This window comes from Coriobacteriaceae bacterium (genome assembly GCA_025993015.1).
GTDB lineage: Bacteria > Actinomycetota > Coriobacteriia > Coriobacteriales > Coriobacteriaceae > Collinsella.
Window position 1 is genome coordinate 576,714 of record DAJPFV010000001.1, and the last position, 57,671, is coordinate 634,384.

Annotated in this window: 43 protein-coding genes, 1 other RNA gene and 1 pseudogene (1 of these 45 only partly in view); 9 read left to right on the forward strand and 36 right to left on the reverse strand. The window is 60.3% G+C overall.

Features of this window, described 5'->3' with window-relative positions:
• Window positions 1–114: 114 nt before the first annotated feature.
• The 3 genes from OIL77_02550 to OIL77_02560 form a co-directional block, all read right to left on the reverse strand.
• Window positions 115–720 carry a helix-turn-helix transcriptional regulator gene (locus OIL77_02550; GenBank protein HJI44303.1) on the reverse strand — a complete coding sequence of 202 codons (606 nt, stop codon included), beginning with the start codon at window positions 718–720 and terminating at the stop codon, window positions 115–117.
• Window positions 720–1,940: a site-specific integrase gene (locus OIL77_02555; GenBank protein ID HJI44304.1), complete on the reverse strand. Its 1,221-nt coding sequence runs from the start codon at window positions 1,938–1,940 to the stop codon at window positions 720–722. Before OIL77_02555 ends, OIL77_02550 begins: the two co-directional genes overlap by 1 nt.
• 825 nt (window positions 1,941–2,765) lie before the next feature.
• Window positions 2,766–4,853: a glutamine synthetase III gene (locus tag OIL77_02560; GenBank protein HJI44305.1), complete on the reverse strand. Its 2,088-nt coding sequence runs from the start codon at window positions 4,851–4,853 to the stop codon at window positions 2,766–2,768.
• Window positions 4,854–5,162: 309 nt separating this feature from the next.
• Here OIL77_02560 and OIL77_02565 point away from each other — a divergent pair, with 309 nt between their 5' ends.
• From OIL77_02565 to OIL77_02595, 7 genes are all read left to right on the forward strand, one after another.
• Complete coding sequence (locus OIL77_02565; GenBank protein ID HJI44306.1) at window positions 5,163–6,455, forward strand: IS30 family transposase; 1,293 nt, start codon at window positions 5,163–5,165, stop codon at window positions 6,453–6,455.
• A gap of 474 nt (window positions 6,456–6,929) precedes the next feature.
• Window positions 6,930–7,802, forward strand: a complete 873-nt coding sequence (locus tag OIL77_02570) for a methylenetetrahydrofolate reductase (GenBank protein HJI44307.1) — start codon at window positions 6,930–6,932, stop codon at window positions 7,800–7,802.
• The gene (locus OIL77_02575; GenBank protein HJI44308.1) at window positions 7,802–8,590 is read left to right on the forward strand and encodes a hypothetical protein; all 789 of its coding nucleotides are present in this window, start codon (window positions 7,802–7,804) and stop codon (window positions 8,588–8,590) included. The genes OIL77_02570 and OIL77_02575 overlap by 1 nt, the downstream gene beginning before the upstream one ends.
• A 9-nt stretch (window positions 8,591–8,599) precedes the next feature.
• Window positions 8,600–11,155, forward strand: coding sequence for a homocysteine S-methyltransferase family protein (locus tag OIL77_02580; protein ID HJI44309.1), 2,556 nt, complete (start codon window positions 8,600–8,602; stop codon window positions 11,153–11,155).
• 108 nt (window positions 11,156–11,263) lie between these two features.
• On the forward strand, window positions 11,264–12,628 hold the full coding sequence (locus tag OIL77_02585; GenBank protein ID HJI44310.1) for a PFL family protein: 1,365 nt from the start codon (window positions 11,264–11,266) through the stop codon (window positions 12,626–12,628).
• Window positions 12,629–13,001: 373 nt separating this feature from the next.
• Window positions 13,002–13,832 (forward strand): methyltransferase domain-containing protein, encoded by an 831-nt coding sequence (locus tag OIL77_02590; protein ID HJI44311.1) that lies wholly within the window; start codon window positions 13,002–13,004, stop codon window positions 13,830–13,832.
• A gap of 158 nt (window positions 13,833–13,990) precedes the next feature.
• The gene (locus tag OIL77_02595) at window positions 13,991–14,290 is read left to right on the forward strand and encodes a YhbY family RNA-binding protein (protein HJI44312.1); all 300 of its coding nucleotides are present in this window, start codon (window positions 13,991–13,993) and stop codon (window positions 14,288–14,290) included.
• A 70-nt stretch (window positions 14,291–14,360) separates the two neighbouring features.
• On the opposite strand, the gene OIL77_02600 is transcribed toward OIL77_02595, so the two are convergent.
• The 8 genes from OIL77_02600 to ssrA form a co-directional block, all read right to left on the reverse strand.
• Window positions 14,361–17,360, reverse strand: a complete 3,000-nt coding sequence (locus OIL77_02600; protein ID HJI44313.1) for a hypothetical protein — start codon at window positions 17,358–17,360, stop codon at window positions 14,361–14,363.
• Window positions 17,361–17,807: 447 nt separating this feature from the next.
• Complete coding sequence (gene nagB / locus OIL77_02605; GenBank protein HJI44314.1) at window positions 17,808–18,536, reverse strand: glucosamine-6-phosphate deaminase; 729 nt, start codon at window positions 18,534–18,536, stop codon at window positions 17,808–17,810.
• Window positions 18,537–18,807: 271 nt separating this feature from the next.
• Window positions 18,808–19,305, reverse strand: a complete 498-nt coding sequence (locus OIL77_02610; protein HJI44315.1) for a PTS glucose transporter subunit IIA — start codon at window positions 19,303–19,305, stop codon at window positions 18,808–18,810.
• A gap of 71 nt (window positions 19,306–19,376) precedes the next feature.
• Window positions 19,377–20,714: a phosphoglucosamine mutase gene (gene glmM / locus OIL77_02615; GenBank protein ID HJI44316.1), complete on the reverse strand. Its 1,338-nt coding sequence runs from the start codon at window positions 20,712–20,714 to the stop codon at window positions 19,377–19,379.
• Window positions 20,715–20,837: 123 nt separating this feature from the next.
• Window positions 20,838–21,233 (reverse strand): 30S ribosomal protein S9, encoded by a 396-nt coding sequence (gene rpsI, locus OIL77_02620; GenBank protein ID HJI44317.1) that lies wholly within the window; start codon window positions 21,231–21,233, stop codon window positions 20,838–20,840.
• 2 nt (window positions 21,234–21,235) lie between these two features.
• Window positions 21,236–21,679 (reverse strand): 50S ribosomal protein L13, encoded by a 444-nt coding sequence (rplM, locus tag OIL77_02625; protein HJI44318.1) that lies wholly within the window; start codon window positions 21,677–21,679, stop codon window positions 21,236–21,238.
• Window positions 21,680–21,873: 194 nt separating this feature from the next.
• A complete protein-coding gene (locus OIL77_02630) occupies window positions 21,874–22,752 on the reverse strand; it encodes a patatin family protein (GenBank protein ID HJI44319.1) in 879 nt (292 codons plus the stop codon).
• 359 nt (window positions 22,753–23,111) lie between these two features.
• Window positions 23,112–23,475: a transfer-messenger RNA gene (gene ssrA / locus OIL77_02635) on the reverse strand.
• Window positions 23,476–23,714: 239 nt separating this feature from the next.
• Between ssrA and OIL77_02640 the strand changes: the two genes are divergently transcribed.
• Window positions 23,715–24,149 carry a hypothetical protein gene (locus OIL77_02640; GenBank protein HJI44320.1) on the forward strand — a complete coding sequence of 145 codons (435 nt, stop codon included), beginning with the start codon at window positions 23,715–23,717 and terminating at the stop codon, window positions 24,147–24,149.
• 58 nt (window positions 24,150–24,207) lie between these two features.
• Here OIL77_02640 and OIL77_02645 read toward each other — a convergent pair whose 3' ends face one another.
• From OIL77_02645 to OIL77_02675, 7 genes are all read right to left on the reverse strand, one after another.
• Window positions 24,208–24,723 (reverse strand): PIN domain-containing protein, encoded by a 516-nt coding sequence (locus OIL77_02645; GenBank protein ID HJI44321.1) that lies wholly within the window; start codon window positions 24,721–24,723, stop codon window positions 24,208–24,210.
• Window positions 24,720–25,073, reverse strand: coding sequence for a hypothetical protein (locus OIL77_02650; protein HJI44322.1), 354 nt, complete (start codon window positions 25,071–25,073; stop codon window positions 24,720–24,722). Before OIL77_02650 ends, OIL77_02645 begins: the two co-directional genes overlap by 4 nt.
• 210 nt (window positions 25,074–25,283) lie before the next feature.
• Window positions 25,284–25,742: an IS200/IS605 family transposase gene (gene tnpA / locus OIL77_02655; protein ID HJI44323.1), complete on the reverse strand. Its 459-nt coding sequence runs from the start codon at window positions 25,740–25,742 to the stop codon at window positions 25,284–25,286.
• A 222-nt stretch (window positions 25,743–25,964) separates the two neighbouring features.
• The gene (locus tag OIL77_02660; GenBank protein HJI44324.1) at window positions 25,965–27,980 is read right to left on the reverse strand and encodes a heavy metal translocating P-type ATPase; all 2,016 of its coding nucleotides are present in this window, start codon (window positions 27,978–27,980) and stop codon (window positions 25,965–25,967) included.
• Window positions 27,981–28,058: 78 nt separating this feature from the next.
• Entirely contained in the window at window positions 28,059–28,304 is a 246-nt protein-coding gene (locus OIL77_02665) for a DUF6110 family protein (protein HJI44325.1), read from the reverse strand.
• A gap of 145 nt (window positions 28,305–28,449) precedes the next feature.
• Window positions 28,450–30,207 carry an ABC transporter ATP-binding protein/permease gene (locus tag OIL77_02670; GenBank protein HJI44326.1) on the reverse strand — a complete coding sequence of 586 codons (1,758 nt, stop codon included), beginning with the start codon at window positions 30,205–30,207 and terminating at the stop codon, window positions 28,450–28,452.
• Entirely contained in the window at window positions 30,208–32,034 is a 1,827-nt protein-coding gene (locus OIL77_02675; protein ID HJI44327.1) for an ABC transporter ATP-binding protein/permease, read from the reverse strand.
• A 120-nt stretch (window positions 32,035–32,154) separates the two neighbouring features.
• On the opposite strand from OIL77_02675, the gene OIL77_02680 reads away from it, so the two are divergent.
• The gene (locus tag OIL77_02680) at window positions 32,155–33,153 is read left to right on the forward strand and encodes a helix-turn-helix transcriptional regulator (GenBank protein ID HJI44328.1); all 999 of its coding nucleotides are present in this window, start codon (window positions 32,155–32,157) and stop codon (window positions 33,151–33,153) included.
• Window positions 33,154–33,217: 64 nt separating this feature from the next.
• Here OIL77_02680 and OIL77_02685 read toward each other — a convergent pair whose 3' ends face one another.
• From OIL77_02685 to OIL77_02770, 18 genes and pseudogenes are all read right to left on the reverse strand, one after another.
• Window positions 33,218–34,582 (reverse strand): ATP-binding protein, encoded by a 1,365-nt coding sequence (locus OIL77_02685; GenBank protein HJI44329.1) that lies wholly within the window; start codon window positions 34,580–34,582, stop codon window positions 33,218–33,220.
• A gap of 260 nt (window positions 34,583–34,842) precedes the next feature.
• Window positions 34,843–35,313 (reverse strand): IS200/IS605 family transposase, encoded by a 471-nt coding sequence (tnpA, locus tag OIL77_02690; GenBank protein HJI44330.1) that lies wholly within the window; start codon window positions 35,311–35,313, stop codon window positions 34,843–34,845.
• 385 nt (window positions 35,314–35,698) lie between these two features.
• Complete coding sequence (gene gatB, locus OIL77_02695) at window positions 35,699–37,375, reverse strand: Asp-tRNA(Asn)/Glu-tRNA(Gln) amidotransferase subunit GatB (protein HJI44331.1); 1,677 nt, start codon at window positions 37,373–37,375, stop codon at window positions 35,699–35,701.
• The gene (gatA, locus tag OIL77_02700) at window positions 37,375–38,889 is read right to left on the reverse strand and encodes an Asp-tRNA(Asn)/Glu-tRNA(Gln) amidotransferase subunit GatA (protein ID HJI44332.1); all 1,515 of its coding nucleotides are present in this window, start codon (window positions 38,887–38,889) and stop codon (window positions 37,375–37,377) included. The genes gatB and gatA overlap by 1 nt, the downstream gene beginning before the upstream one ends.
• Window positions 38,889–39,200, reverse strand: coding sequence for an Asp-tRNA(Asn)/Glu-tRNA(Gln) amidotransferase subunit GatC (gene gatC / locus OIL77_02705; protein HJI44333.1), 312 nt, complete (start codon window positions 39,198–39,200; stop codon window positions 38,889–38,891). Before gatC ends, gatA begins: the two co-directional genes overlap by 1 nt.
• A 345-nt stretch (window positions 39,201–39,545) precedes the next feature.
• Window positions 39,546–40,463: a class C sortase gene (locus OIL77_02710; protein ID HJI44334.1), complete on the reverse strand. Its 918-nt coding sequence runs from the start codon at window positions 40,461–40,463 to the stop codon at window positions 39,546–39,548.
• A 564-nt stretch (window positions 40,464–41,027) separates the two neighbouring features.
• Window positions 41,028–42,872, reverse strand: a complete 1,845-nt coding sequence (locus tag OIL77_02715) for an isopeptide-forming domain-containing fimbrial protein (GenBank protein ID HJI44335.1) — start codon at window positions 42,870–42,872, stop codon at window positions 41,028–41,030.
• Between the two features lie 75 nt (window positions 42,873–42,947).
• On the reverse strand, window positions 42,948–44,618 hold the full coding sequence (locus OIL77_02720; protein HJI44336.1) for an isopeptide-forming domain-containing fimbrial protein: 1,671 nt from the start codon (window positions 44,616–44,618) through the stop codon (window positions 42,948–42,950).
• Window positions 44,611–45,072, reverse strand: coding sequence for a hypothetical protein (locus OIL77_02725; protein HJI44337.1), 462 nt, complete (start codon window positions 45,070–45,072; stop codon window positions 44,611–44,613). Before OIL77_02725 ends, OIL77_02720 begins: the two co-directional genes overlap by 8 nt.
• 14 nt (window positions 45,073–45,086) lie before the next feature.
• The gene (locus tag OIL77_02730) at window positions 45,087–48,053 is read right to left on the reverse strand and encodes a hypothetical protein (GenBank protein HJI44338.1); all 2,967 of its coding nucleotides are present in this window, start codon (window positions 48,051–48,053) and stop codon (window positions 45,087–45,089) included.
• 506 nt (window positions 48,054–48,559) lie between these two features.
• On the reverse strand, window positions 48,560–49,381 hold the full coding sequence (locus OIL77_02735; protein HJI44339.1) for a Cof-type HAD-IIB family hydrolase: 822 nt from the start codon (window positions 49,379–49,381) through the stop codon (window positions 48,560–48,562).
• Between the two features lie 224 nt (window positions 49,382–49,605).
• Window positions 49,606–50,886 (reverse strand): MFS transporter, encoded by a 1,281-nt coding sequence (locus OIL77_02740; protein ID HJI44340.1) that lies wholly within the window; start codon window positions 50,884–50,886, stop codon window positions 49,606–49,608.
• 265 nt (window positions 50,887–51,151) lie between these two features.
• Window positions 51,152–51,745 (reverse strand): molybdopterin-guanine dinucleotide biosynthesis protein B, encoded by a 594-nt coding sequence (gene mobB, locus OIL77_02745; GenBank protein HJI44341.1) that lies wholly within the window; start codon window positions 51,743–51,745, stop codon window positions 51,152–51,154.
• 42 nt (window positions 51,746–51,787) lie between these two features.
• Window positions 51,788–52,261 (reverse strand): annotated as a pseudogene (locus OIL77_02750) (cyclic pyranopterin monophosphate synthase MoaC).
• Window positions 52,262–52,460: 199 nt separating this feature from the next.
• The gene (moaA, locus tag OIL77_02755) at window positions 52,461–53,516 is read right to left on the reverse strand and encodes a GTP 3',8-cyclase MoaA (GenBank protein HJI44342.1); all 1,056 of its coding nucleotides are present in this window, start codon (window positions 53,514–53,516) and stop codon (window positions 52,461–52,463) included.
• A 235-nt stretch (window positions 53,517–53,751) separates the two neighbouring features.
• A complete protein-coding gene (locus OIL77_02760) occupies window positions 53,752–54,789 on the reverse strand; it encodes a hypothetical protein (protein HJI44343.1) in 1,038 nt (345 codons plus the stop codon).
• Between the two features lie 215 nt (window positions 54,790–55,004).
• On the reverse strand, window positions 55,005–56,903 hold the full coding sequence (locus OIL77_02765) for an ABC transporter ATP-binding protein/permease (protein HJI44344.1): 1,899 nt from the start codon (window positions 56,901–56,903) through the stop codon (window positions 55,005–55,007).
• On the reverse strand, window positions 56,896–57,671 hold the 3' end of the coding sequence (locus OIL77_02770; protein ID HJI44345.1) for an ABC transporter ATP-binding protein/permease. The gene runs 988 nt beyond the window's last position; 776 of the gene's 1,764 nt are visible here — the last part of the coding sequence; its start codon lies beyond the right edge, outside the window; its stop codon occupies window positions 56,896–56,898. The genes OIL77_02765 and OIL77_02770 overlap by 8 nt, the downstream gene beginning before the upstream one ends.

Here is a 57,671-nt window from a genome sequence, read left to right on the forward strand (position 1 = left end):
TTTACCTGCGGAAATGCTGAAACGTTCATTTTGCTATTCATTTTTCGGCGCATAAAACGAACCGTAGGCGCGGATAGTGCGTCTACGGTTCGTTTTATAGCTATTTCGTTCGGTTTAGTGCCCTCGGATTAGGCTCCAAACTGAATCGATTTCATCACCTCGTGAGAACAAAACATCAGTATCTTCACCGTTTGCCAACAACATTGAGCGCACCACCTCGGTTAGGGCTGATAGCTGGGTATCGGTGAGATACCAACACGCGTCGGCTATTCCTGCTATATCCTCGGCCCTGTCCTCGTTGGCGGTAAGCTCCCCGCTTACCCTGCTGGGCACATCGAGCAACCCAGCTACAAACTCGTTGAACGTCTGAGCGCTTTCGCCACCACGCCCCAACCGCTCCGCGAGGTCGATTATCTCGCGCACGTGTCGGGGCTTAGCCTTGTGCGGCTCCTTGGCCCATGCTGAGACGGTGGACGGCCCTACGCCGCACGCCCCCGCCACAGCCGCCTGCTTTAGGCCATATCTCTCGCATATGCGCCTAATGGCGTCCGAATCGTCAGCGAACTTGGGGCGGCTCTGCATATCGAGGCCATGCGACATGAGCCACTTGATCGCATCATCTGGGAACGCCGCGCGGTACCCGTCCACCTCACGCCCCCATTCGACCGCACGCATAGCCCTAGTGTGGAACTCGTCCAGCACCTCGGCACCTGCCCCCATCACTCGCCGCCCCCTACGGTAAGCGCGTTCTCAACGGCTAGGGCGGCGCGGCGCTTGCCCTCGCGCGTTGCGTCGGCGTAGGTATTGAGCGTCATAGCCGCGTTTGAGTGCCCGAGCATGGCAGAAACGGCCTTTACGTCAACGCCGCTCTCAATGGCGATAGTGGCGAACGTATGGCGCAGGTCGTGGAACGTGGGGCGCGTGCCTTGAGTACCCTTTATCTCGATAGCGCCTGCAAGTTCGCGCCACTTGTTGCCCAGATACTGGGGCCTGAGGAACCCACCGCGAATGTCCCCGAGAACGAAAAACCTTTCATCGAACGGAACCCCAGCGGCGCGGCAATCGGCCTCCACCCGCTCACGCCTCGCCCTCAAATCGTCGGCAAGGGCACCGCCAAACGTGACGTATCGGGCACTATCCGTTGTCTTTGCGTCTTTGAGGTAGTAGGCCGCGCCGTCCCTGCCCAACGCCTCGTCAACGTAGAGCGTGCCGCGCTCAATGTCCACGTTCGACCATCTGAGGGCGCATATCTCCGCCTCTCGCATCCCAGTGAACAGGGCAATTTTGATACCGAGCAGCTGGGGCGTGAGGTCGAGCGCGTCGAGCACCGCGAGGACGGTGCGCACGCCCTCGACCGTGAGCGCGTTCGGCTTGGGCCTCGTCCCCTTGGGCGCTTTCACGCCGCGCGTAGGGTCTTTGATGAGCAGATCGGAATTAATGGCCTCGTTCATGGCAGACCTGAGCAGGGTGAGCGACTTGCGAACGGTAACGGCACTGTATCCCTCGGACAGCTTCTCTACCCACGCCCTCACCGTGTCGGGGTTGAGCTTGGATAGCTCCATGTCCCCCAGTGTCGGGGCTATCTGCTTATCGAGGTAGCGCGTATATCCGTTGAACGTGGACGGCTCTATCTCGTGGCGCTTTCCGTCCAGATAGCGGCGAACGTAGGCGCTCACCGTGAGTGGCGCGTCGGCATCCAGCCCGAGCGCGGTAAGGGCGCTCGCCTCCTGCTGTTTCCTCTGCCACTCGGCCTCAATCTCACTTAGCCACGCCTCGGCCTCTTTCTGGGCCGCACGCTTGCCCGTGGCCTCCAAACCAGTTGAGACCTTGCGCCATTTTCCCGTTGCCTCGTCCTTGTATGAGGCCTCGGCAATCAGACCGCGCCCCTTGCGTTCCCTAATCCGTACGCTCGTGTAGTGCATCGCGGTATCTCCGTTCACTCGCCGCGCCGCAAAATACGCCGCAAAACCGCCGCAAAATGCAGTGTACTACTTTGCGGCGCTTTGTATCGCGTTGCATTAAAACCCCAGTTAAGACGTTCGCCTTTGAACTGCCATTATCTGCTTGCACGTTAGGGTGCAGCTCTTTCAAGGTGGATATCGCGGGTTCGAATCCCGCTGGGGGCACCATTTGAATTGAAGAGCCCGTTACCCTCGCGGTAGCGGGCTTTTTGCTACCGATATGCCGGGATTCGAACCCGACAGGGTGCGAAGCTGAGGAAACGCGCAAGCGTTTTCCAGCGCAGCACGCAAGGAGCGGAGCGACGCAGCGGAAGCGGGCGGCGCCAGCCGCACGCGGACATCCCGCTGGGGGCACCATTTGAAACTAGAAGCCCGTTACCCCCGCGGTGACGGGCTTTTTGCTACCGATATGTCGGGATTCGAACCCGACAGGGTGCGGATCCCGGCATCATCGCAAGGCCTGTGGTCAAAAAATGGCAAATATGAGTACTGTTACCATTTTAGTTACAGCGAGTTCATGCCTTCAGAAGGCGATTTAGCCGTCAGGCGTCCTACGGCGGAAAAATTGCAGACGTTTATCGGCTAAGTAATTGGACATATGTTGCGTAACACTACATATTTTGCAAATAAATAATGTTACAGGACTTGTGACAGTACTCATATTTGACGTTTTTTGCCCATAGCCCTTTATACCTAGGCAAATCGGCGGCAAAACGGGCTTCAAAGCGTCCTTCGCAAACAAAAAGCCGGGGCCCGCGTAATGCGGACCCCGGCTTTCAACCGTGACGGTATGTTATCCCAGTCCTACACGTAGAACAGGATGTCGTCGTAGGTCGGGACCGGCCAGTAGTCGGCAGCCACGATCTCCTCCATGGCATCCACGGCGGCGCGCAGCGCATCCATAGCGGGAACGACCTCGTGCGCGTACACGTTGGCCTGCTCCTGACCATCGAGGCCCTCGGCCTTCTGATGCACGGCGTCGAGCGCCTTGATGGAGTCGTTGATGGTGGTGATGCCGTTGCAGAGCTTGTTGAGCGTGTTCTGCTCGCACTGCATGGCGGCCTCAGCACCGGCGGCACGAATAGTCTCAAGGCCCTTAGCGACCTTGGTGGCATAGGCGGTAATGACCGGACGATAGGTACGACGCGCCTCGCGAACCATCGTGGTAGCCTCGATGTTCATGAGCTTGTTGTACTTCTCGAGCTTGCAGTCATAGCGGCACTGGGCCTCGGCCTTGGTCAGGACGCCTGTCTCCTCAAAGAGCGCGATGGCCTTATCGGAAACGAAGGCGGGCAGAGCGTCGGCCGTGGTCTTGTTGTTGGCAAGGCCGCGCTTCTCGGCCTCGATGGGCCACTCGTCGGAGTAACCGTCGCCGGAGAACAGGATGCGCTGGTGATCGGTCAGCACCTTCTTGCAGTACTCGAGCGCGGCGTCCTGGAACTTATCCTCGGGCGTACCCTCAAGCGCGTCGGCGAAGGACTTGAGCGACTTGGCCACGGCGGCATCGAGCACCAGGTTGGAGTCGGAGACGTTCTGCTCGGAGCCGCAGGCACGGAACTCGAACTTGTTGCCGGTGAAGGCAAACGGGGAGGTGCGGTTGCGGTCGGTGTTGTCCTGCATCAGCTTGGGCAGGGTATCGGCGCCCAGGTCGAGCACGCCGCGCGTGGCATGGACGGAAGCCTTGCCATCGATGATTTTCTCGACGACCTCGGTAAGCTGGTCGCCCAGGAAGATGGACATAATCGCCGGAGGAGCCTCGTTGGCGCCCAGACGGTGATCGTTGCCGGCCGAGGCAACGGAGGCACGCAGGAGCTCCTGATAGTTATCGACGGCCTCGATCACCGCGGTGAGGAAGACGATGAACTGCAGGTTGTCGAGCGGGGTGTCGCCCGGGTCGAGCAGGTTCTCGGACTCGGTGCCAAGCGACCAGTTGTTGTGCTTGCCCGAACCGTTGATGCCCTCGAAGGGCTTCTCGTGCAGCAGGCAGACCAAGTCGTGGCGGGAGGCGATGAGCTTCATTTTCTCCATCATGACCAGATTCTGGTCGATGGCCTCGTTGACTTCGCCATAGACGGGGGCGAGCTCATGCTGGCAGGGAGCAACCTCGTTGTGCTTGGTCTTGGCGGGAATGCCGAGCGCCCACAGTTCATCGTCCAGATCCTTCATATAGGCCGAGACGGTGGGGCGGATAGCGCCAAAGTAGTGCTCCTCGAGCTCCTGGCCCTTGCATGGAGCAGCGCCAAAGAGGGTGCGGCCGGTGATGACCAGGTCCTTGCGCTTGCGGTAAGCGTCCTTCTTGATCAGGAAGTACTCCTGCTCGTCGCCCACGGAAGGAACGACCTTCTTGGGGGTTTTACCGAACAGCGCCAAAACGCGCTTAGACTCACGCGAGAGCGCGGTCATGGAACGCAGCAGCGGGGTCTTCTTGTCCAGGGCCTCGCCCGTGTAGGAGCAGAAAGCCGTGGGGATGCACAGGACATCGTCCTTGATAAAGGCGGGGCTAGTGGGGTCCCAAGCGGTGTAGCCACGGGCCTCGAAGGTAGCACGCAGGCCGCCGTTGGGGAAGCTCGAGGCATCGGGCTCGCCCTGGATGAGGTTCTTGCCCGTAAACTTGGTAATGGCGGTGCCGTCGTGGTTGGGCTCCAGGAAGCTGTCGTGCTTCTCGGAAGTAATGCCCGAAAGCGGCTGGAACCAGTGCGCATAGTGCGTCGCGCCCTTGGAGATGGCCCAGACCTTCATGGCATGGGCAACGGCGTTGGCCACATCCAGGTCGAGCGGCTCACCGCCCTCGAGGGTTGCAGCAAGGCGCTTCCAAATGTCCTTGGGGAGGTAGTCCTTCATGACTTCCTCAGAGAACACCATGGTCCCGAAGCGGTCAGTAAGATCGGCCATACGGAACTCCCTTCGTATCGGCACCGCGTGAGAAGCGGTGTTGATTACTAACGAACGAGTCATAGCTTAGACTCGCCGTGTTTCCGCAACATTACCGTTATGTTGCTGTCGCGAAACCAATCAATGAGGTTACCGCATCGCGGCGGCGTTGCCACCCTCAACAGCCAATCAACTGTATAAATTGCAGACCTCCTTGATTATCGACTTCATCCGAACACCTCCCACATTCATCCGCACATGTGCGGATGAATGTGGGAACCCGATACCCTGAGGGCCGGACCGGCCGGCCCCGGAAGATCGGAGGACGGCATGTCCGGAAAGAGGAAGAAGGGTTCCGCGAAAGCGGCCCCGAGGGCCTACGGAAGGCTCACGAGGCACGAGCGGGACACGGTCCAGAGGATGCTGGAGCGCAGGGCCTCGTGCAGGGAGATCGCGAGGGAGCTGGGCAGGTCGCCCTCGACGGTGAGCGCCGAGGTGGCGTCGCACAGGTTCGTGACGGCGCCGAAGCCCAGGCGCGGCGAGCGCGTGGGCGCCGACACCGACCTGTCGTCGGCCTGCCCGCGCCTGGCGGCGTGGCCGCGCTGCTGCAACGGGTGCGGCCGCTACCGCGCGGTGGGCTGCAAGCGCCGCCCGCACGTCTTCTACGAGGCCCGCGCCGCGCAGCTGTGCGCCGACTCGGTGCTCGTCTCGTCCAGGCGCGGGATCGACGCCGACGAGCCGGCCGCGGCGGCGAGGCTGGAGGCCATCAGGGACTGCCTGCGCCGGGGGCTCTCGCCCGAGCAGATGGCGGCGCGCAACGGCGGGCCGGTGGACCTGTCTCCCTCGACCATCTACCGCTGGGTCGCGGCGGGCTACGACGGCATGACCAACATGGAGCTCAGGCGCAAGGTCGGCTACAGGCCGAGGAGGCGCGCCGCCGTCCGGGCGGCCACGCGCCACTCCGCCCGCAGGTCATACGCCGCGTTCCTCGCCCTCGGGGAGGACGCGTGCGCCGCGGCCTGGGAGATGGACACCGTCGAGGGCGCCCGGGAGGACTCGGCCTGCCTGCTCACGCTACTGCACCGCCCCAGCAGGCTGCAGCTCGCGCTGCCGCTGGGCGGGAAGACCGCCGGGTGCGTCGCGGCCGCCCTGGAGGGCGTCCGGGCGGTCCTCGGCGCCGACGGGGCGCGCCGCGTGTTCCGCGCCGTGCTCACCGACAACGGCGCGGAGTTCGCCGACGAGGCCGCGGTCGCGGCCCTCCTCGGCGAGGGGCCCGGCGAGACGAGGCTGTTCTACTGCGACCCCAGGCGGAGCGACCAGAAGGGCGCCTGCGAGCGCAACCACGTCGAGATAAGGAAGCTGCTGCCCAAGGGCGCCGGCCTCAGGTTCGACCGGCTCTCCCCGGCCGACATGGCGCTCGCCATGTCGCACGTGAACTCCGAGCCCCGCGGCGCGCTCGGCTTCTCGACGCCCGCGCGCGCCTTCAGGGCGATGCTCGGGGACGATGCGGCGGCGCTGCTTGACGCCTACGGCGTGGAGGATGTGCCTCTGGCCGAGCTCGACCTGACGCCGGGACTCATCGAGAGGGCGCGCGCAGAGAGGGGCGATGCCCCGCTGGCCTAGCCTGAAGGCAAAACGGAATAGACTGACCGACCGTCCGGCTGAGTCTGGGAAGAGGTGCCGGGCGGAGGGCGGAGCATGGCCACCGGACCCATCGAAACACATCTCCACCGTTCCTTCAACTGGGAAAACGGCGCCCCCGGGGCCCGGATGGGGCCTCGGGGGCGTTCGGCTAGCTGCGGGAACGGCCTGTCCGCCTAATGTGTTCGGCTGAGATCGGAAATCAACCAAATTGCAGACCTCTCCCCATGGTTTAAGGGTAGTCAATTTGGGATGGAGCTCTATTAACTGGTATTTTGCATCAGATACCAGTCTTTATAGTCCCATCCTAGATTGACCGCCCTGTTATAGGGAATGCCGATAGCAAAGCATTTTCGATTGGTATCCCCAAATAGCGAGTGAAACTCCACCGTGACACAGTGGTGCTGTAGAATCCTTACAACACATCACACTATTACGTATCTAGAGGAGCACGATATGCGCGTCGACGAGGTTTTTAAGCAGGCAGCATCCCAGGGCACCGCACCCGTTTCGTTTGAGATGTTCCCGCCCAAGGGCGAGCTTACCCTCGACACGGCTCGCGAGGTGGCGGGCAACCTGTGCAAGCTTTCGCCGAGCTTTGTCTCAGTTACTTGCTCGGCCGGCGGCTCGGGCAACGGTGCCACCACCGCCCCCATCGCGCATATGATTACGAGCGAATTCGATACACCCTCGGTGGCACACCTTACCTGCGTGGGCCGGTCGCATACCGATATCGCCGCCAAGATCGACGAGTATCGCACCGCCGGCGTGGAAAACATCCTGGCCCTGCGTGGAGATCTCCCTGCCGGCGCGACCGAAGACGACAAGCCCGCCTCCGACTACGCCTACGCCCGCGACCTCATCCCCGAGCTCATCGACGCCGGCTTTTGCGTGGGCGCCGCGGCCTACCCCGAGGGCCACATTGCCTGTGAGGATCTCAACCTCTCGGTCGAATACCTCAAGCAAAAACAGGACGCTGGCGCGAGCTTCTTTGTGACGCAACTCTTCTTTGATAATGAATGCTTCTACCGCTTCCGCGAGCTTGCCGACAAGGCCGGCATCACCGTGCCCATTACCGCAGGCATCATGCCGTTTATGGGCAAGTCGCAGATCAGCCGCATGGTCTTTATGTGCGGCGCGTCGCTGCCCTCCCCCGTCATCAAGATTCTCGCCAAGTACGAGAATGACCCCGAGAGCCTGCAGGCAGCCGGTGTAGATTATGCCGCCCGCCAGCTTTGCGACCTCAAGGAGCACGGCGCCGACGGCCTGCACCTGTACACTATGAACCGTCCTGCGATCGCCGCGACCATTATGGAGCGCCTGGGGTAATGGAAAAACCGCACATCGATACAACCGCTGTCGAAGTGCCGGCCGACCTTGCGTCGCCGGCGCTTTACCGTGTCGATGCTGCGCACCATCCCCGTGTCGACCGTGCCGAGATGCTGCGGTATCTGGGTTACGGCGGCCAGCAGATTGAGCCCGAGCTGTCACGACGTATTGAGCTTGTGGTCGAGCGCCTTGAGCTGGACATTGAGCCCCGTGGCGTGCGCCGCGTGTTTGCCGTCGATGCCACGGGTGTGGACGAGCAGGGAGAACCTTGCATTCGCCTGGTCGGCACCAACGTTGAGCTGCGCGGTCGCGATATCTATCGACATCTCAAAGACGCCCGCTTTGCCGCACTCATGGCATGCACCCTCGGCATGGACGCCGAGCGTCGCCTGCGCACCACGGGAGCCCAACATCCCCTGGAGGGCGCCGTGCTCGACGCCGCGTGCTCCGCTTACGTGGAAGCCGCCGTTGAGCAAATGGACCAGCAGGTCAAGACGGACGCCGCCACACATGGGCTCGCCGGCAACTGGCGCTTTAGTCCCGGCTACGGCGACTGCCCGCTCTCGGCCCAGCGCTCGATCGTCAATGCGCTCAACGCCACGCGGCTCATCGGTCTGACCGTCACACCCACCAGCCTACTCATGCCCACCAAGAGCGTGACCGCGGTGATCGGTCTGTTCGAAGGCGAAGTCCACGACGCCCAGAGCCGCCCCACCTGCAATATCTGCCGCATGCGCGAGCACTGCCGCTTCCGCGCCGCCCACACCACCTGCTATTCCAGCCATTAGGAGCCCTCGATGTTTACTCCGCTTATCACTCATGATTCTGACGGCACTGCATTGGCGGCACCTGTTGATGCCGCACGTCGCAACGGTGCCACGTATAAGACGCGCACGATCGACGATCTGCGCATTAAGGACGATCGCCTGCGTGCGGCCATCGATGGCACGGGACACCTGCTGTTCGACGGCGGCATGGGCACCATGTTGCAGGCCGCTGGCATGAAGGCGGGCGCCCTGCCCGAGCTGCTCAACTTTGAGGAGCCCCAGGTCATTACCGATATTCAGCGTCAGTACGTCGAAGCCGGCTGTGACGTGATCACCGCCAACACCTTTGGCGCCAACGCCCACAAGCTCGACGGCGCCGCCACCGTGGCAGACGTCTTTGCCGCGGCAGTCGCCTGCGCCCACTCGGCCGGTGCCCACTACGTCGCCGGTGACATCGGACCCATCGGCGCACTGCTTCGCCCCTTAGGCACCCTGAGCTTTGACGAAGCCTACGACCTTTTTGCCGAGGAGGTGCGCGCCGGCGTCGCCGCGGGTGTGGACCTCTTTATTATTGAGACTATGACCGACCTGGCCGAAATCAAGGCGGCCGTCCTCGCCTGCCGCGAGAACTCCGACCTGCCCGTCTTTGCCACCATGACCTTTGAGGAAGACGGTCGCACCTTCCTGGGCACGAGTCCCGAGGTCGCCGCCATCACGCTCGACGCCATCGGCGCCGACGTTTTGGGCATTAACTGCAGCCAGGGACCGGCCGAACTCCGGGGGCTCGCCGCACGTATGCTCACCGTTACCGACAAACCCGTTATGGTGCAGGCCAATGCGGGTCTGCCCCACGTGGACGACGACGGTAACACCGTCTTTGACATCCAGGCCCCCGAATACACTCACGCCGTTGCCGGTATGATCGCCGACGGTGTAAGCGTCGTGGGCGGTTGCTGTGGAACCACGCCGGCGCACATGGCGGCCTTGCGCACGCTTATCGACAACCACACGCCCAGCCCGCGCCGCCGCAAGCCCAGCATGTCGGTCACGAGCGCCCAGACGGTCGTGGACCTTCCCTGCGACGGCCACAAGATCGCCGTCATCGGCGAGCGCATCAATCCCACCGGCAAAAAGCGCCTGCAGCAGGCCCTGCGCGACGGCGACCTGGACTACGTCGTGAGCCAGGGCATTAGCCAGCAGGAACAGGGCGCCGACATCCTGGACGTCAACGTGGGTCTGCCCGAAATCGACGAGGTCAAGATTATCCAACAGGCCACCGAGCAGCTCCAAGGCTCCACCCTCTTGCCCCTGCAGATCGATTCCACCGATCCCGCAGCCGTCGAGGCCGCCGTGCGCCGCTACGCCGGCAAGCCCATCATCAACTCGGTCAATGGCAAGCAGCAGATCATGGATGAGATCTTTCCGCTGGTCGCTCACTACGGCACCAACGTCGTCGGCCTCACGCTCGACGAAGGCGGCATTCCCGATACCGCCGAGGCTCGCTTCGCCATCGCCGAGCGCATCGTGGCCGAGGCCGCCCGCTACGGCATCGGCCCGGACCGCATCCTCATCGACTGTCTGGTCATGACCGCCTCGACCAATCAACGCCAAGCCGAGCAGATCTTGCGCGCCATGTCCCTGTGCAAGGAGCGTCTGGGCGTCAAATGTGCACTCGGCGTGTCGAACATCAGCTTTGGTCTGCCCGCCCGCCCGCTGCTGGGCTCGGTCTTTTTGGCCGCCGCCTTCGGCGCGGGCCTGGACGCCCCCATCATGAACCCGGGCTCCAAGCGCTTTATGGACACCGTCTACAGTTATCGCGTGTTGAGTGTTGAGGACGAGGGCTCGACCGGATACATCGAGCGCTACGCCGGCTGGACCGACCCGTACAAGATCGCCGCCAACCCGGCGGCAGCTCAGGCAGCGTCGAGCGATGCCGCGCCTGCCGCAAGCACCACCGCAAGCGCTGACGATGACCCCATCCGCCACATGGTCGTCTCGGGTCGTAAGGGCGAGATCGCGGCCGAGACCGAGCGTCTGCTGGCCGACCACGACGCTATGGACCTCATCAACAACCACTTTATCCCCGCCCTCGACGAGGTCGGCGTCCTCTTTGACCAGGGCAAGTTCTTCTTGCCGCAGCTCATGGCCTCGGCCGAGGCCGCACGCGTGGGCTTCGATACCATCAAACGCCTGATGCCCGCCGGCGAAATTGCTGACAAGGGCAAGATCTGTGTGGCCACCGTCAAGGGCGACATCCACGATATTGGCAAGAATATCGTCAAGATGCTGCTCGACAACTACGGTTACACCGTCTTTGACCTGGGCCGCGACGTCGATCCGCAGGAGGTGCTCAAGACCGTCAAGGAGCGCGACATTAAGCTCGTCGGCCTCTCGGCGCTTATGACCACCACCGTCGTCGCCATGGAGGAGACCATCAAATTGCTCCATGCCGAGGTTCCGGGCGTCAAGATCATCGTGGGCGGCGCCGTGCTCACCCCCGAATACGCCAAGCAGATTGGCGCGGACTACTATGCCAAGGACGCCGCCGAGAGCGCGCGTATCGCCGAAGAGGTCTTTGGCCGGTAACACAACGGAAACAACCCCGCACCAAAACGTGCCGCATGTGCCACTTGGCGCGTGCGGCACGTTAGAATAGAGGGGACTATGCTCGTTTTGGCAGATAGGAGCGCAAGGATGGCGATCACGCCTGCAGAAATCGCGGAAACCCGCGGCATGGTTGAGGAGCAGAACCTCGACATCAGGACCATCACCATGGGTGTTTCGCTCATGGGTTGCGGTGACGAGAACCTCGACCGCATGTGCACGAAGATCTACGACCACGTGACGCACACGGCTGAGCACTTGGTCGAGACCGCCGAGAACCTCGAGCGCGAGTACGGTATCCCCATCGTCAACAAGCGCGTTTCCGTCACCCCGGTGGCGCAGATCGCCGCTTGCTGCAAGGTCGAGGACCTCACCCCCATCGCGCATGCCCTCGACCGTGCAGCCGAGACCCTCGGCATCGACTACCTGGGCGGTTTCTCCGCGCTCGTCCAGAAGGGCATCGGCGACGCCGACCGCCGCGTTATCCAGTCCATTCCGCAGGCGCTCGCCACCACGAGCCGCGTCTGCTCCAGCGTCAACGTCGCCAGCCTGCGTGCCGGCATCAACATGGACGCCGTGCTCATGGCAGCGCAGACCATCATCGACGCCGCCAAGCTCACGGCCGACCAGGACTCCGTCGGCGCTTCCAAGTTTGTCTGCTTTGCCAATATGGTCGAGGACTCCCCGTTTATGGCGGGCGCCGTCCACGGCGGTGGCGAGGCCGACGCCGTCATCAACGTAGGCGTTTCGGGCCCCGGCGTTATGGCCGCGGCTCTGGAGAAGCTGCCCGACTCCGCCTCGATGATGGAGGTCGCCGAGAAAATCAAGCAGACCGCCTTTAAGATCACCCGCGCCGGCGAGCTCATGAGCCGCGAGGCCGCCCATCGCCTGGGTGTCGAGAAGGGTATCGTCGACCTGTCGCTGGCTCCTACGCCTGCCATCGGCGACTCCGTTGCCCGCATCCTCGAGATCATCGGCGTGGGCACCTGCGGCGGCCCGGGCACGACCTGCGCGCTCGCCATGCTCAACGACGCCGTCAAGAAGGGCGGCGTTATGGCCAGCTCCAGCGTGGGCGGTCTCTCGGGCGCCTTTATCCCCGTGTCCGAGGATGCCGGCATGATCGCCGCCGTCGAGGCCGGTGCGCTTTCGCTCGAGAAGCTCGAGGCCATGACCTGCGTGTGCTCCGTCGGCCTGGACATGATCGCCATCCCCGGCGACACCCCGGTCGAGACCATCGCCGGCATCATCGCCGACGAGATGGCCATCGGCGTCATCAACAACAAGACCACGGCCGTCCGCGTGATTCCTGCCATCGGCAAGGGCGTGGGCGACTGCGTCGAGTACGGCGGCCTGTTCGGCCGTGCACCCATTATGCCGGTGAACCCCAACGCCGGCACCGTGCTTGCCCACCGCGGTGGTCGATTCCCGGCACCGCTGAACTCGCTGAAGAACTAGCTGAGGGGGACTGGCGAGGAGCCCCGGGGAGGGCAAATATATAAGGTCGCCTGCTCGGACAGTCCTGACTCGCACGGAGAGCACATTAAGTGCTCTCCGGCTCGTGCGGAACTCGCGATCGACCTTATATATTTGCCCTCCCCGGGGCTCCCGCACAACGGGACCTCAGTTGGGTTCTATCCCGGTTGCAGTTGCTTCGCTCCTGCACCACTTGGCTGATGCGGCGATTTGGCGTTGGATCGGTTCTTTCTGATATATGCTGGTTGCGGCTCTTCTTTTGGGAGGAGTCGCTTTTTTGTTGCTAGGAGGTTGGCCCGTGGTTGATGGGGAGAATCGTTCTGAGCTGCTTGCTGCGGATTGGAATGGCGAATGGATGCGCCTGCAAGCTGGTCGGCGACGGGCTGATGATTCTTTTGAATGGGATAAGCGGGCTCGGCATTTTCGGCCGTTGGAGACTGCCCCTTATGCTCGGGATTTTATAAAGCTGTTGGCGTTGAAGCCTGGTGAGTCGGTGCTTGATATGGGGTGTGGGGCTGGGTCGATTGCTATTCCGCTTGCGCAAGCCGGGCATCCTGTGATTGCGGCTGATTTCTCTCCTGCTATGCTGGGCACCCTTGATGCTGGTATTGAGTATTACGGGCTTGAAGGCCACATTACGCCGCTTGAGCTTGCCTGGGATGATGATTGGGACCTAGTTGGGCCGATCGCGAAAGCGGTTGATGTTGCCTTTGCCAGTCGTTCGGTCACCACGACCAACCTCAAAGGTGCGCTTGCCAAGCTTGATCGTACGGCTCGTCGGCGTTGTGCTGTCACGATGGTCGCTAACTCCAGCCCGCGCTATGACCTGCACTTGATGAATGCCATCGGTGCCTCGGTTACCTGCAGTAATGGCTTTGTGTATGCCTTTAATATCCTCATTCAGATGGGTGCCCTGCCGCAGGTCACGTACTTTGAATCGCCGCGTCGCGATACCTTCGACAGCCTTGAAGCGGGCGTGGCGGACTTTTCCCGCATGCTTGAGCATGGCAACGAGGATAAGGTCGACCGTCTGCGCGACTACATCGCCCAGCACATGATCGAGAATCCCCATGCCGGTGAGCCGGGCTCCAAGGGCGTGCCGCAGGGGCGCTATATGCTCGACCATATCCGTAAGGTTCGCTGGGCGTTTATTGCATGGGAGCCGGTCTCTGCGCCCAGCTCATAGCCTGTTCGCAGCCCGCACCGCCCACTCATTCGGCATCCGCATTCTTTTTGAACTGGGCAAACGCGCTCCACACCGCGCCGTTCCTGCGTTATCGTGGGACAGCTCACGTAGATTAAGGCCCCGTCGCGGGGCGCCCCATACATAGAAAGCGAGAACCCATGGCACTGACAGGAGCCCAGGTCAAGCAGCTTCGCAGCATGGCCCATCACCTCAACCCCGCCATCATCATCGGCAAGTCCGATATTAATGAGGGCACCGTCGAGCAGACGGTCGCCTATCTGGAGAAGCACGAGCTCGTTAAGTGCTCCGTGCTCGATGGCTCCAGTCTTTCCGCCCGCGAAGCCGCCGAAGAGCTCGCCAAGCGCTGCCACGCCGAGGTCGTCCAGGTCATCGGCCGCAAGTTCTCGCTGTATCGCGAGTCCTCGCGCAAGGATATCGAGAAGATCAAGCTCGTCTAAGAGCCAATGATCCGGCGAGCCAACACATAGCAAGCTTACGGGTGCCCAAGTACTTCGGGCGCCCGTTTTTTTATCGCTCGACCAACACGCGATTGAGCCGCCCCTCCACCAAGCGCTCGTATAGACGCCGCGTCTCGGGCTCGGGCACGCCATTGACCTGCTCCCTCAGATGGTGCATATGTCCACTGTATAGCTCGACGATATCGCGCCGCCGCCCCGCCGCACTGTAGACACGCATGGCGCAGCGCACCATATCCTCACGCGCCGTTTCCTGTCGAAGCCCCGACTCCGCCAGCCAAATCGCCGACTGCAAATCGTTTTCTTCTAGAGCGGCATTTGCTCCCTTAATCATGCAATCGATGAACTTTGACTGCATAATGCGTCGCATACGCAAAAAGTAGGTGGGATTACAGCCATTGGGAACATACAGCGGTCCGGCATAAAGCTGCTCAATCTTAAGGCACAGCTCAACTAAATGGGGCCCGCGCGCACCCGTGCGATTTCCCAAAACCTCGCGGCTTATCTGGTCAAACAGCCGTACATCGGTCTTGACGTAGTCACTGTTGAGCCCAATGCATTCATTTTGGATGAGCACGCACGATTTGCCGTCCGGCGTCGGCCCCAAGGCCGAGCGCAGGCGTGATATCGTCGAGTACAAGTTGTTGCGGGCGCTATTGAACTCAGCATGGGGCCACAGTTCCATGGCCAGTGTCTCGCGGTCGACCAGCGCATCCATGCCCAGCGCAAGCCGTTCGGCGAGCGTTGCCGCTTTCTTGCGGCGCCACATCTTGTCCGTGATGGGAAACCCGTCGCGCTCGGCGCGAAACGCCCCAAACATGCGAATCTCGATATGTTCGATAGCATCGACGGCTTCAACCTCGCCAGCCTGAAACAGGCGCTCACCCTCCCCTTCCAGATCGTCACGCAGCGAGTACCGCGATAGCTCGCGCACGGGGAGTTTCTTACGAATTCTGGCCGCCGGCTCGCCCAGACAATGCATGGCAAGGCGTGCAAAGAGCCGATACGATGGCTCTAGAATCCCCGCGCGATTCATGGACATCCAGGCCGCAAGATCGCTATCTCGCCCCGCGCAAGCCAAATGCAGCGCCACCATCCATGCTTCTGCACCACCAACCTGCGTCTGGCTTATATCGAGCAGCTCCGCCTCCTCGCGCACCGAAACCATCGAGGTGTTACGCAGATACGCCGCACGCTCCAGCAGCAACGCATTGTCGCGCATGTATGCAATTGGCTCCTCAGCCAGTTTGAGCACCTGGACCGCGCGGAACTTCGCATTGACCGGCCGACCTTCTGCCAGCGATTGCCAGCCTTCTAGCAGCAGGCCAAACAGCTGAATCTGGTTGTCGCGCATGCGTACGGCAAAGCGATCGAGCTCGTTGAACGCCGCATCGTCGGTTACCGGCAAGCCGGAAAGGAGCCGCCGTGCCGCCAACACCATGCGCACCCAGATAGCCATCGCCTTGAGCCCACGTACGTCGAGCGCCTCCCGCACCACCGTCATCTCGTCGTCGCGCTCGTCGGTTCCCGCAAACGACCCGTCAAAAAGCTCCACCAGCATGCTGTCGGCCCGTATAACAATCCCCGCGATGTCGAGCTCGCAGTCGTAGGCCTTGCTCGTTTTGAGCTGCTGTAGAACGCCGCCGTCATCTCCCCGCTCGGTCAGGCAGCGCTTGACCTCGATATGCGCAGACAACATATCGAGCGCGGTATGGGATGTCTCGATTTCTGGCACGGCCAGGTTCGTAGGAAGCCCAAGCCCGTTGTCCCCATAGCAAACAGCCGTCAGTGTCTGGGCCACCCTCCATGAAACAGGGTCTATTTCGCAGGCCGCCCGTTCGCCCCCGCGCTCGATGACCGATGCCATATAGCGAGCGAGCTTTGTATTGGACACGCTGACCGCTGCCAGATATACGCCAAGCGCCTCGGCAGGCGTTGGCTCTGGAGCCGGATCCTCGGCATCGATCGTGCCCAGCGCTGCTCGGCAGATATCGGCCCCGTGCCCCGTCAGAGCCAGATCGACCCCATACTGCCCAGCAAGTTCAAGGACCGCTTCACGGTTCAAAAAGGCGTCCGCCAGGCCCATCGCCGCATCGCATCGGCCCGCCTTAAGCAAAATCCGGGCCGCCCTCGGAACAAGTTCGGGGCGAACCTCGGCCACCAACTTACGCAAACGCAAGCGTCCGTTATCCTCCGTGCCCAGACACGTAAAACTCCGCTCGGCGGGATCCAAGCCAAAGATCGGGTAGTCGCGTACAAAGTAGGACTGGTCGACCATCGACAGCCTCACCCCGCAAGCCTCGAGTTCTGCGATATTGCCCTCGCCCATCAAAATCATGAGACATGCCACGCAAAACAGCGCATTATTGTCGAGCGAAGCCAGATCGACAAGTGCCGCGCCATATACGTTGACAATCTCGTTTTCGAGCAGACCGGCTACGTCGCCTTGGCCATACAGACCCGTCTGCAATGCCGAGACGAGCTCGGGCACACCCTGCGTGAGCTGATAAAAGTCGAGCGATGTGCTGATCGAAAACGCCGATGCCCACGCCGAATACTCATAGGCATGCACCTTGAGCATCTGCGCATTGATCTTAACCGAATCGCCCAGCCCATGAATCAGCTGACGATTTGAAGGACGGCAGGAGATAAAGACCCCTACCCCCATGGCGCGCAGGCCGCGAATCCTGTCGATGAGGTCTTCGGTATCGCGCTGATCGAGGTTTGGCACATTATCAATCGCGATAAGGGAGTGCGGTTTGTCTTTGAGTTCTTCGGTAACCACCTCGAGCTGCATAAACACCTCGCGCCCAATGGCGCGATCGGCCTCGATAATCCGCACGGGGCCTCGCGTCGGGTCGCATTTAACCTCATGGGTGTACTGCAGCAGCACCGAGGTCTTCCCAAACCCGTCGGGCGCATAAAGAACCACGATGCCGGCCTTTCGGCCCTTGGCGAGAAGCTCATTCATCAAGCGTTCGCGTCGCACCATATAGCCAACGCCCAGCGGCATCAGCTCGAGATCGTCCATACTGCCCAAATCGTTTACCATGCCCGCTCCTCAACTCGACCGTATGGACACTGTAACCGCAAGACCATACAAGCCGTGCTATGAATAGAGCGACCTTGTGTTCTAGGTTGTCTTTTGGTACGCAAGCGGCAAGTTTTTGTACAGCGAGGGCCGATTGTTATTAATCCCCCGACTAATCGGTCTTTAAGCAGGTAAATGAGCTTGTCAGCTTGTCCCATCTAAGCGGCAGTGTAACGCAAATGAACAAGGTTCAGCCATGTCATTCAACTCGCCTAGCACCCGCTACCGTCTACGACCTTTTAGTGGCATTTTTGCATAGAATCTGGTATGGAATGAATCAACTGTTGGGCATCCGGCATTCGTCAAGCTTGCGGCAAGATTTTGGTCAAGTGGGCGGAAAGGGATAGCAAAAAGGCCCCCGCAAAGCGGAGGCCTTAGGCAAGGCTATGTCGAGGTGCAGGATTCGCGCTACTCGCAGAGCGAAAGGGCGGCCTCGTCGGCAACGACAACGCAGTTGGTGTGCAGCTGCAGGATCGAAGCCGGGCACGCGGGCGTAACCGGACCATAGCACATGTCATGCACGGCCTGAGCCTTGGCCTCGCCGTTGGCGACGACCAAGATCATGCGGGCATACATGATGGTCTGGGTACCCATGGTGTAGGCCTGACGGGGAACATCGTCGATACTGTCGAACAGGCGGCTGTTGGCCTGAATGGTGCTCTCGGTGAGGTCGACGCAGTGCGTGCCCTTGGAGAAGTGGTCATCGGGCTCGTTGAAGCCGATGTGGCCGTTGTTGCCAATGCCGAGCAGCTGCAGATCCGGGTAACCGGCGTCGGCGACGATCTTGTCGTACTCAGAGCAGGCAGCGGCGGCGTCGGGGTTGGAACCGTCGGGCACATGCGTGTTGTTCAGGTCGATGTTGATGTGATCGAAGAAGTTCTCACGCATGAAGTAGTGATAGCTCTGGGGATCGTCGTGCGAAAGGCCGCGATACTCGTCCAGGTTGTAGGTGCTGACCTCGGCAAAGTCGACGTCGCCCTTCTTGTACCAAGTAGCGAGCTGCTTGTAGGCTCCGATCGGGGTGGAGCCGGTGGCAAGACCCAGCACACAGTCGGGCTTGAGGATAACCTGGGCCGAGATGATATTAGCGGCCTTGCGGCTCATATCCTCGTAGTCTTTAGCTTTAATGATCTTCATTACGCGTCCTTTCTCGTACAAGAGAGGCAAGGCTCCCTTACAAGCACTTGCCCGCGGCCCGCGTCGGCCGCAACCAACGTGTGCGGCCACCAGGGCGAGGTCGCGTAATGTATGTGTCTCGTGTCTAGCCGCGTCGAGGCCCCTGCCCGTCCACGGTGACCCAAAGCCTTTTAGCTTCGGACAAATCCCATCTTGCCACTGAGGGCGTCCTCTTTCAAGGGCGCCCTCCGTAAACGTGTTTGAATTGTAGACTAATGGCCACGTGCACTTGCTAGCGCTCGCGAGCAACGATGAGCTGGTCCATCTCTTCGACATGCACGCCAACGGAGCCCTTGATGCTCGAGAACTCAACGGAGTTGCACACCAAGATGGGAACCGTCACATCGTAGCCCTCGGCAGCAATTGCCTCGCGATCGAACTCAATGAGCACATCGCCCTTATGGACGATGTCACCCACTTGCGCATGTACGGTAAAGTGCTTGCCCTCGAGCTGAACAGTGTCCAAACCAACGTGGATGAGCACGTCCAAGCCATCGACCGTGTTAAGCGCAACGGCGTGTCCCGTGGGAAAAATAGCCTCGACCTTGGCATCAGCCGGCGCGATCACGCGCGTACCCGTAGGCTGAATGGCAACGCCCTGGCCCAAAAGGCCGGTGGCAAACGTCTGATCGTTTACCTCGGAAAGCGGAATGACATCGCCCGAGATGGGAGCATCCAGCGTAAGGACTCGACCACGCATACCAAAAGACCTTAGGACTTTAGTGAACATGCTCCCCCTCGGACATACCAATCAACCAAAATAGCTTTAACAGTTTACCACTTGGCACCCGTTTTTGACCATTAGGGAAGTTCGCGCTTGACAACCTCGACGATGTCGTCGACAACACGCTGGGTCAGCTCGTGCGTCTCCGCCTCGGCCATAACGCGAACCAGCGGCTCAGTACCGCTCGGGCGCACCAGAATGCGGCCGCGGCCGTCAAGCTCCTTCTCGGCAGCAGCGACGGCGTCCCAAATGGGCTGGCAATCGTCCAGACCAGCCTTGTTGTCCGAATGCACGTTGACGAGTACCTGCGGGTACTTCTTCATGATGCCGGCAAGATCGGTGAGGGTACGACCGGTGCGCTTGAGCACGGCCAGCAGCTGCAGAGCCGTCACCAGGCCGTCACCGGTGGTGTTGTGCTCCAGGAAGATGATGTGCCCGGACTGTTCGCCGCCGATGACGGCGCCGTCCGCAAGCATACGCTCCAGAACGTAGCGATCGCCCACGGCGGTCTGAACCATCTCGAAGCCCTGCTCCTTCATAGCGATGGAGAAGCCCAGGTTGCACATGACGGTCGAGACGATCTCGGAGTTGGCGAGCTTGCCACGGGCGGCCAGGTCGGAGCCGCAGATGGCCAGGATGTAGTCACCGTCGATCTCATTGCCCTCACTGTCCACGAACAGCACGCGATCGGCGTCGCCGTCGTGGGCCAGACCGATATCGGCGTGGGTGCGCAGCACGAGCTCGCGCAGGGGCTCGAGGTGCGTAGAGCCGCACTCGACATTGATGTCGGTGCCGCAATAATCGGTGTTGATAGCGTGCACCGTGGCACCCAGGCGCTGCAGCGCGGCGGGCGTGGTCTGGCAGGAAGCGCCATGGCCGCAGTCGACGGCAACGACCAGGCCGTCGAGCCTCAGGCCATCAAGCGTATCGATGGCGTGGTCGACGTATGCCTTGCGAGCGTCCTTCATCTTGATGATATGGCCCACGCCGGCGCCAGTCGGCAGCGTGTCGGCAGCCATGGCTTCCTCGGACATGACCCAGGCGCTGATCTCTTCCTCGACCGCGTCGGGAAGCTTCATGCCCTTGCGGCTAAAGAACTTGATGCCGTTGAACTCCGGCGGATTGTGCGAAGCAGAGATGACGATGCCGCCGTCAAGCTCGTTTTGGACGGTGAGCAGCGCCACGGCCGGCGTAGGGATAACGCCGCAGCAGTGCGGGCGGCCGCCCTCGGCCATAATGCCGGCGGTCAGAGCGCTCTCGAGCATGGTGCCCGAAAGACGCGTGTCGCGGCCGATGCAAATGTCCGGACCAAGGAACTTGGTCGCCGCACGGCCAAGGCGAAATGCGAGGTCGCACGAGAGGTCGGCATTGGCGACGCCACGGACGCCGTCGGTACCGAAGATGTTCTGGGGCATAGGATCGCTCCTTCCCAAGTGGGCAAAACGCAGTCGCCCACCCTAGTCGAAAAAGAAAAGCGGGACCCGCCGAGCAATCGGCAGGCCCCGCTTGTACATTGTATCTCGTAAGGAGATAAAACCTTAGCGCTTGGAGAACTGGGGAGCGCGGCGGGCCTTCTTGAGGCCGTACTTCTTGCGCTCGACCACGCGAGCATCGCGCGTAAGGAAACCGGCCTTCTTGAGGTCAGCACGGTAGTCGCCAGCGTTCAGAAGAGCGCGAGCGATGCCCAGACGCAGAGCGCCGGACTGACCGGAGATGCCGCCGCCATCGCACAGAGCGATAACGTCGAACTGACCGGCGGTGTCGGTCACCTTGAAGGGAGCAAGGGCGTTCTCAACGAGCTGATGACGGCCGAAATACTGCTCGGCGTCACGCTTGTTGATGGTCACCTTGCCGGTGCCGGGGACGAGACGGACGCGGGCTACGGCGTTCTTACGACGGCCGGTACCCTGGTAGACAACGGTGTTCTCAGCCATCTTTAAGCCTCCAGCTCAATCTTCGTGGGGTTCTGGGCAGCATGCGGATGCTCGGCACCAGCGTAGACCTTAAGCTTGGTCATCTGGGCACGGCCGAGGGTGGTCTTGGGCAGCATACCGCGAACGGCGCGCTCGATGACCTTCTCCGGGTGCTTCTCCATAGCCTGGCGGAAGCTCTCAGCCTTGAGGCCGCCGTTGTAGCCGCTGTGGCGATAATAGGTCTTCGTGTCGGCCTTGTTACCGGTAAGCTGGACCTTATCGGCGTTGATGACGACAACGAAGTCGCCGCAGTCGCTGTTGGGCGTGAACTGGGGCTTGTTCTTACCGCGCAGGATCATTGCGATCTGGGTGGCAAGACGGCCCAGGACAGCACCATCGGCGTCGACGAGAACCCAGTTGCGCTGGACCTCGCCCTGCTTGGCGTAGTGAGTCGATTTCGAAATCACTTAGACTCCTCCATGTACAGTACGTGTTGTTACAGAGATTCACGGGGCTCTGCAAGTAACCTGTCCATATTACCCCGCTCGCCGTACGAGTCAACAGGTATTTTGGCTCCGACCAGAGTTTCTGCACATGTCATCCACGAGCCATAATTTTTCCAGCTCTTTAGCTGTTGTCATTTTTTGAGGGTTCGCCGTCGTTAGCGCTCAACGAACTCTTGGATTTCCGCGAGCAGGCGCTTTGCCTCCTGACGGCCCTGGATATATAGGTCCAAAAGCTTTGCCGGATCGCGCTCGACATGGCCGACCTCGACCGGCTTTTGCGGAGCGACGACCAACGCACGGCCCTCGCGCTCATACTTCCACAGGTGCATGCGCTGGATGTTGTAACGGTCGTGGCGCGTCTCGATAGCCTCGAGCAGGTAGGGGTAGTCGGCATAACGCGCACGCGCGGCCGGCAAAAACTCGTAGGGTTTTTTCTCGTACGAGCGGTCCTGCGTGACAATGACAACCGCGCGGTCGAAGCCCGCCTCCTCCAGCACGTGCTCGATGGGGATCGAATCGGCTACGCCGCCGTCGACGTATTTGTGCCCGTCAATCTCGACCGGCGGCGTCACCAGCGGCAGCGAGGTCGAGGCACGCACGGCGTCGAGGTCGAGCACTGCGCTTTTAACCGGGAGGTACGTGGCGGTTCCAAAGAGCATGTCCGTCGCGACGGCGTACATCTCGATGGGGCTCGCGTCGAACGTCTCGTTGTCAAAGGGATCCAGGCGGTCCTGGACATCGTTGAAGATAAAGTCGTAACCCACGATGGAACCCGTGGACGCAAACGATGCGGCGCCCATGAAGCGGCTATCGTTGCAGAAAGCCAGGTTGATGCGGTTGGCACGGCCGATCTGGTGCGACTTGTAGTTCACGCCGTTGAGGGCGCCGGCCGATACGCCATATACCGCCGGAATCTCGACGCCGGCCTCCATGAGAACGTCAAGCACGCCCGCAGTAAACTGCCCGCGAAAACTACCGCCCTCCAGGACGAGCGCGACCTTGCCGGCGTTCTTTGCCTTATCTTCTGCAGTCATATTGACCTCCTGCGATTGCGTTTTGGCTTTCTTCTACCCAGTTTTAGGATGGCGAGCGCGCAGGTTTTTGAGCAGAGTTCGATTCTCCGCGGTACGGGGGATCCGTTGATGCTGGGCGAGGCCAGCTGAAATTCGATAAACATCGCATCTGTTTTGGGTTGGGGCTTTGCGCGGAGAATCCGCGTATTTGCTTCGCAAATCCGCACCGGCTTCGGCCGCCTGCCGGCGTCCTCGCCCGCGGGCTAAAAACGCTTACGCGTTTTCTTTACGCCCGCGCCCTGCATAGAGTTCGATTCTCCGCGGTACGGACTAGAAATAAAAAGGCAGGTAGATACGAATATCTACCTGCCTGTTACTTATGGTGGAGGCGCGGAGAATCGAACTCCGGTCCACGAAAGCCCCCTGATTGGCATCTCCAAGCTCAGTCGCTGGTTTAGTCTCGGACGCTTTGCGCGCAGCGACACGCTCGCGGCATCCTAACCGGTTCGGTCTTAGCCTGCGCCATACCGATTACGTGCGCAGGAGCATTCCCCTAAAATGACGTCGCGCCGGTGTCGGGGAAATCACCGGGTTGACGCGCCGCTATAATCTAAGCAGCGAGAGCCATAGGCTCAAAAGAAGAGTTGTTGTCAATTCAATTTGACGGTACCCCTGTTTAACGAGGCGAGGAGACCTCGGCTTGCTTCCTCTCTCAGGGCTATCGTGTCGAAACCAGTCGCCCCCGAATGTTGGGAAAGTCTGGATGGTATCGGGTCTGCAAACACCCGATAACCGTCGACTTTTCAAGGAACACGCGGGGTGAACCCCGCTCGTGGATAGCTATCTTACCACGTTCTAAAGGCAGACAGCTGTTCTATGCACGAGCTGTGAAGACCCCAATGTGCGCCGCACTTCACACTTTTGCTACCGATCGCGTCACGTATATTTTCGCCAAGCAAAATTGACCCGTCGAAAGGACCGTCATGGATACCAAACAGCAACTCGTCAATGCCCTCGCAGGCCTGGGCTCAACCATTACCGAAGCTATGGATGTCATCGAAGGCTTTGTCCCCTGCGGACATCCCGCCCTCACGGTATCGAACGCACTCGTCGCGCTGGACGCCGACGATAATGCAGCTCTCGCCCAGCAGCTTGAGACCGTCGAGGGCTTTATCGACCACGTGAGCGAAAACCGCGGCGTGACCGCCTACCACGGCGTCGAGGTCGAGCTCGCGGGTCCCAAAGCCGATCTGCTCGCAGCAATCCGCGAGGTAGGCGCCCTTATGCAGACCGCAGGCGTCAAGAACACCCAGGTCAACGAGTGGGTCTACCGCAGCCTGGCAGCACTAAACGATTCCGACGAAAAGGCTGCCGAGCAGCTCGCAGAAAGTCCCGCCATCAAGGCCGAGCTTTTGTAAATAGCAGACGCGGGTCCCTTGGCGCATCGTCGTCCAAGAGGCCCGCAAACAGTTCGCGTCAACCGATAGCCGCGCCGCCGCGTTCGGCCAAAGCAAGAATCGGCATCATTTGACGCGGGGTCTTTGCTGCAAGATCGGCATGTTCGAGCAGCTTGCGATCGTTAGTTACCAAGTAATCGACCTGGGCGCGTTTGCATGCGGCGAGTACCAAGTTGTCCTCGTAATCGCGATGGAGCGCTAAGTATTTGTCGGCCAGCCAAAGGTCCGACGCATCTGCACCCACGACCGTGGCGTTTTCGGTCATGTTCCGCACAAACACCAACGCCGCATCGCCAATCGCGCGGGCAGATGCCTCGTCGAGCGTTCCCCCGCTGGCAAGAACGCTACGCTTCAGCTCGTGTTGGACAACGTATAGCACGTCCTTAGCGATATGCACCGGAAAGAACAGCAACGCCCGCGTATCCGTCGCCTGCCCAATAAACGCACGCGCGGCAAGCGACTCGGCATGGTCGACGCAAAACGAATCAACCCATACGTTGGCGTCCACCATTATTTTGAGGGGAGCCCCGCTCACAGGATCATCCCCTTTTGGCGATAGCGCTCGTCCATGGCTTCGGAATAGATTGCGTCCCAATCGCGATCGTCGGACACGGACGACGTAGCGATGCCCAAATCTGCATAAAGCCGGTCGGCCGCTGCCCATGATACGGAGAACGGAGTATCGTGCGCGACGGTCTGTTGCCGACCATCAACGGCAGACAGCACTTCCTCACACTGCCCGCCACCCTGTGCGACCTTGGCCACGACCTTTTTGATGAGCTCGGGCAGTGACCTGCCCGAAAGCTGTAGCGCTTCCTCGGCGCGCTCTTTAACCGAGCGATCTACGCGAACATTCACCTGCGCCATGCCGCTAACAGCACCCACGTTGATCCCGCTCCCTTCAATTGCTAGCACCGCTATCAACACTATATAGAGAAGCTAGCAGATGGTCAAAATCAGAACCACCCTTAAAAAGGGTGGTTTGCTCTTAGGGTATAACCCACGGGCTCCGGGCTCGCGTCTAAAGGCGCGGGCCCGGACTTCGTCCAGGCCTAGTGCATCTTGACCCGTGGCGTGCCGGTCGAACCGGCGGGGTCACCTCCTCTTGAAGGGGTCCTCGTACTCCTTCACGCCCAGCTTGTCCAGCGCGATGTCGTGGGACTCCTGCTCCCTGATGTACTTGGCGATCGTCGCCTCGTTCAGGCCGACGGTGGACACGTAGTAGCCCTCCGCCCAGAACTTCCTGTTGCCGAACTTGTACTTGAGGTTGGCGTGCCTGTCGAATATCATCAGCGAGCTCTTCCCCTTCAGGTAGCCCATGACGCTCGCGACGCTGTACTTCGGCGGGATCGCCAGCAGCACGTGCACGTGGTCGGGCATCAGGTGCCCCTCGATTATCTCGATCCCCTTGTACTCGCACAGCTTCCTGAGGATCTCCCCTATGTCGCTCCTGATTTGGCTGTAGATCACTTTGCGCCTATACTTCGGCGTGAACACGATGTGGTACTTGCACATCCACTTCGTGCGGGAAAGGCTGTAGGCCTTCTGGGCCATGGCGACCACCCCTTCGACTCGAATTCTTGACGGCCTGAACAATCGTCAATATCGGTCGGAGGGGTGGCTTTGTAAAGCCGTTTGTCTCCACCCGCATAGCGGGTGGGTTGAAGCTGGCCGCTGCGCGCCCAGCAGACTAAAGTCTTGAACGCAAAAGGCCTGCGCCCAGACGACACAGATGCCGTCTGGGCGCAGGCCAGATAACGTGAGCGAACACGTCTGCTAACGCAGGTAAGCCTTCGCGTTGCCCAGGCTGTAGGCAATCGTCGAGCCGTTGTGCAGCAGTGACGACGCCTGCGGAGTAATCATGCCGGTAATACCCAATGCCAACAGCGCCGAGTTGGTGAGCATCACCTTGGAATACGAACTCGTCAGACGATCGATGAGTCCCTGGCTCATGCGGCGCAGGCGAACAATCGCATCGAGTTCCGTATCGGTCAGGATGATATCGGCGACCTCCTTGGCGATGTCGCTTCCACCGCCCATGGCCAGACCCACATCGGCCAGGCCCAGCGCCGGTGAGTCGTTGACGCCGTCGCCCACCATGGCAACGTGGCGTCCCTCGCCCTTAATGCGCTCCACATACGCGTACTTGTCCTCGGGCAGCAGCTCGGCCTTAAACTCATCGACGCCCGCCTCTCGCGCAATGCGCTCGGCCGTGCGCTCGGAGTCGCCCGTGAGCATAACGACATGCTTGACGCCCAGCGCATGCAGGTCGGCGATGGCCTCGCGGACCCCGGGCTTGAGCGGATCCTCGATGCCGAGCACACCCACGACCGTGCCGTCGACCGCCAGATACAGCGGCGACAGGCCCTGCATCTGGGACTCGATGCGCTCCTTAATGTCGGACTCGAGTTGCGCGCCCTCATCCTCAAACACAAAGTGTGCCGAGCCAATAATTGCGCGACGACCCTCGATGGACGAGGCGATGCCGTGCGCCACGATGTACTCGACGGCGGCATGGCGCTCGCGGTGCTCGAGCCCGCGCTCGCGGGCGGCGTTGACCACGGCACGCGCCACCGGATGCGGAAAATGCTCCTCCAAGCAAGCGGAAAGGCGCAGGATCTCGTCCTCGCTCCAACCATCGGTGGTGAGCACGCAGGCAAGACGCGGCTGCGCCTCGGTAAGCGTGCCGGTCTTATCAAACACAATGGTGTCGGCCTTGGCAAACGACTCAAAGTACTTGGCGCCCTTGACCATAACACCCATCTTGGCAGCATCGCTCATGGCGGTCATGACGGCGACGGAGCCCGTGAGCTTGAGTGCGCACGAGTAGTCGACCATCAGCGCCGCTGAGGTCTTGATGAGGCTGCGGGTAGTAAGCGCAACCAGGCCCGCGAGCAGGAAGTTCCACGGAACGATCTTGTTGGCGAGGTCCTCCATGTGCGACTGGCCCTCGGACTTGAGCGAGTCGGCCGTCTGCACGAGCGAGACGATTGAGCGCAGTTTGGTTTGCGCCGTATTGGCGCGCACGCGCACCAAGATGCTGCCGTCTTCCACGACGGTACCGGCGAACACGTCGTCGCCCACGCTGCGCTCGACGGCCAGCGGCTCGCCGGTCAGGGTCGCCTGGTTGACCATGGCGCTCCCCCGTTCGACCACACCGTCAATGCAGATGGACATGCCGGTGCGTACGGCGACCAGATCGCCGGGCTCGAGCTCGGTCGCAGCAACGCTCACCTCGGTGTCGCCGACGACCTTTTGCGCCTTGTCGGGCACATCGAGCAGCGAGTTGATGAGCTCGTTTTCGCTCATGGCGCGGGTGTAGTCCTCGAGCAGCTCGCCCACGTTGAGCAGGAACATCGTCTGGCCCGCAGTGTCGACATCACGCTTGACGAACGAAATGCCGATGGCCGAAGCGTCGAGCACAGGAACGGTCAGGCGCGGCTGTGCCAGCTCATGAAGGGCAGCGCGCAAAAATGCCATGTAACCGGCCACGACAAACACCGCACGCAGAGGCGTCGGCAAGAACCAGCGACGTGCGTAATGGGCGCCGACGAGTGTCGCCAGGTCCATAACGAGTTTGTGCTTGCGCGGCTCGAGTTGCATCACGTAGCCCGACTTGGCATCGGCGATAGCTTGAGCATCGAGCGCGCCCAAGGCGTCGAGCACGCTCGCGCGGCGCGGCTCGTCATATTCGAGCGCCATCTGGCCAATACGGCCATAAACGCGCACCTTGTGCACGCCGTCGATATCGCCGCTGAGCTTAAGAAGTGCGTCGAGATCGCTCTCTGGCACAGGACCCGCCAATTGAAGACGGGTCCTGCCAGGGATCTCGCTAATAATCGAGAATCTCATAATTTGTGCCTGAGAGCGTTACTCGGCTGCCTCGTCAGCAGCGGCCTCGCTCTGGGTGATGTAAGCAGCCTCGGCAACCATGTCGTCGACATTAGCCTTGGCCTGCTCGACCATGTCCTGGTAGCCGTTCTTGATGCGCATGCCGCACGCGATACCCTGCACGCAGGCATTCTTTACCGGAGCGCTGGTAAGCAGCTTGATGCCGGCCGTGCCAAGCAGAAAACCGCCACCGACAAGCAGGGTGTTAAAAGTCGACTTCTTCATGTTGCTTCTCCCTTTTGCCGCACAAGCGCGGCATGGTGCCTTAGCACCCGAGTTCATTAGTTTGCTCGAGCACGCTTTTGAGACTAGTTTAGTCGAACTATTATGGTCAACCAAAGTTAACCTTTGGAAATCTTGGTCCCCTTTCCTACAGCTGCCAGGCAGCCGCTTCCTTTTGCAGTGCGACCATGCGGGCAAATTCTCCGCCTGCCGCCTTAAGCTGCGCCGGAGTGCCCTGCTCGGCAACCACACCATCCTTGAGCACAACGATTTTGTCGGCATTTTCCACCGTACGCATACGGTGGGCAATAACGATAACCGTCTTACCTGCAAGCAGACGGGAGAGTGCCTGCTGTACCACGGTCTCATTCTCCACATCCAAGCTTGCCGTCGCCTCGTCCAGCAGCACGATGGGCGCGTCTTTGAGCAGCGCGCGGGCGATGGAGATGCGCTGGCGCTCGCCACCAGAGAGTTTGGAGCCGTTCTCGCCGATCATGGTGTCGTAGCCCTGCGGCATGCGGCTCACAAACTCGTCACAGTTGGCGGCACGCGCGGCCGCAAGCACTTCCTCATCGGTGGCATCACGACGCCCGAGGCGGATGTTTCCCATCACTGTGTCGTCAAAGAGCAGCACGTCTTGGAACACAATGGCGTAGTCGCGCAGCAGCACCTCGTGATCGACGCTCGCAACATCCACGCCACCCACGGTGACCGTGCCTTTGGTGGCATCCCAAAAGCGCGCGGCCAGGCGGCTCACTGTAGACTTACCGGAACCCGAAGGACCGACCAGTGCCGTGACTTCGCCTTCCTTGGCGGTAAAGCTCACATCGGTAAGAACTTTCTCGCCGGCGCGGCCGTCCTCGCCCGCACCATAGCCAAATGCCACGTGATCGAACACCACATCGTGGCCCACGGGCTCAAATTTCTCGCTGCCCCGCGCCACAGGCTCTTCCATGATAGAGCGCATACGCTTAGCTGACGACTCGGCGGCAAACAGCTCGGACACCAGCATCAACGCCTGGTCAAAAGGCGCATAGATGCGGCTCACCATAAGCAGGAAGGCAAACATCACCAAAAAGTCGACCCGCCCCGAGGCAACCATCGCGGCACCCGTTACCAGCGTGGTGGCAATGCCCAGACGCAGGATGACAAAGGCGGAGTTGACCAAAAGCCCGTTAACGAGTTCTCCCTTAGTGGTCTCGCGCTCCTCGACATCAATCACGGCGCCGAGTCCCTCAAGATAATAGGCCTCCTGGTTGGTAGCGCGGATCTCGCGCACACAATCGAGCGTCTCCTGGATCGCCTCAGTGACTTTGACCTTCTCGGCGCGAACACGGTCGAACACCGGGACCATGGGACCGCGCGTCAAATACAGCACGGCAAAGGCCACGGGAACGCTCCAAAACGCCGCGATCGCCAGCTGCCAGCAAAAGAACAGCGACGCCACGAACACAATGGCGCTTGCGATGATCGCACCCCAAAGCTCTCCCAGCACGTGGCTGTAGGCGTGCTCCATGGTCTGGACGTCGCCCATAATGGTCTCGGTTAAATCGGCCAGATCACGACGACCAAAAAACGACAGCGGCAGTTTGCGCAAACGTTCGGCGATCTCCATACGCTGCTTGCCGCATTCCTCGTAAAAGATGCAGTAGGTGTAGTAATACTGCTGCCAGTTAGAGGCAAAGAGCAACACGAAAAAGACCAGGAGGCCGCCCACAATCGGCAGGGCATCCGGCAGGTCAGCCCCGCTGGCGAGATGCTCGACAAAGCCGGCCATAACCAGGAATAAAAAGCCCATGCCGGACATGGTAATGAGATTAGTGAGCGTGGTCCAGAAAATGCCACGTTTTACGCCGGCGACACCTTTATCGGATAGGAAATACTTCTTTTGGAATGAGGCGAACATTTAGGCCTCGCCTCCCTTCGTGACGGCGGCATCCGCGGTCGCTGCAGTGATTTTCCAGCTCGCAGCCTGTTCGTATTCGGCCCACATCTTGGCATACAGACCCTCTTGGGACAGCAACTCGGCATGGGTACCCGACTCCTGCACGCTGCCCTGGTTGAGCACCACGATTTGGTCTGCGCCCACTACAGTCGAGAGTCGGTGCGCGATCATAATGACCGTGCGGCCCGCCGCCAGCTTGCTAAAGGCGCGCTGGATGAGCGCCTCGTTCTCGGGGTCGGCAAACGCCGTGGCCTCATCGAGCACCACGATAGGCGCGTCTTTAAGGATCGCGCGGGCTAATGCCACGCGCTGGACCTCGCCACCCGAAAGATATGCCCCGCCGGCGCCGAGCATGGTATTGATGCCCTGTGGGAGCTTGGCCACAATGTCGTCGCACTGAGCTGCGGAGAGGGCCGCACGCACCTCGTCGTCAGTGGCCGCAGGCTTGGAGGCGCGCACGTTATCGGCAAGTGTTTGCCGGAACAGCTGGTTGGTCTGGAACACAAAGGCGACCTGGTCCATAAGCTCGTGCGGATCCATATCGCGAACGTCCACACCGCCTACGAGCACTCGACCCGAGGAAACATCCCAAAAACGCGGGATCAAGCTTGCGCAGGTTGACTTACCACCGCCCGAGGGACCCACCAGCGCAAGGGTACTGCCTGCGGGGACGTTAAAGGTTACGTGGCTGACGGCAGGTGCTTCGGCACCCTCGTACGTGAAGCTCACGTCCTCAAAGCGCACATCGCTGCCAACAGGACGCTTAGGCTGAGCGGGCACCAGAAGTTGCTCAGACTCCATGATGCTTCGGATGCGCGCCAGCGAATCGGCACTCATTTGAGATGCCTCGCCCACAAACATAAGCTTGGTCATGGCTGTGGGCACCACGGCCGAAAAAATCGCGTAGAAGGTGAAGTTTGTCAAAAAGTGCGCAAAATCCGTCTCGCCCGGAGCCAGCAGCAACGCCACGGGCAAAAAGAATGCCACGAGGCCGTTGAGCGCCGTAAGATTGAGCACTTGCGGGCCTCGACAGAACGTGCCCGAATAGTTTTGTGCCATATCGGCGTATTCGGCAATCGCATCGTGGAAGGCCTTAAAGGAGTAGACCGTCTGCTGAAACACCTTGACCACAGGGATGCCGCGTACGTATTCGGTGCCGGTCTTGTTCATCTTGACCAGCGCTCCCATGTAGGCCTTCATGAACTCGGCGCCTTTGCCGCCCATCATGGCGGCCATGGCGCCAAGCGAAATGGCCACCGAGATGAGGCATGCCGCGCCCAAGCGCCAATCGAGGGCGAAAAGCAGCACGAGCAAGCCCACGACCATGGCAGCGGCGCCTGCGATATCGGGCAGCATGTGTGCGAGCAAAGTCTCGGTGGAGGCGGCACATCCGTCTACAACACGACGCAGCTCACCGGTGGCGTGCGTGTCAAAGTAGCCAAGCAGCAGCTTAAGCAGGTGCTCGCTCGTAGTCTTGCGGATATTGGACGCACAGCGAAACGCGGACAGATGCGTGCACATGAGCCCCACGAAATAAGCTACGATGCTTGCCAGGGCAAAACCCACGGCCCACCAGCCATACATCGCGATGTCGCAGGCTTCGCTCCAGTTAGGCGCCACGGCGATCAGATCGCGCGCGACAAGCCAAATGCACACGTACGGGCCAAAGCTCAGCAGCTGCGAGAGCGCCGAGAGCGCCATGCCCAAATACGTTAGGAATTTGCGGTCACCGGCATACGCGAGCAACTCGCCGATGCCTCCACCTTCCCTTTTTGATCCCTTTGCCATGAGATTCCTTTCTAACGGCTTGAGAGTTAACCGTACTCAACTTATCATTGATATGTTAGCCAAGGCACACAATCGAGCCAGGCGTGGACGTTTTCGCAAAGGAAGGGGACGCTTTTGAAAATGCATCGGGCTGCGACCGACATAACTGAGCTCTACGCACCACAGTTTGAGCAGTTTGGCCTGGAGCTTTCCGGCAAGGGCGCTGTCTTTACCGGCGAGGTGGCAAACGATCGGGCGCACGGACGCGCATGGATCATGCCTCTCTCCCCTGTCTGCATTGTCATGGAGCATTTCATCACCCCGACGCACGATATGTACCTGGCCGAATACACACCCGAGCCGTACGCCTGCGTGAGCGAAGTCAGCGCGCCCACACTTACATGCATGCCCGAGACTGGCATAACGCCCGCGAACCTCAAACCATCGCATGGACCGTGGCCAAACAATGCCGTTTGCAGCTTTATCCAAGATAGCTGTGGCGAGGAATTAAGCCCGCTGTTTGCGGGGGAACTTTATCACTCGCGCTCGGTGCTCTTTTTGCCTGGATATTTTGACGAACTGGAGCACCGCTATCCCACCGAGTTCGCGGGAATCTTTGAGGCGTTTGCCGAGCCATGGCACGAGGAAGCGACGTCTGCCATCTATCACACGCTGCGCCGGATTAACGAGGACCGTGCCCAAACCGTAGGCGGACACGTCTATATGCAGGGCATCGTGGAGACCATGGTCGCGGAGCTCGCCTGTTCGCGCGCGGCCCACAAGCAGGCGCGGCAGGCGGCAGACACACGCGTCAGCATAACCATGGCCGAAGAAGCAACGGCAATGATTGAGCGCACGCTCGACAAAGGCAGACATGTGGGTATCAACGAGGTGGCCGAGAGGCTCTACACAAGCCGCTCCAAACTATGCGCCACCTTTAAGGCCCAAACCGGCGAGTCCCTGGGCGCCTACATTCGCAGACGCCGTATGGAGCGAGCGCAGGACCTTTTGGCAGATAGCGCGCTCACGATAGCGCAGGTGGCAGAGCGTCTAGGCTACCCTCAGCAGGCCGCCTTCGCCCAAGCCTTCAAGCAATACACCGGCATGACACCCACGGCTTGGCGAAGCAAGCATCGCTAAGGCCCAAGCTCCCTGGCCGTAACGGAGCGATTAATTAGCCGCCGCCCGTCAGCTCACCCGGGATCTAAACGTCAAGATGCGCACAATCAAGCGCCTTTTTGATAAGAGGGACAGATCGATCAGCCAAATACAACGGAATGTTGAGCACCCCGTCGTCGAGCTTTAGGTTCTTAAGTGAGTAGCGGACCCTCAGTGGAGTCGTCTCCGCATGCTTGTCGGCATAGTACTTAAGGCTCTTGGAATGAACGACCTCTCCCGATTTGACCTCGACGGGAACGATTTCGTTTCCGACTTGAATCAAAAAATCGACTTCGTGCTTCGGCTTCTCGTTTGTCCAATAACGCGGAGCAGCATCTAACTGTGAAAGTAATGCCTGAAGCACATAATTCTCGGCGAACGAACCTTTGAACTCCGAAAATAGCGCATCCGAGATGGCAAAAGCGGACGCATCCAGCCTTGCCATGCGGCGCAGCAAACCGACATCAAGACAGTAGACTTTAAATGCCTTGAGGTCATCGTATGCAGAGAGCGGCACGCCACCGGCAGCATTAAGGCGAACCGCCATGATGAGCCCAGCATCGGCAAGCCATTCCAGAGCATCCTCGTATTCTCGAGCACGAGCCCCCTCGCGCACCGCACCCCAAACGAACTTTTTATTCTCGCGCGCCAACTGAGTTGGAATCGAGTTCCATATTTGCGAAAGCTTGGCGAACTGCGCACGGCCACCATGCTTGGCAAAATCGCGCTCGTAGGAATCCAAGAGATCGGACAACACCTTATCGACCTGAACGATATCGCCCGTCTCCACCCACCGACCAAGAGCCTCTGGCATGCCGCCACATGCAAAAAAACGCCGAAGATGCTCGACGAGACGGACATGGAAGAAATCGGGCACTGTCTCGATCTGATCCAGGCCGCCAAGGTATTCGTCGTAGTTTGCAGCGCCCTCGGCTTTCAGAAACTCGGAAAAGCTCATAGGGTGCATCTCCATGAACTCGACCTTTCCCACCGGAAAAGCGCTGGTCTCACGGGACAAGCGAACGCCCAACAAAGACCCTGCGCATGCGACGTGATACTCGGGGGCCTCGTCACAGAAGTATTTAAGGGCGCCGACTGCAGAAGGACAATCCTGGATCTCATCAATAATAAGCAGCGTCTCGCCGGGATCGATAGGCTGTCCAAATGCCAGGGAAAGGTTTGAGATGATCCGCCGAGGCTCGCGCGTACCTTCGAAAAACTGAGCGTACTCGCTCTGTACCCCAGGTGACGGTTCCTCGAGCGTCAGATACACAAAATTGCGGTACGAGGTTCGACCGAACTCCTTAAGCGCCCACGTCTTTCCAACCTGGCGCGCCCCCTTAAGGATAAGCGGCTTACGATATTCCGACGCTTTCCAAGCGTTAAGCTTGGCAATGATATCTCGCTGCATGACCGAACCTCCCGCAAAGAAACTTCCGTAAACGTGATATTTCCCACATTTTACCCTAGGTAAAACGTGACATTTATCACATTTACGGAAGTTTTAAGTTCATTTCGCCACACTTTCATCACATCAAAACCACCCCTAAAAGGGGTGGTTTGCTCTTAGGGTATAACCCTTGGATTTCCGGCACGCGTCTAAAGGCGCCGGCCCTCACGGGGTTCGGGCCGCACTGCAGATTGACCCGTGGCGGGCCGGTCAAACCGGCGCTATTTACGCCCCGGCCCCCTGCCGAAGGGGTCCTCGTACTCCTTGACGCTCAGCCGGTCGAGCGCGATGTCGGCCTTCTCCTGCTCCCGGATGTACTTCGCGATCGTGGCCTCGTTCAGGCCGACCGTGGACACGTAGTAGCCCTCGGCCCAGAACTTCCTGTTGCCGAACTTGTACTTCATGTTCGCGTGCTTGTCGAATATCATCAGCGAGCTCTTCCCCTTCAGGTAGCCCATCACGCTCGATACGCTGTACTTCGGCGGTATCGCCAGCAGCATGTGGACGTGGTCGGGCATCAGGTGCCCCTCGATGATCTCTATCCCCTTGTACTGGCAGAGCTTCCTGAAGATCTCCCCAAGGTCGGACCTTATTTGGTTGTAGATGACTTTGCGCCTATACTTCGGCGTGAACACGACGTGGTACTTGCACATCCACTTCGTGTGCGACAGGCTGTAGGCCTTCTGGGCCATACGCCACCACCGCCCTCTCGACTCGGATTCCTTGCGGCCTGAACAATCGCAAGTGTCCGGCGAGGGGGCGGCTTTGTAAAGCCGTTTGGCCCCACCCGCATAGCGGGTGGTTTCTGATGCGGCGCGCTGCGCGCCCCGCACAGGCTAAAGCCTCTAAATTGAAAAGGCGGAGGCGCATTTTGCGCCTCCGCCACCATCTTTCCTATCAGCCCGCCTGACCCGAACGGCCGAGTCGTCACGGAACCCGGGAGCCCCGGCAGGGCGGGTGCTTGCTCAAAATGAGTTCCGCACGCAAAGAAGGCCACTTAATGTGGCCTTCGTCTTGCGCAGGACTGTTCGAAATTTTGAGGAAGCACCCGCCCTGCCGGGGCTCCCGGGTTCCCGTTTACGAGAGCGACGTTCTCAGCAACTCGTTGAAGAGCTTCGGATTGCCCTTGCCGCGGCTCGCCTTCATGCACTGGCCCACCAAAAAGCCGATGACCTTCTGGTTGCCGTCACGATACTGCTGCGCCTGATCGGCACAGTTAGCCAGCACCTCGTCCACGATCGGCTGCAGCGCGCCGGCATCGCTCACCTGACGCATGCCGCGCTCGTCGACGATCTTGTTGGGATCGTCGCCGGTCTGGGCCATGGCCTCAAAGACCTCGTGCGCCTGGTTGGAGCTGATGGCATCGGTCGCCAGCAGCTTGGCAAGAGCTGCCACCTGAGCCGGCGCGATACCGGACTCGGCCAGCGACACACCCGCACCCTTAAGGTAGGCGATCATCTCGTTCACCAGCAGGTTTGCGACCGTCTGGGCCTCCTTGCCAGCCATACCGGCAGCGGCGGCCTCAAAGAAGTCGGCAAACTCGGGGTCGCCGGCAATCTGCTCGGCGTCTGCCGCCTTAATGCCAAAGTCGGCCTCAAAACGGGCGCGCTTGGCATCGGGCAGCTCGGGGATCTCGCCACGGCAACGGTCGATGAACTCGTCGTCCAGGTCGAACGGCGCCAGATCGGGATCGGGGAACAGACGATAGTCGTCGGCCGTTTCCTTCACACGCATGACCACGGTACGCTTGCGGCTGGGCTCCCAATGGCGGGTCTCCTGATAGATGATGCCGCCCTCCTCGAGCACCTCTGCCTGACGGCAGATCTCGTAGGCAAGACCGTCATGCAGGCTCTTAAACGAGTTGAGGTTCTTGAGCTCAGTCTTGGTGCCCAGCTTGGTCTCGCCGCGGCGGCGCAGCGACACGTTGCCGTCGCAGCGCATGGAACCCTTCTCCATGGAGCAATCGGAAATGCCCAGCGTCACAAAGATGCGACGGAGCTTTTCCATAAACAGGCGAGCCTCCTCAGGCGTGCGCAGATCGGGCTCGGTGACAAGCTCGATGAGCGGCGTGCCGCAGCGGTTGTAGTCGACGAGCGACTCGGCCGCGGCGGTAATGCGGCCCTCGGCGCCGCCCACGTGGACCATCTTGGCGGCGTCCTCCTCCATGTGGATGCGCAGGATGCGAATAGGCACCGTGTAGGAACCGTCCTCGCGACGCTCGGGCATCTGCAGATTGGACGCATCGTAGCTGGCCAGGTGACCGGCGCGCTGGTTGCCCTCGCGCATGGTCGACGTCATGGACGTGGACAGGCCCTCGGCGTTGGCCGAGGCGCTCGCCAGGCTCTGGGCCTCGGCCTCGCCAAACGCGCAGTCGGGGCGCTCGGCGGCACCGCGACCGGTCACGTCCAGGTCCAGGTGGCCGTACATGGCAAAGGCGACCGGACCCTGCGTGGTCTGGAAGTTCTTGGCCATATCGGGATAGAAGTAATGCTTGCGGTAGAACATCGAGTGACGCTGGATCTCGCAGTTGGTGGCGAGACCCGCTTTGACGATGCTCTCGATGGCGCGCTTGTTGGGCACCGGCAGGGCGCCGGGCAGGCCCAGGCACACCGGGCACACGTTGGCGTTGGGCTCGTCATCGTGGCTGAGCTTGCAGTTGCAGAACATCTTGGTATCGAGCGCGGTGAGCTCGGTATGGATCTCCAGGCCGATCACGGCCTCCCAATCCTGCAGGACCTCGGAAAGCTCCTTCATTACAGCTCGCCTCCCTTCCCGGCAAAATCGGGCGCGACGGAAAGCGCGGGCGCACCCGTGGCGGCATCGGCAAAGCCGCGCTCCAGGGCGCGGGCAAACGTGAGCAGCTGACGGTCCTTAAAGGCCGGACCCACCAGCTGGGCAGAAACGGGCAGCTTGCTGTCCTCGCCCAGGCCCAGCGGCACCGAGATGCCACCGTTACCGCAAATATTGAGCGAAATGGTGTACAGGTCGGAGAGATACATCTGCGTGGGGTCGCTGATCTCGCCAAACTTAAAGGCCGTGCGCGGCGAGGCGGGCATGAGGATGGTGTCCACCTTGGCATACGCGGCGTCATAGTCCTGCGTGATGAGCGTGCGGGCCTTTTGCGCAGCGTAGTAGTACTTGTCGTACACGCCCGAGCTCAGCAGGTAGGCGCCGAGCATCTGACGGCGCTTGGCCTCGGCGCCAAAGCCGTGGGCGCGCGAAAGCGAGCTCTGGTCGGACAGGTTGGCGCAGCCCTCCTCCTGGTAGCCGTAGCGAATGCCGTCGAAACGAGCCAGGTTGGAGAACGCCTCGGCCGGGCCGATGACGTAGTAGGCGGCGATGGCGGCGTCCAGGTGCGGCAGGTCGACCTCGACCAGCTCGGCGCCCTGGTTCTGCAGCTCCTGGGCGGCGCGCTGAACAGCGGCCTTGACCTCGGGCGTCAGACCCTCGGCCTCCATAAACGCAGGGATGATGCCCACGCGCTTGCCCTCGATGCTGTCATTGAGGTGCTCGGTAAAGTCGACGGCGCAATCCTGGCTGGTGCAGTCGTACGGATCGTGGCCCGCGCCGGTAAGCGCGTTCATGGCCAGCGCGACATCCTCGACCGTGCGGCCAAAGGGGCCCACTTGGTCGAGCGACGAGCCAAAGGCAACCACGCCGTAACGGCTCACGGCGCCATACGTGGGCTTAAAGCCCACCACGCCGCACAGTGACGCCGGCTGGCGAATGGAGCCGCCGGTGTCCGAGCCCAGCGAGAGCGCGACCTCGCCCGCGGCGACGGCGGCAGCGGAACCGCCCGAAGAGCCGCCGGGCACGCGCTCGGTATCCCAGGGGTTGTTGGTGCGGTGGAACGCCGAGCTCTCGGTGGAGCTGCCAAAGGCAAACTCGTCCATGTTGGCCTTGCCCATGGGCAGGCAGCCAGCATCGAGCATGCGCTGGACGCAAGTAGCGGTGTAGACGCTCTGGTAGTTCTCGAGCATGCGGGAAGCACAGGTGGTGCGCGTGCCCACGAGGTTCATGTTGTCCTTGATGGCCAGCGGCACGCCCGCGAGCGGGGGCAGCGGCTTGCCTGCGGCACGGTCAGCATCCACGCGCGCAGCGGCCTCGAGCGCAAGCTCGGGCGCCACCTGCAGGAATGCCTGGACCCCGCCCTCGCGCGCCTCGATGGCGGCAAGGGAGGCCTGGGCCACCTCGGTGGCGGTATAGTCGCCGGCGGCAACGCCTGCGGCGATCTGGGCGGCGGTAAGGGAATCGAAGCTCTGCGCCATTACTCGCTCTCCCCCTCTCCCAAAATGGACGGCACGCGGAAGTAGCGGTCGCGCGCGCTGCCGGCGTTTTCGAGCGCAACGTCGAGCGGCAGGTCGCGCTCGGGCTCGCGCAGGTCATCGCCCATCACGTTGGACAGGCTTCCGATGGGATGGAACGTGGGCTCCACGTCGGGCAAGTCATATTGCAAGACGGGCTCGAGCATCTGGACGGCGTCGTTCAGGTAGGACGTCATCTGGGTGAGCTCGTCATCGGTCAGTGCGATCTTTGCGTACTCGGCAATGCCGCGCACGTCTTTCTCGCTGAGTGCCATAGGCGCTCCCTTCCGCATAACAGTTAAACCGCTCTAGTATACAAGGCAACGCCGCTTGGAGCAGGTGCTTTACCCAAATGCAGCGAAAACGTAACGAGGACGGCGGTTGGCAGGGCGCGAGTCGGCGGTTCTGCAGCGAAACCGCACCGTCCACAGCGAAGACCGCGTCGCCCATAGCGAAAACCATCCCGCCCACAACGGAAACCGTCCCGCCCGCAGCGAAAAGCATCACAACATTCGACGTTTATCGTCAAAATCGCGATTTTCATCGAATGTTGTGATGGTTTGGAAGCCCCAACCACCACAAAGGTGTCTGTCCCCTTTGTGGCGGTTCTGAACGATGTCTTATGCCGAGGCCTTGGCCTTGCGGCGCTTGCGGACCGCGTGGATCACGATGTCCAGCAGCAACAGCACAATGGCCACGACCACGATGAGCACGGCGAACTCGCGCTTGCCCCAGTGGCGGCCGGCCAGCGACTTTTGCTTGTCGACGTCCTTCTTGCTGTACTTGGTGCGCACGCAATGCACCAGCAGGCGATGGTCGTTCACGCCGTAGGGCGTGCAGGTGACGAGCGTCACCTTGTCGGCGCCGGGCTCGATGGTCAGCGACTCCATCTCCTCGGGCAGCACGACCTCAGAGTCCACCATCTTGTAGGCGAGCGTCTTATTCATGGTGTGCAGTAGCACCAGGTCGCCGGGCTCCAGCGAGTGTATGTCGTCGAACATACTCAGGTTGCGCATGCCCGAGTGCGCGGTGAGCACGCAATGCGTCGAGGTGCCGCCCACCGGCAGGCTCGTGCCCTCCAGGTGGCCGACGCCCGCCATAAGGACTTCCTCGCTCGTGCCGTGGTAGATGGGCATGCTCACGTCGATGGAGGGGATCTCGACCCAACTCATCATGGGGTCACGGTCAAAGATGAGCTGCTGAGCGTAGGGCTCGATCTGGTCGGCGGGAAGCTCGGTGGCCTCGCCCGCCAGCTGCTCGTTAAAGGAGCGCGCCTGGAGCAGGATGCGCTCGCGCTCCTCGGCAGACAGCGCGTCCACGGTGCTGGACACCGTGCTGATCTGGTTGAACACGCCCGAGGCCTCGAGCCGGTCCAAGATCCACGGCCAGGTCATAAGGCCCACGCCAATAAGGATGATGACGATGGTGATGAGCCGATCGGCCCAGCGCGGCAGTCGCTTGCGGCGGCGCTTGGGCTTTGGCTGAGGTTGGGGCTGAGGACTTGAGCCACCGTTGTCCGCGGCGTTATTGCTCTTCATATGTTTGGCGCCCTGCACCATCGCCGGTCACTCCTTTACAGCTCAGGTTGTCTGAACAAATAATAGCCGATTAGCGAGCTTCCGCGCCGGACAACGCAGCCTGGCAGCATTGCGCAGTGCGAGTATGGGCCCGCATTTGAGTTTTCAAAATGTCCCGAATCGGCTGAGCGATTCGGGATACAATGTCAATAGAAAACGACGCACCCCGCGTAAGTGTACGAGAGCGCGGGCGGCCTAGTTTTCAGCTTTTGTTAAATGCCCGGGATCCGACCCCCGGGCATTCTTATTTGCGCTTGTTGCGGCGCAAATGCCTTCTGCCGTCCGCACCGCGCGTGCGCCTACGGACCTTAAACCGAACCTCGTACGAGTCAAGAAACGCGATGACGGATGAGTCCGCATCGGACGGTGGAGGCTGCCTGTGTTGTCCAAAAAACGGGGCAGACTCCAGTGCGGAGTCTGCCCCGAAAAGAGAATGGCAAAGCAAGAACGTGGATGGACGAGAAAAGTGTCCGCAAGTCTCATGGCCATCACATCCCACCTGCCAAAGGGATGGGTGAGTGAGCGTTACTCCTGCTCGGACTCTTCAGCCTGCTTACGGCTGCGGATGAGGTGCGCCACGCCGATGCACAGCACCGCGCCACCAGCGATCCAGGTGAAGGTCACGCCGTTGAGACCGGTCAGCGGGAGGCCAACCTGCTTGGTATCGCCAACGGTGATGTTGAAGTAGCCATCGGTGACCTTGTCCGAGCCGGCCTGCGCCGTTAGCCTGTTATCACCGGCTTTCTCATCGGTAAGGCCAGCGATGACCTTGTCACTCTGGTTCTTGCTATCAAGCGTGCCAGAGAGCGCAGTAAGACCAGCGTTCGGATCAATGGCGTTCATGGTCGGCTTGATCTCGAAGGTGAAGGGTTCGACCTTGGTGTAACCATCGGGAGCAGAAGTTTCCGTGACCGTATAGACGCCAGCATCGAGACCGGTAAGCGTAATGACACCATCGGGGTTCATCGAAAGCTCAACCTTGTTGTCGCTCAAAGTGCCGTCACTCTTGACATATTTAACGTTTGCGCTGTTCACGTCACCGTTAGTTGTGTCACCAGCTGCGATGGTGAACGTAGCACCTTCCAGCGCCTTCTCAGTGCCAAGGTCAACCTTGTTGATCTTGAGGCCGTAGGTGTAGTCCTTGACCATATCGGATTCCGAGGTGCCAGTACCTGCGACCATGGGGTTGTTAGAATACTCGAGCGTAACAGTATTGGGGTTGCCCTCCAGCTTGTTGTTAGCCCCTGCAATAACCGCCTTTGCGTTGAGCTTTGCCTTGTAGAAGACAACAATATTGGTGTTGGCATTGATCGTAAGCGTTCCGCCATTTTTCGCGGTGGCTGACTTCAGCCCATTGGTTCCATTAAAGTTAACTGTCAAAACACGCTGATTTGACTCAGAAGGGGCATCCACATCGTAGCTAGTCGGATTAATCTCGGTGTATTCACCATTATTCAGCGCATAAACGCTGATCGAGTCAGTGATGTAGTCGAGACCGTCCGTCAGCTGATCCTTGAACTTGTAGGAATAGGTGTCGTAGCTATCGTAGTTGTCCGCAATCGTACCGGTGAGCCGGTAGTTGACCTCCTGGCCGATCTGGGAGTCGGCAGCGTCCACCCAGTCAGTCTCGCCGGTAATGTCACCGCCCTTCACCTTAGAATCATCGAGGATCTTTTTCTCAACCGTGGGGATGCTGGTCTTCTCATGGACAGTCACGGCACTACCACCCACGACTGCAAAGATCGGGGACGTGCCAGTGTTCGGCTTGGTCGAATCGAGATCGCTGGTCACAAACAGGTAGTAACCGTTGCCATTCGCCAGATTAGGAGTCCAAGAATTACCAGTAGGGATGTTAGTCGCGGCAGGTTTCTCACTCTTAACGGCATTCGCAACTGCGTAGAGAACATTGTTGGTAGCGATTCGCGTTCCATCAGTCGATGTTGATCCTGCAGTAGTGGAACCCGCATGTGCCATGAGGAAGTCGGCTACTTCCTGGGCAGTAGGTTTGTCAGACAGCTGATCCTTAACCTTCAAGCCGTCATAACCCTTCCAGTCTTTCCTAATGGCATCAATCACCTTCATGCTAACCGTATCGCTCGCCCACGTGATGTTCTGAGCGGTCTTGCCACCGTTTTCAGTGTCGGTCACCGTAGCCTTAAAGATCTGGTACGCCTTGAACGTGGTGCCATCGTTTTTCTCGGCCTGACTAATGGTGATGCTGCCGTCACCCTCGGCCGCAAACGCCATGGTCACCGGGGCCATCACGCCACCGAAGCTCAGGGCTGCGGTGAGGCCTGCTGTCACTGCCAGGCGTGCGATGTTCTTGCTCATGCTCATCTTCTTTTCCTCCGTTTTCCGTTTGGTTCTCATTCGATCGGTCATCATTTGTCTGTGTCTTAGCATCTGCTTCGCTACGTCTCGCCCCGCTCTCTGTGGGGCTGCCAGCTACTCTTTATGGCTGCCACCTCCCCGCTTGACCAGGAGCGCGACCACGATGAGCGCGACTCCGGCGACCGCTGCGGCGGCCACGGCGTACATTGCCATATCGCCAGTCGAGGGCATAAAGCCTCCGGTGGTAATGCTAGGGGGTGTGCCGGTGGGCGTGTTGATGAGCGACGCCTCCAGGCTGCCCGTCGACCCATCCGCGCTGTCGGCACGCAGGGGCGACTCGGCCGTGATGGTGAGCTTGGGCTTGGCGGCGGCCACCTGGTCGACGTCCAGACCCTCGGCCTTGACCGTCACGGAGCGCATGCCCTCAAAGGCGGTGTAGCCCTTGGGCGCCTTGAGCTCGCGGACCTCCAGCTTGCCCGAGTCCACGCCCGAGACGGTCACGCGGCCGTCCTCGCCCGTGGTGACGGTGGCCTTGCCCTCCGCATCCCACGTGCCGTCGGCCGCCAGCGTGCGACCGCGGTCGTCGGCGATGCTCAGGACCGCCCCGGCAAGCGGCTTGTCGCCGTCGCTGCCGCGCTTGGTGAGCGCGAGATCCCAGGTGTAGGCGCACGCATCGTCGCTCGGCGTGCGGGTGAAGCCGGCGTCGCCGGACTGGTCGGCAAAGGGAGAGCGCGGGTAGCGCAGGTAGACCTCGTTGGGGTTGCCCTTCGCGATGCCGTGGTTGCATGCGCTGTTGAGCGGCGCATTGTACACGGCGACCACTCGGGCGCCCGCGGTAAAGGCGTCTACCCCGCCGAGCGCGGCGATGAGGTCGCCGGTGCGCACGGTGAAGGTCTTGCCGTCCGCCGCTACCTTGGTGGCGCACTGGGCCGTGATGTCGGTCCAGCCCTTCGCAGGCTCAGTGCCGACGCGACCGTCCTTGCCGGTCTGGACCGCGTCAAAGCCGCCGTCCGCGCCCGCCGCCACGTACACGCGCATGCTCACGGCCACCTTGGAGGGGTCGAGCCCCGCGCTCATGGTGTCGACGAACTGCACCGTATAGGTGTCGTAGGCGGTGAGCCCGGCCGGGACCGTGGCAGAGAGGCGCCAGTACAGGTCGTCGGCAACCGTGGCGTCGGCGGCCTTCTGCCAGGCGGCGGTGCCGTCCTCCAGCACGTGCTTGGACACCTTGGGGGTCGCCGCCTTGGGCTTGACGGTGACGGCGCTGCCGCCGACCAGGGCCATGATCGGCGCGGTGCCGGCCTCGCCCTGGGCGATGGCGTCGTCGTCGGCGACGATGAGCCAGTAGCCGCAGGGTAGCTCGGCCGCTGTGCCCGCGTTAAGGGCCACGGACACGGCACCAGAGCTCTGGAGGGAACGAGCGAGCTGTGCGCTCAGCGCGCTCGTAAGGTGGGAATCGGTGTTGAGCCACTCGGCAGCTTCCTGCGCGGTGGCCTGGGAATTGGGCATGCCGGCGCTGTGCAGCACAGGCAGCGCGGCGTCGCGCGCGGTGCCGCTTGCCCAGACGAGGTCGGTGGCGATCTTGGCGTCGCTGTCGCCGTCGACGACGTTGGCGCTAAAGATCTGGTAGGCGTCGTAGCTGCGCGCCACGGTGCCGCTCACCGTGATGGAACCGGTCGAGGTCGGCGCGGCCTGCGCGGAAGCGGGGAACACAACCGCGCAGGTGCCGATCACGAGGGCAAGCAGCGCAAACAAGATCGGGAAGGAGCAAACTTTCTTATTCACGACGCTTACCTCCCTTCGCATTCGCCTTGCGACGAATGTGCATCCAGGCCGCAGCAGCGCAAAGCACCGCCGCGCCGGCAAGGTACGTCAGAGTGACGCCCGACATACCAGAAAGGGGCAAAGAGGTGGAGTAGGTGTTGGTGAAGACCGGAACGCTCTGTTCCTTGCCAGTGGCCTCGTCCTTAGCTGGAACGTAGGTGACCGGCTTTTGCTCTTTCTCGGGGATATCCTTGCCATCGGCATTGACGATCTTGGTGTAGGTCACATCGCACTTGATCGTCTTATCAGACTGATCAGTTGCCGTGACCGTGATCTTGTAGACCGACTTGTCGTATTTGTAGTTCGTGAACGGTGTGGTCAGCTGCTGTTCGCGAACGTAATAGGTGAAGGTCTTAGAAGCGCCACGACCAGTAGGGTCCTCGCCCTTGTTGAGGTCATTAAGTTTGTACGTGATTTTATCGACAAAACTCAGAGTCTGGGGGTATTGGTACCGTCGGCCGTTGTCTTCACCGTCTTGGCGTCTTCAAACTTCTCGTTATCCGCAAACTCGAGCGTAAACTCCTTCATCTCGCCACCCTTAACGACCTTAGTCGCCTTAGGAGTCCAGGAGCCGTCGGAAGTGTACAGAGTGTACGTGTTGTTGAAAGTCTTTGAACCATCGGAGTTGGCAATCGAATAATAGCCGTCAGCATCTGCTGGCACAGTGCTCGACAAGGCAGTTGAAGCCCCAAGATTCTTAACATTCACACTTTTAATCGTGTAGTTATGGACCTTAAGGTCTTTAGTCGCATTCGGATCGTTCTGCGTCGGAACAGACATGAGCACGGTCGTGTGGTCCTCGACTGTCACCTTAATCTCATATACAGCATGATCGTAGTCGACATCAGGATCCTTGCCCGCATCTTCGACCAAGTAGTACGTAATTTCGCCAGTGCCACTCGCTAAGAACTGTTCGCCAAGGTCAAAGGTGATGTTACCGTCAGCGCTATTCTTGGCAGACCCAACAAAGGTGCAGTCACCATTGTTGAATGTCTTGTTATTCCAATAAGGCGCTGTCGCGCTGTCTGAATCTTTACGGTAAACCGCAAAGGAGAACTCCCCCTCTTTGAGAGCACGGCCGGACAGGGCTTTGGTCGCTTTCAGCTTAAGACTCGGATAGACATACGTATCAGCAGGCTGGCCTAAGTACAGGTCGCCATTCGACATGATGCCGCCACCATGGTCCCAGGAATAGTTGCCCGTGATGAAAGTTGTCGCTTCATTCTGCGCTTGATTCCGCGCATTAATCGCCGCCTCATCCTCGGCCATAACACCCGAGGTCAGGCCGATGCTATTTTTTACCCCAACAGCACCGTTGGCGGGGATGTTGATAGCTTTTTCAAGTTCGATGCTTCCCGAGTACCGGGCGTCTCCACCACCAAGCATCTCACCAGTCACAACTGCGATCGGCGTATTGTGATCATGCGCTGCGAGGAAGAAATCGGCATGGCCGTTGTTACGAAAAACGTCTTTCAAATAGGCGGCTTTGTCTTGATCCTTACCGTCGTTGCCGGCAGAAAGATGGGGCGCATTGTCATTGCCGGAATTGTTCGCTTTGTCGTAAGCAGGTTTAGGATAATCTTCGCCATGATCATCAGCACCGGCAGACTTATTGCCAAAGATTGCCGTGCCTTCAGTGTTCGTTACCAAGGTCTTACCCGATGGGCAGACCGCAACGCCGCCACCATAGCCGCCAGCGGTATTGCTGCTTATATACGAGTTGTATACAAACAGTCTGCCTGCGTTAGTCGCGTCTTTCGAATCACCCTGAACAAAGATGCCGCCGCCACCCCAGTCAAAGCGAGACATGCAGTGATTGTTTGTGATGTAGACTGTACTTTTTTTAGTGCCGTTACTATCTTTAGGGCCGTTAATCATCGCGTCAACCCTCTGGCCCACTCGGATGCCGGCACCTTCAGATCGATAGCTCACGTTAGAGGCAATATTTCCTCCTTTAATGTCGAGCCATGCCCTACTATCTTGTTGAAAAATATTGGTAACGTAAACGCCGCCGCCAGCTTCCTCGGAATAGTTGCCAGTAATCTGGCCACCGAAAATGGTGACATGGACGCCCTTAATGGCAGCAAGTCCGCCGCCGCCATGACAACCATCGCCATCTTTATAGCAGAAGTTAGCATAGCGATTGTTCGTAATGTAACCGTCGGAAACAGTAACGCTGCCGCCATTTTCGGCCATGATGCCGCCACCATATCCGTTACTGTTAGTGCTATTACCGGAGATTACGCCGCCGGTCACCTTGACTGCAGATCTATTGGCATATACACCGCCGCCACTAGGAGCGCAGTTGCCAGCAATTACGCCGTTAGAAATGCTAAGAGTCGAATTATTATTGACAGATATTCCTGCACCGGCACCACTCCACCGACAATAACCTCCACAAACGTAACCACCGTTCATATTGACGGTCGACTCATTCTCCGCGTACACCAGGTTTCGGACATGGCAGTCTTTCTCTTGTGTGAGCACGCCGTTCTCAAGACTGAAATGACCACCATTGATGTTGATGAGCTTCAGGTTTTCATTGCCACCGCATGCCACGATGGCGCCTTTAATATCGACGCTATGTTTGTAAAGCGTCTCGGTTGTCTTGGTTGTGTCTGTTGCACTCGGGGACGATTGGGTCACATAGTAGGTAAGGTTAGACGGAATGCCATTGTCGTAAGACAACACTGCTTCTTTACCATAATTGTCGCGATCTAAAGTCTGATCCTGATCATTTAGCTGCTTGACCTTGTCGACACTTTCACTCGCTTTCTCAGGATCAGTATCCTTAATTGTAAGTGTCGTGCCACCGGTGATATTGAACAAAGACTGATCTTGACTCGCATGCTTAATCTTGCAGCCGTTTAGATCCAGCGTGATATTGCTGCCGTTGTTGAGCGTGATCGTCTCGCTGGTCCCGACATCATTCATAAGCTTGAAGCTAGCAACACCGCTTGCATTCGCCAGTTTTTTCAACTCGTCAGCTGTTCGTATTTCAGTGGATGCCGTTTTAGTCTGCCCGCCTTCCGCAGCCAGCATTACGGCATTGCCATCCGACAACTCGCCATCTTCGGCCTGCAGCTTACCTTCAAGCTGACCTTGCTCAACACCATTTGAAGGGTCGGCTTCGCCACCCTCAGCGTCGTCACTATTCTGGTTTTCGGTATCCCCGTTGTTGGTGTTTTCTACATCAGTAGACTCAGTTGAGGAACCACCCGCCGTCACAGTTTCTTCGGTAGAACCCGCCTGGGCATCGTTGGCAATGGCCTGCGAGATCGGAGGCATGACGAGCGACAGTACCAGGCTCAACACGGAGGCTCCGCACAAAACGCCTGCCAGTACACGGCGCGTCGCTTTTTTACTCTGCTTAGTTTTTTCTGAATTCGCTTTCATCGATGTCTCCTCCCCAAGAGACCGCGATCTTGCTCTTTCACTATCAAACGTATCTGCGCAACCTTTAATTGCGCACGCTTAGTAATCCAAATTGTAACGATTGTTTGAGCATCTAAGCAAAAATACCGATAGTTTTGTAGCGAATTATCAATTCTCTTGACATTTGCTCGGATTAACCTTCGTTTATTCGCTATGAAATATCTATTTCTACTGGTAATTAAGCCAGTTATCAGTTTTTTAATAGCATTTTATTTATTTGCACAACATTTTGCTCAAGAGAAAACATCCTGTGAACGGTTGAAAATCGACCGTGAGCGGTAGGTCATTAACCGGGAGGAATAGACTACCAAATTGATGGGAATATCTTTAGCTCATCGGTGGTTAGAAGCGTAATGTTCGGACAACGTTATTTGGTTTTTCGCGCAGATTTTAGGCATCAATTCGCCCAAATCGCCTGAGACCACCGCAAAGGAGCCTGTCCCCTTTGCGGTGGTTCTCCCCCGGCGCTACAGCAGATGCTCCTCGATAAAGATCGCGATGCCGTCTTTGTCGTTGCTCGCGGTCACAAAGTCGGCGGCGGCACGGGTGGCGTCGCTGCCGTTTGCCATGGCCACGCCCACGCCGGCGTCAGCCACCATGCAGGTATCGTTGTCCGCATCGCCAAACACGCAGATGTCCTGGAGCTCCATGTCGTTGAGCTCCGCCACGCGCACAAGGCCGCGCGTCTTGGACACGCGCGGATCCATGAACTCGTAGAGCCGCTGCGTGGTTTGCAGAGCCGCCGCCTTGACGGTGTCGTCGGCAAACGTCGACGCCCGCTCAATCACCTGCGGCATCACCTCGGGCGCCATGGTAAACATCACCTTGGGCTGCGGCTCGCGCAAGAACTCGGCAAAATCGACCACCTGGTAGGGCACGCCGTCGACGCGCGACAGGTGCTCGACGCACGCGTTGCTCTCGGGCACGTAGAACACGCCGTCTCGGGGGCAGACGGGCGTTGCCGGAAGGTCCGCCATGTGTTTGCAGATGCGCGCGATGGTCTCGCCCGGCAGCGGATAGCTCAGCTCGTTGATGTCGTGCGCGCGGTCGATGACCTCGGCACCACCGCAGCCCACCATCACGTCCACCAGGCCTTCGATGCCCCAGAGCTCGTACATGGCCTCGGTCGCGTGGGCGTCGCGCCCGGTGCACAGGCCAAAGAGCACGCCGCGCTCGCGCAGGGCGCGGATCGCCGCCACGGTGCGCGGGGACACCGTGTGCCGGCTCGTGAGCAGCGTGCCGTCGATATCGCAGAACACGGCTTTAATGTGGCTGAAGGAGGTGTCCATGGGGGCCTTTCTGGGTTGTGCGGCGATGTGGGGTGTGGTCGGAAGTGGTGTACATGGTATACCAAGGCGCGCACGGGGCGCCTTGGTGCAAAACCACCACAAAGGTGCCCGTTCCCCCTTGTGGTGGCCGAACCCGAAGGGCGGCCTGGCCCGGGGCGCAAACCATCACAACATTCGACGCTTTTCGGCAAAATCGCGATTTTCATCGAATGTTGTGATGGTTTTTACTGCCTTGCGGCACGATCAAAATGCCGGCGGCCAAACAGCAGCAGCGCCACGGGAACCGCCGTCACGACCGCGCCCGCTCCGATGAGCGTCTGTTGCATGCCAAATGTCGCCGCCAGCCACGGGGCAATCGCCAGCGGCGCCACGCCGGCAAACATATTGCCAAAGCCCATGACCGAGTTGACGCGACCGAGCCGCTCGAGCGGCGCCGTCGTTTGCACGATCGTGTTGTGGAGCGGGTTGACGATGCCCCAAGCTATGCCCAGGGCAATCTGGCCGACGAGGGCCACGCCCACGTACGGTGTCCCCACATAGAGCAAACTTCCCAGGCCCACGGACATAAGCGCCACAAGCAGCGTTTTAAGGTTGACCAGGTGCGGCGGCAAGCGGAGCGCGACCACGGCGCCCAGCACCGCGCCCACACCGCTGGCCGACGAGAGCCAGCCCATCCACTCGACACCGACATGCAGAATATCACGGTAGAAGAACGACTCCAGCGGATCGAAGGCGCCGTAGCCAAAGTTCGAGAGGAAGATGATGCAGAAAAGTAGCGCGAGAACGTTGTTGGTAAAGACTGTCTTGATGCTGGTCGCGAAGGTTGCGCGGGTGGATGTGCTGGGGTTGGAGCTTTGTCCCGCACGCTCCCCTTCCTCTGCCGAATCGGCATCCGCATCTCCGGCGACATGGCTGGTCTGCGGCCTAAAGCCCCAACCGGCGACGAGCGCCTGTACGGTAAAGATCATCATGAGCACGAACACCGCGCGTGACGATGCAGCCGCCGCGACAAAGCCGCCCAGTGTAGGGCCGACGATAATGCTCACGTTGGAGAACATGGTGATAGCGGAGTTGATGTCTTTAAGCTCGACGGGGTCGTCGGTGAGGTAGGCTGGATAGGATGTGGCGATGGGCTGGGCGAACCCCATCACAAAGCCCAGGAGCACCGCGCCGAGCAGGACGATGCCGGTCGCGCTGCCAAAGGCAATAATCGCCACGCCGGTTGTCAGCGTGCCCACGATGCTCAGCAAGAAATGGTGGCGCGGGCCCCAGGCGTCGAGCGCCGCGCCACCCGCAAAGGATCCCAGGATTACAAAAACATTCATAAACAGAACGGCCAACGATGTCGCCACGACCGAGGCATCGTCCGCATAGGTGAGCGTTCCGATAACGCCGATAAAGTAGCTAGTTTGAAAACCGGTGTAGATGAGAAAGCGCATCGCCACCAGGCGCTTGGCCTGCACGGACAGCGATGATTGAGGCTTTGAGAAAAGGGAGGCGAACATGGAGACTCCTTGTTTCATACGAATGCGGACGGCGGGCATTCGCCACTGTCTGTCAAATCAATCTATCCGCATGAAACATTAAGGACGCATCAAGCCCCTTCTCTCCGTTTTTCGCCCGTCATGAACTACTTGGTAGATTGTAAGGCATGTCCCACGCATCTACCAAAGCAAAAACCACCACAAAGGTGCCTGTCCCCTTTGTGGTGGAAACAACGTTTGCCCAGATAAAACCTTCCAAAATAAACCTGTCCCTTTTTGGCAGGTTTTAGGCCAGATGGTCCTGAATCAGATCGCAGATGGCTCGGGCGTCGTTGATGTTGATGGCTCGGGTCGCAAAGCCGGCGTCGAAGGCCTGACGCGCCAGGGCCTCGTTGCAGGCAAGGGCCAGCGTACGGCCGTCAACCAGGTCGAGCGAGCTCTTGCCGCGCAGACGGTCGACACCGGAGCGCGCGACCACGATATTGTCGAAGCCCTCGGTCTTGTAGCCCTCGATGATCACCACGTCGACATCGTTGTAGCGCGACAGCAGCTCGCGCGCGGGCATCTCGTTCTCCTCACGTGTGTCGGCGTACTCCGCCCAGCGCGTGGCGCAGATGAGGCCCACGTGCTTGGATCCGGCCTGGTGATGGCGCCAGGTGTCCTTAGCGGGCACATCGATATCAAAGCCGTGATGCCCATGATGCTTGAGCGAACCCACGCGCAGGCCGCGGCGGGTGAGCTCGGCGATAACCTTCTCGACGAGCGTGGTCTTGCCCGAGTTTTGGTAGCCGATAAACGCGATCGCGGGGACGGCCGGTGCCGGAGCTGCGGGCGCGACGGCGACGGGTGCGCTCGCGGGCGCGGCACCGTCAGCGGCCACGGCCTCAACAGCAGCGGCCTGGCGTTTGGCACGATCCCATATGCCCGAGCGGCCGCCCTCCTTGTGCAGCAGGCGAACGTCGACGATCTCCATGCCACGATCGACGGCCTTGCACATGTCATAGATCGTTAAGCACGCGGCACTCGCGCCGGTCAGGGCCTCCATCTCGATACCCGTCTTGCCCGTCACGCCGGCAGTAACCAGCACGTGAAAGCCAACCTGCCCGTCCGCGCGCGCCGGCGCCCAGCCCTCGGGCACGTCCTCGACAGGCGTCCCCGCCGCAGCGATGGGCGCAAGGTCGCACTTGCTCTTGGTAATGAGCAACGGATGGCACATGGGGATGATGTCGCTCGTGCGCTTGATGGCCATGATGCCCGCCACGCGCGCGCAGGCAAGCACATCGCCCTTTTTGGCGCGGTCCTGCAGCACCATGGCCTGCGTCTCGGGGTGCATGAGGATGGTGCCCTCGGCGATGGCAATGCGATGGGTCTCGGCCTTGTCGGACACGTCAACCATGCGCACCTCGCCCTTGGCGTCCACGTGCGTCAGCTCGTCGCGGCGGGCGTCACGGGCGGGCTCAGCGGCAGCGCTGGCAGTCGGCTGTGCGGACGCGTCGGCGTTGCCGGCATTCGCCGCAGCCGCGGCTTTGTGGGCAGACATCGCGGCCCTGCGAGCGGCCTTGGTGGCATCGGCGTACCTGCTCTTGGCCATATGATCATCCTCCGATTTGGGACATAAATCGTTGCGTGCCCTCAATTATCGCGTGTTCCTGCGGTTTGTGGGCCACAGCATCGCGCCAAATCGAAAGTACCTGCATATCATCACCACGGCGCAGCGCCTCACGCACCGAATACTCGGCATCGCTGAATAGGCACGGACGCACGTTGCCATCGGCCGTCAGGCGCAGACGGTTGCAGTTCGCGCAAAAATGGTTGGACATGGCACTGATGAAACCGACCGTTCCCGCCGCGCCCGGAAAGTGCCAATAGCGCGCAGGGCCCGCGCCGGCAGGGGCGTCGTTGATGTCGAGCGGCTCGAGCTCGCCCAGTCTCGCCGCGGCGGCCCCGGCATTGATGCGCTCCCGCAGCTCGTCGCTCGGAACGGTGTCACTCGCGTCCCACAGCTCGGGATTGAGCGCGGGCGCATGCGGGTCCACAGTGCAATGCGAGCTCGTGTGCTCGTCGCCGATGGGCATGTATTCGATAAAGCGCAGGTGGATGGGGCGGTCGAGCGTGAGCCTCGCGAGGGCCGCCACATCCTGGTTGAGCCGGCGCACCACAACGCAGTTGACCTTAACGGGCTCAAAGCCCCAAGCCAGCGCTGCGTCGATGCCAGTCATGGTCTGCTCGAGTCGACCCAGGCGCGTGATCTTTCCAAAGAGCGTAGGGTCGAGCGCATCGAGCGAGATGTTGACGCGGTTAAGCCCGGCATCTTTGAGCTGCGGCGCCAGCTTGGGCAGCAGGGCGCCGTTGGTGGTGAGCGAGATGTCCTCGATCTGCGGAATCGCGCGGATGTCGCGAATGAGCGGGATGATACGGCGGCTGACCAGCGGCTCGCCGCCCGTCAGGCGTACGCGGCGAATGCCTTCCCCCGCCACCAGGCGCACAAAGCGGGCGATTTCCTCGGCACTGAGCAGCTCGTCATGCGCGCGGGGCGCCACGCCATCGGCCGGCATGCAATAGATGCAGCGGAAATTGCACTTGTCGGTAACGGCAATGCGCAGGTAGTTGATATCGCGGCCAAAGCCGTCATGTTGCACGCGCCCGTCCACGCATCCCTCCCCTCACACAGGCCATTATTCTTCAGGAAATATAGTACCGCACGGGAAGAATGGGTCGACATACGTACGACACGAAAGGCCTTTGCGAACAAGACCGGCCTCCCGAGCCCATCCTCAGCACGCAAACCATCACAACATTCGATGCTTTTCCCGTTTTTGGCAAAAAACGTCGAATGTTGTGATGGTTTGCCTGCCCACGGCACCCCGTAGAAGGACCAAAACGCCCCTAGAGGCCGCCATTCCAGTGCCGAATCACGAATTCCCGCAGGTCATTCTGCCGTTTCTGGAATGCCTCGCTTCGGTCGCACTTAAGGCCCATAGCGAGCGCGATGGCGTTCATCGCCCGGTGCAATTGCAGCTGGTGGGCAAACTGAGTCCCGGTGAGGACGATCATCCTAAAGCCCAGCGCGCTCAGCACGGTCATACGCTCCGCATCCGACGCGCTGCGCTGTTTATCAAGATGGTCCGAGCCGTTGTATTCAATCCCCGTACCGCTTGCAGGCGCATATACGTCGATCTCGAAATACCCGGCCTTAGCGAGATACTTGAACTCGCTGGGAACATCGACCCGATGGTTGAGCTCGATCTTGGCGTATCCCAGCCCTCCCTGGGAACGTTTTGCTACGACCATGATTGCGGTGGCCGTCTCCATGGGCGACCGCGCGCCATCGTGCACGCGCTTGAGCACGGCGGCCGCGCGTATAGCCCCCTGACGAGATCGGTTCTCATTGCAATAAGCAATCAAGTCGGCAACGGTATACCTCTGCCCTATCTCGATATAATCGCCTGTCGACAGATGATTCAAATGGTATCGGGCGCAGATTTCGTAGCCATATTCCAGCTGCTCGGGCTCACTCATCCACGAACCCGCTTGGACAAAGCACATGACCTCATCAACCACCAGAAGGCCCTCTGCCACCTCGATAAGATGGTCTGAAGGTACCGGCGCCCCAAACACGTGGCATCTAAATCCAGCCGGCGTCGAGCGCTCAAAATCGAAGTTGACGAGCGTATCGATATGATCGAGCTCTTCTCGTGGAATACCAAGCGAAACCAGATTGTCGGTAACAATCCCGACAGCCGTTGAAGCCCTCAGCCCCTTAGCATCGAGTCCCAATTTGGGCAGGCTCGCGGTCGGCTCCGCCTCGTTGGCAAGCGAGTCCTCATCGTATAGGCTGCTTGCTCGCGAGAGCGGCTCGGACGGGCGCGCCACGTTGTGGTACAGCCAGGCGGTCTTATGGGACAGGACGATCGGCAGGTCCATGAGCCCTCCAATGGAGTCGGATAACCAACCTTATTCCCCTGCCCGCGGGTCCGCACACCTTCGTGCACAAGAAAGCGATTCCACCCGGTCGAGCGGCAGAAAAACCGTCCCAAAAATCGATGCTTTTCTTCAATATCGAGAAAAACATCGATTATTGGGACGGTTTGGGGCGAGGTGAGAGGTCGGAGGGCCAGAGCAAGCCGCACTCCAACGGGTTAATCCAGCTCCTTCAATCCGTGTGCCAGCTGCCAGTACTCGCCGTGCTGGGCGAGCAGCTCTTCGTGCGTGCCGCGCTCGATGATGCGGCCGTGTTCGAGAACCATGATGGCGTCGGCGTCGCGGACGGTGGACAGGCGGTGCGCGATCATAAACGTGGTACGTCCGCGCATGATGCGGTCCATACCGCGCTCGATGAGCTTTTCGGTACGCGTGTCGATACTCGAAGTGGCCTCGTCCAAGATGAGCACCGGCGGATCGGCCACGGCCACGCGCGCGATGGCGAGCAGCTGGCGCTGGCCCTGCGACAGGTTGGCGCCGTCGGCCGTGACCGGCGTGTCGTACCCTCTAGGCAGGCGGCGGATAAACGAGTCGGCGCAGGCTGCCTCGGCAGCGGCGCGCACCTCCTCGTCGGTCGCGTCGAGCTTGCCAAAGCGGATGTTCTGCGCAATGGTGCCGCTAAACAAGTGCGTGTCCTGCAGCACAATGCCGAGCGATCCGCGCAGGCTGGCCTTGGCAATGTGCTTGACGTCGATGCCGTCGTACGTGATCTCGCCGTCATCGACCTCGTAGAAGCGGTTGATGAGGTTGGTGATGGTCGTCTTACCGGCGCCCGTCGAGCCCACAAACGCGATCTTTTGCCCCGGCTTGGCAAACAGGTTGAGATCCGTGAGCACACGGGTGCCCGGCACGTAGGAAAAGTCAACGGCATGGAAGCGCACGTCGCCGGCAAGCGGGATAAGACCGGTGACAAGCTCGGTACCGTCGACGGCTACCGCGCGGCCCGACTCATCAACGGCCGCCACATCATGCAAGTGTCCGTACGCGCCCACGCCCTGGCCCTCGGGAATCTTCCACGCCCACGCGGCGTCACCCGTCTGCACCAGCTCCACGCGGCCCTCGTCCGCCTCGGGTTCAAGATCCATGGCGGCAAACAAGCGCTCGGCGCCGGCCAACGCATTGAGCAAGAAGTTGCCCAGCTGCGTAAACTGATTGATGGGCATGGCGGCCTGGCGCACAAAGACCAGGTAGCTTGCAAGCGCACCTACGTCGGCGAGCCCCTTGATGCAGAGCATGCCGCCCGCCACGGCGACGATGGCATAGTTGACGTAGCCAATCACGACGGTCATGGGCACCATGGAGTTGGCATAGCTCACGGCGGCGGTACCGGTGCGGCGAAGCTCGTCGTTGCGGCAGGTGAAGCCGGCGACATTCGCTGCCTCACGGTTAAAGACCTTGATGACCTTTTGGCCCGAGACCATTTCTTCGATATATCCGTCCAGGTCGCCAAGCGATGCCTGCTGGGCAGCAAAGAAACGCTTAGAGCGCGCGCCCGAGTAGCGCGCATACAGCACAATGGCCGCATCGCACACGAGTGTGATAATCGTGAGCTGCCAGTTAAGGATGATGAGCATAGCCGTGGTACCCACAACCTGAATGGCGGCCTGAATCACGTTGGCAAAGCTGTTGTTGAGCGCCTCGGAGACGGTGTCGACGTCGTTGGTGAAAAAACTCATGATGTCGCCCGGGCGCGTGCTGTCAAAATAACTGAGCGGCAGCGTCTGGATGTGCGCGAACAGGTCGCGGCGAATATCGGACACCACGTGTTGGGCCGCGCGCACCATAATCTGCGAGTAGCCCAGGGCCGAGAGCACGCCCGCAGCGTAGATGATCGCCGTCAGGATGACCTGCTTGGCAAGCAGTTCCTCCCCGCCCGTGGCCAAGCCGTTAACGATGGGGCGCACCATGTAGGTGCCGGCGAGGCTCGCGATGGCGGCGACGGAGGCGAGCACGCCCACCGCGAGCAACGAGAACTTGGCATGCCCCATGTAGGAGAGCAGGCGGCGCACGGTGCGCTTGAGGTCGACCGGGCGTGCTTGGGCTGCGGTCTTAGGCATGGCGCTTACCCCCTTCCAAGGGCGATCCGCATGCGACGGAGGAAAACGGATCATTCGCGCAACCATCGTCGCTGCCGTCGCCGGCGTCCGCGTTCCTCGCAAACTCCATCTGCGAGGCGTAAATCTCCTGGTATATGCTGTCGCCCGCTAGCAGTTCCTCGTGCGTGCCCACGCCGTGGACACGACCGTCGTCCAATACCACAATGCGATCGGCATCCATGACACTCGCGATGCGCTGGGCGATGATGAGCACGGTCGTATCGGAAATCCGGGCGATGTGCTCGCGAATCTTAGCGTCGGTCGCCATATCGACCGCGCTGGTGGAGTCATCAAAAATGAGCACGCGCGGATGCTTGAGCAGCGTGCGCGCGATGCACAGGCGTTGCTTCTGGCCACCCGAGACACCGGCGCCGCCTTGGCCCAACTCGCCGTCCAGCCCGCCGATGCGGTCCAGGAACTCGTCCACGCACGCCGCGCGGCAGGCACGCAGCAGCTCTTCGTCGGTGGCATCGGGCGCGCCCCACTGCAGGTTCTCGCGCACGGTACCCGTAAACAGCACGTTCTTTTGCAGCACAATGCCCACGGCATCGCGCAGAGCGACCAGGTCGTAGTCGCGCACGTCACGTCCGCCCACGAGCACGACGCCCTCGGTCGCGTCGTACAGGCGCGCGATGAGCTGCACGAGCGAGCTCTTGCCCGAGCCCGTGCCGCCGAGCACGCCCACCGTGGAGCCCGGCTCAATACGAAGGTCGATATGCTCGAGCACAT

What these genes read in the sequence shown, in the direction of transcription:
- OIL77_02765 (HJI44344.1), bottom strand. Translation starts at nt 56,903, where the DNA reads ATGCCTAAGACCGCAGCCCAAGCACGCCCGGTCGACCTCAAGCGCACC.
- OIL77_02685 (HJI44329.1), bottom strand. Translation starts at nt 34,582, where the DNA reads ATGCAGCGAGATATCATTGCCAAGCTTAACGCTTGGAAAGCGTCGGAA.
- OIL77_02580 (HJI44309.1), top strand. Translation starts at nt 8,600, where the DNA reads ATGTTTACTCCGCTTATCACTCATGATTCTGACGGCACTGCATTGGCG.
- OIL77_02665 (HJI44325.1), bottom strand. Translation starts at nt 28,304, where the DNA reads ATGAAGAAGTCGACTTTTAACACCCTGCTTGTCGGTGGCGGTTTTCTG.
- OIL77_02640 (HJI44320.1), top strand. Translation starts at nt 23,715, where the DNA reads ATGGATACCAAACAGCAACTCGTCAATGCCCTCGCAGGCCTGGGCTCA.
- OIL77_02760 (HJI44343.1), bottom strand. Translation starts at nt 54,789, where the DNA reads ATGGACCTGCCGATCGTCCTGTCCCATAAGACCGCCTGGCTGTACCAC.
- gatC (HJI44333.1), bottom strand. Translation starts at nt 39,200, where the DNA reads ATGGCACTCAGCGAGAAAGACGTGCGCGGCATTGCCGAGTACGCAAAG.
- nagB (HJI44314.1), bottom strand. Translation starts at nt 18,536, where the DNA reads ATGAAGATCATTAAAGCTAAAGACTACGAGGATATGAGCCGCAAGGCC.
- OIL77_02675 (HJI44327.1), bottom strand. Translation starts at nt 32,034, where the DNA reads ATGGCAAAGGGATCAAAAAGGGAAGGTGGAGGCATCGGCGAGTTGCTC.
- OIL77_02630 (HJI44319.1), bottom strand. Translation starts at nt 22,752, where the DNA reads ATGACTGCAGAAGATAAGGCAAAGAACGCCGGCAAGGTCGCGCTCGTC.
- OIL77_02715 (HJI44335.1), bottom strand. Translation starts at nt 42,872, where the DNA reads ATGAGAACCAAACGGAAAACGGAGGAAAAGAAGATGAGCATGAGCAAG.
- OIL77_02550 (HJI44303.1), bottom strand. Translation starts at nt 720, where the DNA reads ATGGGGGCAGGTGCCGAGGTGCTGGACGAGTTCCACACTAGGGCTATG.
- gatA (HJI44332.1), bottom strand. Translation starts at nt 38,889, where the DNA reads ATGGCGCAGAGCTTCGATTCCCTTACCGCCGCCCAGATCGCCGCAGGC.
- glmM (HJI44316.1), bottom strand. Translation starts at nt 20,714, where the DNA reads ATGCCCCAGAACATCTTCGGTACCGACGGCGTCCGTGGCGTCGCCAAT.
- gatB (HJI44331.1), bottom strand. Translation starts at nt 37,375, where the DNA reads ATGAAGGAGCTTTCCGAGGTCCTGCAGGATTGGGAGGCCGTGATCGGC.
- OIL77_02600 (HJI44313.1), bottom strand. Translation starts at nt 17,360, where the DNA reads ATGGTAAACGATTTGGGCAGTATGGACGATCTCGAGCTGATGCCGCTG.
- OIL77_02710 (HJI44334.1), bottom strand. Translation starts at nt 40,463, where the DNA reads ATGAAGAGCAATAACGCCGCGGACAACGGTGGCTCAAGTCCTCAGCCC.
- OIL77_02585 (HJI44310.1), top strand. Translation starts at nt 11,264, where the DNA reads ATGGCGATCACGCCTGCAGAAATCGCGGAAACCCGCGGCATGGTTGAG.
- OIL77_02575 (HJI44308.1), top strand. Translation starts at nt 7,802, where the DNA reads ATGGAAAAACCGCACATCGATACAACCGCTGTCGAAGTGCCGGCCGAC.
- OIL77_02735 (HJI44339.1), bottom strand. Translation starts at nt 49,381, where the DNA reads ATGGACACCTCCTTCAGCCACATTAAAGCCGTGTTCTGCGATATCGAC.
- tnpA (HJI44330.1), bottom strand. Translation starts at nt 35,313, where the DNA reads ATGGCCCAGAAGGCCTACAGCCTGTCGCACACGAAGTGGATGTGCAAG.
- OIL77_02680 (HJI44328.1), top strand. Translation starts at nt 32,155, where the DNA reads ATGCATCGGGCTGCGACCGACATAACTGAGCTCTACGCACCACAGTTT.
- OIL77_02670 (HJI44326.1), bottom strand. Translation starts at nt 30,207, where the DNA reads ATGTTCGCCTCATTCCAAAAGAAGTATTTCCTATCCGATAAAGGTGTC.
- OIL77_02730 (HJI44338.1), bottom strand. Translation starts at nt 48,053, where the DNA reads ATGAAAGCGAATTCAGAAAAAACTAAGCAGAGTAAAAAAGCGACGCGC.
- OIL77_02560 (HJI44305.1), bottom strand. Translation starts at nt 4,853, where the DNA reads ATGGCCGATCTTACTGACCGCTTCGGGACCATGGTGTTCTCTGAGGAA.
- OIL77_02565 (HJI44306.1), top strand. Translation starts at nt 5,163, where the DNA reads ATGTCCGGAAAGAGGAAGAAGGGTTCCGCGAAAGCGGCCCCGAGGGCC.
- rpsI (HJI44317.1), bottom strand. Translation starts at nt 21,233, where the DNA reads ATGGCTGAGAACACCGTTGTCTACCAGGGTACCGGCCGTCGTAAGAAC.
- OIL77_02740 (HJI44340.1), bottom strand. Translation starts at nt 50,886, where the DNA reads ATGTTCGCCTCCCTTTTCTCAAAGCCTCAATCATCGCTGTCCGTGCAG.
- OIL77_02570 (HJI44307.1), top strand. Translation starts at nt 6,930, where the DNA reads ATGCGCGTCGACGAGGTTTTTAAGCAGGCAGCATCCCAGGGCACCGCA.
- OIL77_02610 (HJI44315.1), bottom strand. Translation starts at nt 19,305, where the DNA reads ATGTTCACTAAAGTCCTAAGGTCTTTTGGTATGCGTGGTCGAGTCCTT.
- OIL77_02590 (HJI44311.1), top strand. Translation starts at nt 13,002, where the DNA reads ATGCGCCTGCAAGCTGGTCGGCGACGGGCTGATGATTCTTTTGAATGG.
- tnpA (HJI44323.1), bottom strand. Translation starts at nt 25,742, where the DNA reads ATGGCCCAGAAGGCCTACAGCCTTTCCCGCACGAAGTGGATGTGCAAG.
- OIL77_02595 (HJI44312.1), top strand. Translation starts at nt 13,991, where the DNA reads ATGGCACTGACAGGAGCCCAGGTCAAGCAGCTTCGCAGCATGGCCCAT.